Annotated in this window: 54 protein-coding genes and 1 riboswitch (1 of these 55 running past the window's edge); of the genes, 5 read left to right on the top strand and 49 right to left on the bottom strand. The window is 44.7% G+C overall.

Going from position 1 to position 57671, the window contains the following annotated elements:
- The 30 genes from mutS to RBI_RS10620 all read right to left on the bottom strand — a co-directional run.
- Positions 1–611: the 5' portion of a DNA mismatch repair protein MutS gene (mutS, locus tag RBI_RS10765; protein ID WP_041337177.1), read on the bottom strand. The gene continues 2005 nt to the left of window position 1, outside the view; only the first 611 of its 2616 coding nucleotides appear in the window; the start codon lies at positions 609–611; the stop codon falls past the left edge of the window.
- Between the two features lie 138 nt (positions 612–749).
- Positions 750–1160 carry a YlbF family regulator gene (locus RBI_RS10760; protein ID WP_022287374.1) on the bottom strand — a complete coding sequence of 137 codons (411 nt, stop codon included), beginning with the start codon at positions 1158–1160 and terminating at the stop codon, positions 750–752.
- A 36-nt stretch (positions 1161–1196) separates the two neighbouring features.
- Positions 1197–2597 (bottom strand): tRNA (N6-isopentenyl adenosine(37)-C2)-methylthiotransferase MiaB, encoded by a 1401-nt coding sequence (miaB, locus tag RBI_RS10755; RefSeq protein ID WP_041337176.1) that lies wholly within the window; start codon positions 2595–2597, stop codon positions 1197–1199.
- A gap of 143 nt (positions 2598–2740) precedes the next feature.
- Positions 2741–3505 carry a hypothetical protein gene (locus tag RBI_RS10750; RefSeq protein WP_041337175.1) on the bottom strand — a complete coding sequence of 255 codons (765 nt, stop codon included), beginning with the start codon at positions 3503–3505 and terminating at the stop codon, positions 2741–2743.
- 152 nt (positions 3506–3657) lie between these two features.
- On the bottom strand, positions 3658–3996 hold the full coding sequence (hisE, locus tag RBI_RS10745) for a phosphoribosyl-ATP diphosphatase (RefSeq protein WP_022287377.1): 339 nt from the start codon (positions 3994–3996) through the stop codon (positions 3658–3660).
- A 1-nt stretch (position 3997) separates the two neighbouring features.
- Positions 3998–4351: a phosphoribosyl-AMP cyclohydrolase gene (gene hisI / locus RBI_RS10740; protein WP_041337174.1), complete on the bottom strand. Its 354-nt coding sequence runs from the start codon at positions 4349–4351 to the stop codon at positions 3998–4000.
- Entirely contained in the window at positions 4351–4728 is a 378-nt protein-coding gene (locus RBI_RS10735; RefSeq protein WP_041337172.1) for an SdpI family protein, read from the bottom strand. The genes hisI and RBI_RS10735 overlap by 1 nt, the downstream gene beginning before the upstream one ends.
- Positions 4729–4733: 5 nt before the next feature.
- The gene (gene hisF / locus RBI_RS10730; RefSeq protein ID WP_022287380.1) at positions 4734–5489 is read right to left on the bottom strand and encodes an imidazole glycerol phosphate synthase subunit HisF; all 756 of its coding nucleotides are present in this window, start codon (positions 5487–5489) and stop codon (positions 4734–4736) included.
- A gap of 1 nt (position 5490) precedes the next feature.
- Entirely contained in the window at positions 5491–6105 is a 615-nt protein-coding gene (hisH, locus tag RBI_RS10725; protein WP_041337171.1) for an imidazole glycerol phosphate synthase subunit HisH, read from the bottom strand.
- Complete coding sequence (hisB, locus tag RBI_RS10720; RefSeq protein WP_041337662.1) at positions 6106–6684, bottom strand: imidazoleglycerol-phosphate dehydratase HisB; 579 nt, start codon at positions 6682–6684, stop codon at positions 6106–6108.
- A gap of 18 nt (positions 6685–6702) precedes the next feature.
- On the bottom strand, positions 6703–7992 hold the full coding sequence (gene hisD / locus RBI_RS10715) for a histidinol dehydrogenase (protein ID WP_022287383.1): 1290 nt from the start codon (positions 7990–7992) through the stop codon (positions 6703–6705).
- Positions 7993–8021: 29 nt separating this feature from the next.
- Positions 8022–8657 (bottom strand): ATP phosphoribosyltransferase, encoded by a 636-nt coding sequence (hisG, locus tag RBI_RS10710; protein WP_022287384.1) that lies wholly within the window; start codon positions 8655–8657, stop codon positions 8022–8024.
- A gap of 19 nt (positions 8658–8676) precedes the next feature.
- The gene (gene hisZ, locus RBI_RS10705) at positions 8677–9876 is read right to left on the bottom strand and encodes an ATP phosphoribosyltransferase regulatory subunit (RefSeq protein WP_041337170.1); all 1200 of its coding nucleotides are present in this window, start codon (positions 9874–9876) and stop codon (positions 8677–8679) included.
- A 254-nt stretch (positions 9877–10130) separates the two neighbouring features.
- Entirely contained in the window at positions 10131–14609 is a 4479-nt protein-coding gene (locus RBI_RS10700) for a PolC-type DNA polymerase III (RefSeq protein ID WP_041337169.1), read from the bottom strand.
- 15 nt (positions 14610–14624) lie between these two features.
- Positions 14625–15677 (bottom strand): flavodoxin-dependent (E)-4-hydroxy-3-methylbut-2-enyl-diphosphate synthase, encoded by a 1053-nt coding sequence (gene ispG, locus RBI_RS10695; protein ID WP_041337168.1) that lies wholly within the window; start codon positions 15675–15677, stop codon positions 14625–14627.
- Positions 15678–15691: 14 nt separating this feature from the next.
- Positions 15692–16732 carry a M50 family metallopeptidase gene (locus RBI_RS10690; protein WP_051706851.1) on the bottom strand — a complete coding sequence of 347 codons (1041 nt, stop codon included), beginning with the start codon at positions 16730–16732 and terminating at the stop codon, positions 15692–15694.
- 319 nt (positions 16733–17051) lie between these two features.
- Positions 17052–18197, bottom strand: a complete 1146-nt coding sequence (locus RBI_RS10685; protein ID WP_041337166.1) for a 1-deoxy-D-xylulose-5-phosphate reductoisomerase — start codon at positions 18195–18197, stop codon at positions 17052–17054.
- 124 nt (positions 18198–18321) lie between these two features.
- On the bottom strand, positions 18322–19152 hold the full coding sequence (locus tag RBI_RS10680; protein WP_041337163.1) for a phosphatidate cytidylyltransferase: 831 nt from the start codon (positions 19150–19152) through the stop codon (positions 18322–18324).
- Positions 19153–19155: 3 nt separating this feature from the next.
- A complete protein-coding gene (locus RBI_RS10675; RefSeq protein ID WP_081856045.1) occupies positions 19156–19887 on the bottom strand; it encodes an isoprenyl transferase in 732 nt (243 codons plus the stop codon).
- 3 nt (positions 19888–19890) lie between these two features.
- Positions 19891–20445 carry a ribosome recycling factor gene (gene frr / locus RBI_RS10670; RefSeq protein ID WP_022287392.1) on the bottom strand — a complete coding sequence of 185 codons (555 nt, stop codon included), beginning with the start codon at positions 20443–20445 and terminating at the stop codon, positions 19891–19893.
- Positions 20446–20475: 30 nt separating this feature from the next.
- Positions 20476–21180, bottom strand: a complete 705-nt coding sequence (gene pyrH, locus RBI_RS10665) for a UMP kinase (RefSeq protein WP_022287393.1) — start codon at positions 21178–21180, stop codon at positions 20476–20478.
- A 94-nt stretch (positions 21181–21274) separates the two neighbouring features.
- The gene (locus RBI_RS10660) at positions 21275–21670 is read right to left on the bottom strand and encodes a secondary thiamine-phosphate synthase enzyme YjbQ (protein ID WP_041337162.1); all 396 of its coding nucleotides are present in this window, start codon (positions 21668–21670) and stop codon (positions 21275–21277) included.
- A 29-nt stretch (positions 21671–21699) separates the two neighbouring features.
- Complete coding sequence (locus tag RBI_RS10655) at positions 21700–22704, bottom strand: NAD(P)H-dependent glycerol-3-phosphate dehydrogenase (protein WP_041337161.1); 1005 nt, start codon at positions 22702–22704, stop codon at positions 21700–21702.
- A gap of 13 nt (positions 22705–22717) precedes the next feature.
- Positions 22718–23377 (bottom strand): glycerol-3-phosphate 1-O-acyltransferase PlsY, encoded by a 660-nt coding sequence (gene plsY, locus RBI_RS10650; RefSeq protein ID WP_148303612.1) that lies wholly within the window; start codon positions 23375–23377, stop codon positions 22718–22720.
- A gap of 18 nt (positions 23378–23395) precedes the next feature.
- Complete coding sequence (der, locus tag RBI_RS10645) at positions 23396–24727, bottom strand: ribosome biogenesis GTPase Der (RefSeq protein ID WP_041337160.1); 1332 nt, start codon at positions 24725–24727, stop codon at positions 23396–23398.
- Between the two features lie 221 nt (positions 24728–24948).
- Entirely contained in the window at positions 24949–25131 is a 183-nt protein-coding gene (gene rpmF / locus RBI_RS10640) for a 50S ribosomal protein L32 (RefSeq protein WP_022287398.1), read from the bottom strand.
- A 52-nt stretch (positions 25132–25183) separates the two neighbouring features.
- On the bottom strand, positions 25184–25627 hold the full coding sequence (locus RBI_RS10635; RefSeq protein WP_041337159.1) for a YceD family protein: 444 nt from the start codon (positions 25625–25627) through the stop codon (positions 25184–25186).
- A gap of 116 nt (positions 25628–25743) precedes the next feature.
- Positions 25744–26148, bottom strand: a complete 405-nt coding sequence (locus tag RBI_RS10630; RefSeq protein ID WP_022287400.1) for a hypothetical protein — start codon at positions 26146–26148, stop codon at positions 25744–25746.
- Positions 26149–26244: 96 nt separating this feature from the next.
- A complete protein-coding gene (locus tag RBI_RS10625) occupies positions 26245–27576 on the bottom strand; it encodes a glucose-6-phosphate isomerase (protein ID WP_041337158.1) in 1332 nt (443 codons plus the stop codon).
- 154 nt (positions 27577–27730) lie between these two features.
- A complete protein-coding gene (locus tag RBI_RS10620; RefSeq protein ID WP_041337157.1) occupies positions 27731–28939 on the bottom strand; it encodes a D-alanyl-D-alanine carboxypeptidase family protein in 1209 nt (402 codons plus the stop codon).
- 220 nt (positions 28940–29159) lie between these two features.
- Here RBI_RS10620 and RBI_RS10615 point away from each other — a divergent pair, with 220 nt between their 5' ends.
- The gene (locus tag RBI_RS10615; protein ID WP_022287403.1) at positions 29160–30878 is read left to right on the top strand and encodes a phospho-sugar mutase; all 1719 of its coding nucleotides are present in this window, start codon (positions 29160–29162) and stop codon (positions 30876–30878) included.
- A gap of 503 nt (positions 30879–31381) precedes the next feature.
- Here RBI_RS10615 and RBI_RS10610 read toward each other — a convergent pair.
- Positions 31382–32197: an Mrp/NBP35 family ATP-binding protein gene (locus tag RBI_RS10610; protein WP_041337156.1), complete on the bottom strand. Its 816-nt coding sequence runs from the start codon at positions 32195–32197 to the stop codon at positions 31382–31384.
- Positions 32198–32446: 249 nt separating this feature from the next.
- Here RBI_RS10610 and RBI_RS10605 point away from each other — a divergent pair, with 249 nt between their 5' ends.
- Positions 32447–32794, top strand: a complete 348-nt coding sequence (locus tag RBI_RS10605) for a type II toxin-antitoxin system PemK/MazF family toxin (protein WP_022287405.1) — start codon at positions 32447–32449, stop codon at positions 32792–32794.
- A 180-nt stretch (positions 32795–32974) separates the two neighbouring features.
- Here the strand turns inward: RBI_RS10605 and RBI_RS10600 are convergent, their stop codons facing one another.
- Together RBI_RS10600 and RBI_RS14265 are read right to left on the bottom strand one after the other, a co-directional pair.
- Entirely contained in the window at positions 32975–33724 is a 750-nt protein-coding gene (locus RBI_RS10600) for a putative ABC transporter permease (protein WP_051706846.1), read from the bottom strand.
- Positions 33724–34977, bottom strand: a complete 1254-nt coding sequence (locus RBI_RS14265; protein ID WP_051706843.1) for a DUF975 family protein — start codon at positions 34975–34977, stop codon at positions 33724–33726. The genes RBI_RS10600 and RBI_RS14265 overlap by 1 nt, the downstream gene beginning before the upstream one ends.
- Positions 34978–35232: 255 nt before the next feature.
- On the opposite strand from RBI_RS14265, the gene RBI_RS10590 reads away from it, so the two are divergent.
- The 3 genes from RBI_RS10590 to RBI_RS10580 all read left to right on the top strand — a co-directional run bounded on the left by RBI_RS10590 (position 35233) and on the right by RBI_RS10580 (position 37489).
- Complete coding sequence (locus tag RBI_RS10590) at positions 35233–36249, top strand: stage V sporulation protein AD (RefSeq protein WP_041337155.1); 1017 nt, start codon at positions 35233–35235, stop codon at positions 36247–36249.
- Positions 36249–36605, top strand: coding sequence for a stage V sporulation protein AE (spoVAE, locus tag RBI_RS10585; protein WP_041337154.1), 357 nt, complete (start codon positions 36249–36251; stop codon positions 36603–36605). Before RBI_RS10590 ends, spoVAE begins: the two co-directional genes overlap by 1 nt.
- Before the next feature lie 65 nt (positions 36606–36670).
- The gene (locus tag RBI_RS10580) at positions 36671–37489 is read left to right on the top strand and encodes an AraC family transcriptional regulator (RefSeq protein WP_051706839.1); all 819 of its coding nucleotides are present in this window, start codon (positions 36671–36673) and stop codon (positions 37487–37489) included.
- Positions 37490–37770: 281 nt separating this feature from the next.
- Here RBI_RS10580 and RBI_RS10575 read toward each other — a convergent pair whose 3' ends face one another.
- The 16 genes from RBI_RS10575 to RBI_RS14260 form a co-directional block, all read right to left on the bottom strand.
- Positions 37771–38976, bottom strand: a complete 1206-nt coding sequence (locus RBI_RS10575; protein ID WP_041337153.1) for an LL-diaminopimelate aminotransferase — start codon at positions 38974–38976, stop codon at positions 37771–37773.
- A gap of 130 nt (positions 38977–39106) precedes the next feature.
- The gene (carB, locus tag RBI_RS10570; RefSeq protein ID WP_081856044.1) at positions 39107–43162 is read right to left on the bottom strand and encodes a carbamoyl-phosphate synthase large subunit; all 4056 of its coding nucleotides are present in this window, start codon (positions 43160–43162) and stop codon (positions 39107–39109) included.
- 321 nt (positions 43163–43483) lie between these two features.
- The gene (locus RBI_RS10565) at positions 43484–44563 is read right to left on the bottom strand and encodes a carbamoyl phosphate synthase small subunit (RefSeq protein WP_370817497.1); all 1080 of its coding nucleotides are present in this window, start codon (positions 44561–44563) and stop codon (positions 43484–43486) included.
- Between the two features lie 148 nt (positions 44564–44711).
- On the bottom strand, positions 44712–45209 hold the full coding sequence (locus RBI_RS10560) for a DUF2798 domain-containing protein (protein WP_041337152.1): 498 nt from the start codon (positions 45207–45209) through the stop codon (positions 44712–44714).
- 261 nt (positions 45210–45470) lie between these two features.
- Complete coding sequence (gene pflA, locus RBI_RS10555) at positions 45471–46214, bottom strand: pyruvate formate-lyase-activating protein (protein ID WP_041337151.1); 744 nt, start codon at positions 46212–46214, stop codon at positions 45471–45473.
- A 256-nt stretch (positions 46215–46470) separates the two neighbouring features.
- A complete protein-coding gene (gene grcA3 / locus RBI_RS10550; RefSeq protein ID WP_041337150.1) occupies positions 46471–46722 on the bottom strand; it encodes an autonomous glycyl radical cofactor GrcA3 in 252 nt (83 codons plus the stop codon).
- Between the two features lie 75 nt (positions 46723–46797).
- A complete protein-coding gene (locus RBI_RS10545) occupies positions 46798–47025 on the bottom strand; it encodes a hypothetical protein (protein ID WP_022287417.1) in 228 nt (75 codons plus the stop codon).
- On the bottom strand, positions 47015–49093 hold the full coding sequence (pflB, locus tag RBI_RS10540) for a formate C-acetyltransferase (protein WP_041337148.1): 2079 nt from the start codon (positions 49091–49093) through the stop codon (positions 47015–47017). Before pflB ends, RBI_RS10545 begins: the two co-directional genes overlap by 11 nt.
- A gap of 465 nt (positions 49094–49558) precedes the next feature.
- Positions 49559–50977: a pyruvate kinase gene (pyk, locus tag RBI_RS10535; protein ID WP_041337147.1), complete on the bottom strand. Its 1419-nt coding sequence runs from the start codon at positions 50975–50977 to the stop codon at positions 49559–49561.
- Positions 50978–51175: 198 nt separating this feature from the next.
- Positions 51176–51817 (bottom strand): thiamine phosphate synthase, encoded by a 642-nt coding sequence (thiE, locus tag RBI_RS10530; protein WP_041337146.1) that lies wholly within the window; start codon positions 51815–51817, stop codon positions 51176–51178.
- 22 nt (positions 51818–51839) lie between these two features.
- On the bottom strand, positions 51840–52310 hold the full coding sequence (locus RBI_RS10525) for a GNAT family N-acetyltransferase (protein ID WP_041337144.1): 471 nt from the start codon (positions 52308–52310) through the stop codon (positions 51840–51842).
- A gap of 140 nt (positions 52311–52450) precedes the next feature.
- On the bottom strand, positions 52451–53269 hold the full coding sequence (thiM, locus tag RBI_RS10520) for a hydroxyethylthiazole kinase (RefSeq protein ID WP_051706837.1): 819 nt from the start codon (positions 53267–53269) through the stop codon (positions 52451–52453).
- On the bottom strand, positions 53269–53790 hold the full coding sequence (thiW, locus tag RBI_RS10515) for an energy coupling factor transporter S component ThiW (RefSeq protein WP_041337143.1): 522 nt from the start codon (positions 53788–53790) through the stop codon (positions 53269–53271). Before thiW ends, thiM begins: the two co-directional genes overlap by 1 nt.
- A 321-nt stretch (positions 53791–54111) precedes the next feature.
- Positions 54112–55425, bottom strand: coding sequence for a phosphomethylpyrimidine synthase ThiC (gene thiC / locus RBI_RS10510; RefSeq protein WP_041337142.1), 1314 nt, complete (start codon positions 55423–55425; stop codon positions 54112–54114).
- Positions 55422–56225: a bifunctional hydroxymethylpyrimidine kinase/phosphomethylpyrimidine kinase gene (gene thiD, locus RBI_RS10505; RefSeq protein WP_041337141.1), complete on the bottom strand. Its 804-nt coding sequence runs from the start codon at positions 56223–56225 to the stop codon at positions 55422–55424. Before thiD ends, thiC begins: the two co-directional genes overlap by 4 nt.
- 60 nt (positions 56226–56285) lie before the next feature.
- Positions 56286–56391: riboswitch (TPP riboswitch) on the bottom strand.
- Positions 56392–56681: 290 nt separating this feature from the next.
- Positions 56682–57671, bottom strand: a complete 990-nt coding sequence (locus tag RBI_RS14260; protein WP_051706835.1) for a C40 family peptidase — start codon at positions 57669–57671, stop codon at positions 56682–56684.

Here is a 57671-nt window from a genome sequence, read left to right as displayed (position 1 = left end):
GTCTTGAGCTTTTCTCTTATGAAGCTTGAAAGCTCTTTATTTGAAAGAAAAGCGTCATTTATAAGAATCTCCGCAGGTGAAAATCTCGACAGCTCATTTATAGCCGAGCTTGTCATTTCCTTGCCCTCAAACTCAAACAGATGCACCTCGCCTGTGGAAATATCCGCAAGGCACAATGCGCTTTCCTTGGCTCTCATATAAAATGCACAGATATAGTTGTTGGACGTTTCATCAAGCATACTGCTTTCGATGAGCGTACCAGGGGTGACTACTCTTATGACCTCTCTCGGCACTATACCCTTGCACATGGCAGGGTCCATGGTCTGCTCGCAGATAGCCACATTGTAGCCTTTTTCAATAAGCTTTTTCAGATAAACGTCGCAGGCGTGGTGAGGCACACCGCACATAGGCGCTCTTTCCTCTAGTCCGCAGTCACGACCTGTCAAAGTAAGCTCAAGCTCTCTTGACGCAATGATAGCGTCATCAAAGAACATTTCATAAAAATCTCCCAGTCTGTAGAACAGTATATGGTTTTTATATTTGTTCTTTACTTCAAAATACTGCTTCATCATTGGTGACAGCTTTGAAAAATCTATATCTTTGGTTTCCACTCAAACTCACTCCGTTTCATATATTTATCCACGCACATATCCCTATAGAAATTATCCGCCCCAGTCTGAAGTGGTCTTCAGATTCGGGCAGACGGGGGATAAGCTCCCCCTGACTGTTATTCGTTTTTTGATACTGTCTTAGTGACAGCCGCCGCATGATGCACAGCTTCCTGAACAGCTATGAGGAGCTTCCTCCGGGCAAGTCATTGGGTCTTCGCCGTTTGCAGCCATTGAGATGATATAGTTTACAGAGCCGAGAAGCTTATCCATGACTTCTTTAGCTTCGTTAAATGCGATCATCTTAGGCATAGCCATGATCTCGTCATAAAGCTCTCTGATCTGAGTATCAAGTGCTGTCATCTTCTCGCCGTCCTTATCAGGCTTCTGCATCTCAACGCTGAGCTGTGAACGGAGCTGATTGAACTCGCCTATTTTGTTCTGTATCTCAACATCTGTATCATTGATAGAACAAGCCTCCATATAAGCCTTGTATCTCTCGTCTTCCTGAATAGCCTGTCCAAGCTTTCTTGTCATTTCAATTACATCCATGTTAATTCTCCTTTAAATATTATTCAGCTTTCGCTGTTATTTATCTTCAACAAGCTCGCCTCTCAAAGCCCAGTTCATTGCTTTTGTTATGCGAACCTGAATGAATTTACCGATATATTTTTTATCCGCTTTCACCTCGACGATCATATCCTCGTCGCTCTTGCCTGTGAGATAATCAGCGCCAGTTCTGCCTTCGCCTGTTGGCAGCACGGTTACAGTTCTTCCCACAAATCTAGAAAGCCACGCTGTTGACACCTCTCTCTGCTCCAAAAGCAGTTCTCTCAGCCACAGACCCTTCTGCTTGTCTGAGATGTGATCCTCCATTTCGGCAGCCTTTGTGCCGCTTCGTCTTGAATACACAAAAGAATAGATATTATCGTACTTTACCTTTTTGATAAGCTCCTTGGTTTCGCAGAACTCCTCGTATGTTTCACTTGGAAAGCCAACGATAAGGTCTGTTGTGAATGAAAACTCAGGGTCTTTGCTTCTGGCATAGTCGATTATTTTCAGATAATCCGCCGTGGTATAGCGGCGATTCATAAGCTTTAGTATCCTGTCTGAGCCTGCCTGCACAGGAAGATGCAAATGCTTGCACACCTTTTTGCATTCAAGTATAGCGTCAATAAGCTCATGGCTTGCGTCCTTTGGGTGGCTTGACATAAATCTTATGCGGAAATCGCCCTCTATCTTGTCAAGCTCTCTCAAAAGCTCAGGAAAACCATAACTGTATGAATTAACGTTCTGACCAAGCAGGGTTATTTCCTTATAGCCGTTTTTCACAAGTGCTCTTACCTCTGCGATAACGGACTCAGGCTTTCTGCTGCGCTCTCTGCCCCTGACGTAAGGCACTATGCAATAGGTGCAGAAATTGTTGCAGCCATACATGATAGGCACGAACGCTCTTATCTTATCGTCACGAAGTTGCAAGAAATCCTCGTTTATGTCAACATGATTTTCTGACAGATTGAAAATCCTGTCATGCTTTGATATTATCTCCCATAGCATATTATACATATCGTTATAGGCAAATGTTCCGAACACCAAGTCCACCTGACGATAGGTCTTTTTTATCTTCTCGGCAACGTGCTTCTGCTGAGCCATACAGCCGCAGATACCTATAATAAGCTCGGGATTGTTTTCTTTGAGATGTTTAAGGTCGCCAAGTTTGCCGAACACCTTGTCCTCGGCATTTTCTCTTACCGCACAGGTGTTATACAATATAAGCTGAGCCTCGTTCACGTCGGACGTGAACTCATAGCCCACCTTTGAGAGCATACCTTTTATTTTCTCACCGTCGCTGACGTTTTGCTGACAGCCGTATGAATGGATAAGGGCAAGCGGCTTGTGACCGCAAGTTCTTTCGTATTCACCAGACCATTGGAGCAGCTTCTGCGAAGCGGTTTCCTCATTTATTATTTCCGAAAAATTCTCAGTCATTGATATCCTCATTTCATTTCGTACATTCCTTTTAATTATAAATCTTTTAAGGCTTCTTGTCAAGCGTTTTGGGAGCGAAGAGCCAAACAGGTTGCTTTGCAAAACAAAAAGGGGCAGAAAACTCCGCCCCCATAGATCACATATTATCCCTGAGCTTCGCCCTGACCCTCTGTATCATTTTCTTCCTTGCAGTGGGGTTCTTCAAGTCCTCTTGGGAAAAATTCTACTGTCGGGAATGCTATCTTTTCAAACATCTCGCATGGGCTATCGCTGTTTGTGGAACACTCCTTGCCAGGTACGCAGTAATCATATACAGGCACCATTATAGGCACAGGTCTTGACAACTGAATGATAGCGAAAAGTCCGATAGTTATAAGAACGTTCTTTACCTCGCTTGGTGCAGGCTCTGCGACAAGCTTTGCGTCAAGACACATTGGTGCTGCTACGCTCACAGAAGCGCAAGGCATTGCCGCTGTGCAGCAACAGCATGAGCAGCCGCTTGTAGGCGAGGTGGTGACGATCTGGTTCGGCTCGCAGGTAGAAAATCTCTGTGTGCCGCCGTCGCTGCCGAAAAGAATAACTTTTTTCGTGAATGATGAGGTGCCGTAGACAACTGTCGGAGCTGCGCCTGCCGCTTCATATGCTTCTATCTGCGCCCTGAATGTGTAAGTAACGTCAACTGCATAAAAGCCGTGGTTGAATGCCACCGGAGATATTGCAAAGCTTACGTCTGTCACGTCGATACAAGTGCTTTTGATATACGCCGCAGCGTTTATCACGGTCTGGTCTGCCTGGCTGAATGTAAACGCAAGATCCTCCAGACAATCCTGTGACGAGCATGAATCAAACACACGCATTGCCTCGATACACATTGCTTCCTTGAAAGGTTTGCCGTTAAAATCGCTCATAGTAAGTCCTCCTATAAATCAAATCATGGAAGTTTTTTTACTTCGCTATATTCTATTCGGCAAAAGGCTTTTGTGTGCTTAAATTTCTGAAAATCCTCTCATAAAGCAAAAAAAGCCCTGCGCATGAACGCAGAGCCTTTGGTTACACATAATCAGGTGTTCTTGTCTACCTGATGAAATTTCTTCAGATTGCCTATTTTTTCGTTTCTCTCGTCAAGTACCTTTTCCACGTCAGACCACTCAAGTCCCTGATTTGCCGCAAGCACCATAACGTGATAGAGAAGATCGTTTATTTCATTTTTCAGCTCGTCATTGTCACCATTTTTGGCAGCGATAACTGTTTCTGTAGCCTCTTCGCCCACCTTTTTGCAAATCTTGTCTACGCCCTTGTCAAAAAGATAAGCTGTGTAGCTGTTCTCCTGCGCCTTGCCTGCTTCATAGTCTGCCTTGCGCTGTTTTATTACCTCGAAAATTTCCTGATAAACTGTCATTTTATTCTTCCTCCGTATTATATATCTCATTGAAAAAGCAGCTATATGAGCCTGTATGGCAGGCTGCACCTGTCTGCTTTACGTTAATAAGCAGGGTATCGTTATCGCAGTCCGCATAGATAGAAACCACCTTTTGCAGATGACCGCTTGTTGCACCCTTGTTCCAATATTCCTGTCTTGATCTGCTCCAATACCATGTATAGCCTGTTTCAAGTGTTTTTTTCAAGCTCTCCTTATTCATATAAGCAAGCATGAGCACCGTTTTTGTATCCACATCAAATGCGATAGCAGGTGTAAGCTCGCTTTTTACAAAGTATTTGTCCAGATCGTTTATATCAACTTTTATTGGGTTCATTATTTGTCCTTTCTGTTGCCGTCTTGGTCGAAATTATCTTTGAGTGCTCGTTCTGTTGGTACTATCGTCCAGCACAAAAATACCACCTGTATCACTTCAGCTATGCACATTATCACAGTCGCCTTGCCGCTGCTCATAAAGAAATATGGAACACAGACCAATGCCGAAATTATCGTCATGACCGCTCCGACCTTTACCCACAGACGTCCGCAATAATTGTGGGCAAAATCCCACGTTTCCTGATTTTTCATTGACATAGCAGTGCGATAGCCCACCAAGCAGTTGATATCTTTCGGTGTATGCTTATACATCAGATAGCCGCACAATATCATAAGCACTGGTATAAACAAAGTAAATACGATATTGAAAACAATCATTATGCTCACCTCACGATAATTCCCTTGCTCCTGCAATCGTCCTTTACCTGCTGTACTGTCAGCTCTTTGAAATGGAAAAGGCTTGCCGCAAGAGCCGCTGAGCAATCAGTTTCAAGGAAAGCGTCAGCAAAGTCTGAAAGCTTTCCTGCTCCGCCGCTTGCGATAACAGGTATCTTTACAGCACTGCACACAGCTTTCAGCATTGGCAGGTCAAAGCCGCCCCTTACACCGTCTGTGTCGATAGAGTTCAGGCATATCTCACCTGCACCAAGCTGTTCGCACTTTTTCACCCAGTCGATAAGATCCATTCGCATATCCACTCTTCCGCCGTTGATGTAGACCGTCCACTTGTTGTCGCCGACCTTCTTTGCGTCAACGCCAACGCAGATGCACTGACAGCCGAAAATATCCGCGCCGTCTTTTATAAGCTGAGGATTCTGCACTGCCTGAGAGTTCACAGACACCTTGTCTGCGCCTGCACGGAGAGTATCTCTTATATCGTCAACAGTTTTGATACCGCCTCCAACAGTGAGCGGTACAAATACCTTTTTGGCTGTTTCACGAACAACGTCAAGCATAACGCCTCTGCCCTCGTGGGAGGCTGTTATGTCATAGAAAACTATCTCGTCTGCACCCTGAAGATTGTATTCATATGCACATTCAACAGGGTCACCGACTTCTTTTATGCCCTCGAAATTTACTCCCTTTACTACCTTTCCGTCACGCACATCAAGGCATGGTATAATTCTTTTTGCAAGCATATTATTTTACCTCCTGTGACATTTTCGCAAAGTTTTCAAGTATTTTAAGACCGGTTTTTCCACTCTTCTCAGGGTGGAACTGACAGCCGAATATATATCTTCCGTCTGATACCACCGCAGGGACTTTTGAGCCGTATTCGCAGTAGGCATACAGATTTTTATTATCGCAGAAAGCCTTGTATGAGTGTACGAAATAAACATACTCATCGTCGCCCAGACCGTCAAAAAGAGGACAATCGTGGTTATACACAAGCTTGTTCCAGCCCATGTGCGGGATAACGAGGTCAGGCTCGTTTATCTTGTCAACATAGCCGCCGATAAGGCCAAGACCCTTGCACTCCTCGAACTCATAGCTTTTCTCGAAAAGAAGCTGCATTCCAAGGCATATGCCAAGGAAAGGCTTTATTTTAGCCTGCTCCTTGATAGTATCGATAAGACCGCTGAGACCGAGCATATTCATCGCCCATGGGAACGCTCCCACTCCCGGGAGTATAATTGCGTCGGCTTTTTCGATATCTTCTTTTTTGTCTGTGAGCTTGTTCTCAAAGCCAAGATAGTCCAGAGCGTTTTTTACAGAGAATATATTGCCTGCACCGTAGTCGATTATTGCTATCATTTAAAGCACTCCTTTGGTGGATAAAACTCCTGTTCCTGTTATTTTTACAGCGTCCTTCAAAGCGTGAGCCACTGCCTTGTACATTGCTTCTGCAATATGGTGGTCGTTCTTGCCGTACTCCTCACGGATATGCAGTGTTATGCCTGAGTTGAATGCAAAGGCTCTGAAAAATTCCTCCGTCAGGCAGGTGTCATACTGTCCTATCCTGTCGTCATGGAACTCAGCATTGAACGCAAGGAAAGGTCTGCCGCTTATATCCAGCGAGCAGAATGCCAGCGCTTCGTCCATTGGCACGAAAGCCGAGCCATATCTTGCAATGCCTGCTTTGTCGCCCAATGCTTCCGCAAAGGCTTTGCCCAAGCATATGCCAACGTCCTCAACTGTGTGGTGTCCGTCAACATAAAGGTCGCCTGTGCACTCAACGTCCATGTCTATTCCGCTGTGTACTCCAAGGGCTGTGAGAATATGGTCAAAAAAGCCTATGCCTGTGTTTACACTTACCTTGCCCTCACCGTCCAGCTTTACAAACACTTCTATGTCAGTTTCCTTAGTTTTTCTTTTTATCTCCGCTGTACGCATTTTCATCACCTTTACCGCTTAAAATCTTACCTTTATTGCATTTGCGTGAGCCGTCAGACCCTCTTTTTCTGCAATAAGAACGATATCGTCCTTTGCTTCTCTGAGAGCGTCCTCAGTGTAATATGTAAAGCTTGAACGCTTCTCAAAGCTGTTTACTGACAGAGGTGAGAAGAATCTAGCTGTGCCGCTTGTTGGAAGAACGTGGTTAGGGCCTGCATAGTAGTCGCCAAGCGGCTCTGAAGCATACTGACCAAGGAATATTGAACCTGCATTATCAAGTCTGCCAAGATACTCCATAGGGTTTTCAAAAAGCACTTCAAGGTGCTCAGGAGCAAATCTGTTTGCAAGGTCGCAAGCTTCGTCCTTTGTATTGCAGATAAGGATAGCACCGTAATTTTCAAGAGAGCTTTCGATTATCTCTTTTCTTGAAAGGCTCTGCACCTGTCTGTTTATCTCTTCGATAGTTCTGTCTGCAATGCTCTCGCTTGTTGTAACAAGGATAGCGGAAGCAAGCTTGTCATGCTCAGCCTGTGACATAAGGTCTGCGGCAATGAACTTAGGGTTAGCCTTTTCGTCAGCCATAACAAGTATCTCGCTCGGACCTGCCACCATGTCGATATCAACAACACCATAAAGAAGCTTCTTAGCTGTTGCAACATAGATGTTTCCAGGGCCTACTATCTTATCAACCTTTGGTATCTCCTCTGTGCCGTAGGCAAGGGCAGCAATAGCCTGTGCGCCTCCGCTCATGAACACTCTGTCAACTCCGCAGAGAGCTGCTGCCACAAGAATATCCTTATTTGGTGTGCCGTCTTTGAGCGGTGGAGTCACCATGATTATCTCCTTAACGCCTGCTATCTTTGCAGGAACTGCATTCATAAGCACGCTTGACGGATAAGCTGCTGTGCCGCCCGGAACATAAAGACCAACTCTGTTAAGTCCTCTTACCTTCTGACCAAGTATACAGCCGTTATCCTTAGCGTTTATAAAGCTCTGTGACTTCTGTCTTTGGTGAAAATCTGTGATGTTCGCAACTGCGTTGAGCATTGCGTCAACAAAGTCCTGATCGGCTTCAGTGAGAGCATCATTTATAACATCTCTTGGAACTTCATAATACTCTGGGAGCTTGCCGTCAAACTTTTCTGTATAAGCCTTTACAGCGTTGTCGCCACCCTCTCTGACAGTTTCGATTATTTCATTAACAACGGCTGTGACCTTCTTATTTGTTTCGCCACTTCTCTTTTCAAGCTGCTTGAAAAACTCTACCTCGTCTTTGCCGTTGACAAAAATCTTCTTTATTTCAGCCATTTCAATACTGTCCTTTCCGTTTATATAAACTACTTGTCGATATTTTCTTCAACAAGCTTTACAAAATTCTCGATCTCCTGCTGGCGCATTTTCATGCTTACCATATTTACGATAAGCCTTGCAGAGATAGGGCAAACGTCCTCGATGACTTCAAGACCGTTTTCTTTAAGTGTCGTGCCTGTTTCAACGATATCAACGATACCGTCTGCAAGCTCAAGGAGCGGTGCAAGCTCAACTGAGCCTTCTATCTTGATGATGTCAACGTCCATTCCCTTTGCTTCAAAAAATCTTCTTGTGATGTTAGGGTATTTTGTTGCAACTGTCTTGACATCAAATCCGCCGTAGAACTTTGAGCCTTTCTTTGTGGCAAGTGCAAATTTACATCTGCCGAAGCCGATATCAACAAGCTCAAAGAACTTGCCCTGCATTTCCATGATAGTGTCCTTGCCAACAACGCCCATATCGCACACGCCATGCTCAACGTATGTGATAACGTCGTTCGCCTTTGCAAGCACAACTTCAAGGTTTCCGTCAGGTACAGGAAGAATAAGCTTTCTTCCCTTTTCTCTTATTGCGGTACAGTCATAGCCTATCTTCTCTAAAAGACCGACTGTATCCTTTTCAAGTCTGCCCTTTGTAAGAGCTATCCTAAGGGGTCTGTTCATTTTAACTTATCCTCCAAACTTATATATCAAGCTCTGTTATCTCGCTGCCAACGACCACAAGCTTCTTTATTCCCTTTGACTTTGCGTAAGCCTTTGTTTCATCGAGGGTGTTGAAAAGCGAATTTTCAACTGTCAGACCCTCTCTTACAAGCGTCTGAGCATATTCCATGGCTTCCACCACGTAGCCCTTTTCACCAAACACAACTGCGTCAGGAGTTCTGAGTTTTGGTGCTCCGCCTAGCTTTTCGATATGTCTTGCAACAGAGTCAACGCTTATGCCGAAGCCCACCGCCGGGCAATCGTTACCGAACTCTGCTAGAAGTCTGTCATATCTTCCGCCTTTAAGCACCGACTGACCGACCTCTGAAAGATAGCCCTTGAACACAATGCCTGTGTAGTAATCCGCATGACTCACGATGCCAAGGTCAACAGATATCTTGCCCTCATAACCAAGGCTTGAAAGTCTGGTGTAGACCTCTTTAAGGTTATAAAGTATGCCTGTTATCTTATCGTCAGTATAAATATCAGCAGCTTTGTCGAACACCTCAACACCTCCGAAAAGTCTTGGGAGCTGTCTGAGCGCGTTTGTGACCTGATTGTCGCCCACCTCGTCAAGGATATCGTTAAGTGCAGGATAGTTCTTTGCAGAGATAAGAAGTCTTATCTCCTCTCTTACTGCGTCGTCAACGTCAAGCTGAGCCACAAGCTCCTTGAAATAGCCGATATGACCTATCTCAAGTCTGAAGTTCTCCTTATCAAAGCTTGAAAGGGCTTCAACAGCAGTGCATAGCACCTCGTAATCTGCTCTCTTGGAATTTTCTCCGCCAATAAGCTCGATACCTGCCTGAACTACCTCGTCTGAACGTCCTTTGAGCAGGGAGTTATTTTCAAAAATGCTCTGATTGTAGTATAGTCTAAGGGGAAGCTTTGCTCCCTTTAATCTTGTGGAAGCAAGTCTTGCTATGGGTATCGTGGAATCAGGACGCATAACGATAAGTCTGCCCTTTGAGTCTGTGAGCTTATAAAGGCTCTCCTGCTGGAAGTTTCTCGAGCTTCCCATAAACAAATCGTAAAACTCTATTCCCGGTGTTACCACCTCGCTGTAGCCAAAGCCCTCAAACAGCTTTGACAGCCTGTCCTCCACCATTCTTCGTGCCAGACAGCCCTCAAACAGCAGATCTCTCGTACCCTCAGGGGTTATAAGATCATATCTTTTCATACACTTTCCCTTCCTGTATATAAATTATAGATTGTACTTTTTATGTTGACGCTTGAATAAATATCCGCATAAACACACATTTAAGTGAATTGTAGGGGGACGACGTCCCGCTTTCTATGTTGTTATGTAACGCCTTTACTTACTTTATCATAGTAAAGTGATAGCATAGTATCAACATAAATAATTTTATCATACCCGCCCTTGTTTGTCAATAGTGTTACAAGGGCAAAGTATGAAATTGTGCATAGTAACTATCAGAACAACGATATCTGGTTAGATTTAGGCATATCGCCGAAAGCTCCGTTTTTCTCCAGAGTTTCGATAACAGATTTGGACACTCCGCTCTGCTGTTGGAACTCCTCGATAGAGATAAACTCGCCGTTCTGCGCCTTTTCGTAAATGCTTATCGCCGCAGACTCGCCCACTCCGTTAAGTGAACAGAACGGAAGCCTTATCTTGCCGTCCTCTATCTGATAGATAGTTGCGTGAGATTTTTTGATGTTTACAGGCAAAAAGTCATATCCACGGCTGAGCATTTCATTCACAAGCATGAGAATTTCAAGCACACCGCTGTCCTTACCCGACACCTCGTCTTTTGGTTTATTCTTTATTTCTTCTATCTTGCTTCTGACGATATATTTTCCCTTGAGAGCGATCTCTGCGTCAAAATCCTCGCCCTTGACCGTAAAATAAGTTGCATAGAACGCAAGCGGCTCATGCACCTTGAACCAACAAAGTCTTATAGCTGCCGTAACATAAGCCGCCGCATGGGCTTTCGGGAACATATATTTTATCTTCAAACAACTGTCGATATACCACTCCGGAACGTCATGCTGACGCATATTCTCTTTCATTTCCTCTGTGAGCAGTTTCGGAGCTTTTCCCTTACGGGTTATCTCCATTATCTTAAATGACAGCTTTGGCTCAACGCCATGATAAAGCAGATATGTCATGATACTGTCACGAGTACCGATAACATTTGAGATATCGCAGGTTCCGTTTTTGATAAGCTCCTGTGCGTTGCCGAGCCATACGTCAGTGCCGTGTGAAAGTCCTGATATCTGCAAAAGGTCAGAGAAGTTTTTCGGCTGACAGTCAAGAAGCATTTGTCTTACGAACGGCGTACCCATTTCAGGTATACCGAGCGTTCCCGTCTGACACATTATATCCTCCTCCGTCACTCCAAGTGACTCAGGGGAAGTGAACAGCGAATAGACCGCAGGGTCAGACATGGGGCAATCGAGGATATCTCGTCCTGTGAACATTTCCAGATACTTATACATTGTCGGGTTATCGTGACCAAGCTCATCAAGCTTCAGGATAGTATCGTGGAGAGAATGGAAGTCGAAGTGGGTAGTTACCATGTCAGAGTCCACTTTTTCCGCAGGGTGCTGAACAGGTGTGAAGTCATAGACCTCATAGTCGCTAGGGATAACGACCATTCCACCCGGGTGCTGAGAGGTCGTTCTCTTTATGCCGCAGCAGCCAAGTTTAAGTCTTTCTATCTCAGCCTTTGGCACTGTTTTTCCACGCTCGTCAAGATATTTCATAACATATCCGAAAGCTGTCTTTTCCTGTATCATGCCGATAGTACCGGCTTTGAACACATGGTCCTCACCGAAAAGAACTTCCGTATATTTATGCGCCTTTGCCTGATAGTCACCTGAGAAGTTAAGGTCGATATCAGGGGCTTTATCGCCGTCAAAGCCAAGGAACGTTTCAAATGGGATATCGTGTCCGTCACGGTGCATATTCTCTCCGCACACAGGACAGTTTTTCGGCGGCAGGTCAAAGCCTGAGCCTACCGAGCCGTCTGTAATGAACTCGCTGTGGTGGCAGTTAAGACAGACATAGTGTGGCACAAGAGGGTTTACCTCAGAGATACCTGACATGGAGGCAACGAAGGACGAACCTACCGAGCCTCTTGAACCTACCTGATAGCCATTCTCGTTGGAGTTGGCAACAAGCTTCTGAGATATCATGTAAAGAACTGCAAATCCGTGCTTGATAATAGAGTCAAGCTCTCTTTTAAGTCTTTTGAAAACAAGGTCTGGAATGTGTCCCTCAAAATATTTTGATACGTCAACGTCCTCGCCCTCCGGAACTTCTATAGTTTCAGGGTCACAGTCGCCGTAAATGGAACAGCATTTCTTCCAGCATATATACTGAAGCTGATAAACCGAGCCTTCGATAAAAGGCGTATAAGTACCGTTCGGAAACGCTTTCAGGTCAGGGTCTACCATATCAGCCACGTTGTTTGTATTCGTTACAACGACCTCAAACGCCTTTTCCTCGCCAAGATAGCTCAGCTCGTCAAGCATTTGGTTTGTGGTCTTAAGATACAAAGGAGGCTGAGTATCGGCGTCAGGGAAGCCCATTGAAGCCTGTATCACCGACCTGAACTGTGCGTCGGTCTTGTCCATGAAATGCACGTCGCCTGTTGCGCAGACGGGTATGCCCAAGTCCTCACCAAGTTTTACAATAAAGCGGTTTATATCCTTTATATCCTCCGCTGTGTGTATCCTGTCATAAGGAGGCTTTTCGGTGGTGAGCATAAATTTGTTGTTTCCGTCAGGCTGTATCTCCAGATAGTCATAAAAGCTTGCTATCTGCTTGATCTCATCATAGTTTCTGCCCTCGAGATAAGCCTGAATGACCTCGCCACGCTCGCAGGCACTACCGAGGATAAGACCCTCACGGTGTCTTACAAGCTCAGATTTTGGTATTCTCGGACGTCTTTTGAAATATTTAAGATTGGAGTCTGATATAAGCCTATACAGATTTTTCAGACCCGTGTTATTTCTTACGATAATAATTTGGTGATAAGTCGGCTTTGCAAGCACCTGATTTTCATTTGCAAGCAAACTGTTGAGCATATCCACTGTTATAAGAATCAGAGGATACTGCTCCATGAGCATTTTCGACAGCCTTATGAATATCCCTGCAAGCACCTCTGCGTCATCACAGCCACGGTGGTGCTGAAAATCCCCAAGTCCGAAATGCTCCGCCACATAGTTGAGTTTATGCTTTTCAAGCTCCGGAAGCATTATCTGCGACATTGGCACGGTGTCTATAGAAGAATATTTTATCTCGATGCCCTGTCTTTTTGCGCAGGCGGATATAAAGCCCGTATCGAACTGAGAATTGTGCGCCACAAGAACAGGGTCGTCACCTATAAACTCCTTGAATTTAAGGAGAGCTTCCCTTTCGCTTGCACCGTCCTTTACCATATCGTCAGTGATGTGGGTGAGGTTTGAGATAAACTCAGGGATAGGTCTTTCAGGGTTTACGAAAATATCGAGCTTGTCCACAACTTCAAGATCTCTCAGCTTGACAGCGCCTATCTCGATGATCCTATCTTCATTAGGATTTGTACCCGTAGTTTCAAGGTCAAAGCAGATTATCTCGTCTGTAAGCTCACGCTTGTCCGTTCCACGGAATATCTTTTCGTCATTATTGACCTCGTATGACTCTATGCCGTAAAGCACCTTGAAGTCACCGCCACCCTTGCGTATGCCGATACAGGTATTTCCGGCGTCAGGATAGCCCTGAACGACACCGTGGTCTGTTATGGCAAGTGCTTTGTGTCCCCATGAATAGGCTCTTTCCACAAGCTTGCCCGCAGGAGTGAGAGCGTCCATCATAGACATATTGGTATGGCAATGAAGCTCCACACGCTTATGCTCGCAGGTATCCTTTTCCTTTTCACGCTTTACGACCATAATGCTGTCAGGCTTGATGTTTATAGAGTGGTCAAAATCGTCCTCCTCTATCTCACCTGCCACAAGTATGGTCTTGCCTGCCTTAAGGTGTTCAAGCATTGCCTCAAGCACTGCCCTTTTCAAGCCTTTCATGTTTCTGAAATTCTTGTTTGAGCCTATGAACTTTATAGAGTTTGAGGAAGTATAGTCGGTAAAATTCAGGTGTGCTATAAGCATACCCGACTTTGTTTCCTTTGTTTCCACAGGTCCGAAAATATCGCCCCAGACCACCACACGTCCACGGTAATCCGCAGGGATATCTTTCATCTGCATCACCTGCTCGTTTCCTGATATTGGCGCGCCCATAAGCACAAGAGCGTCATCACACAGAAGCGAGAACCTTGTGAAGTCCACATTTGCAGTTCGGAAATCCACAGAAGCACCGCTTGCAGTATTAGTGGTAACAGCCGCCTTTTTCTCAGGCTGTGCAGGGTCTATTTTCGGCACAGGGAGGGAGTTCAAAAACTCCTCCTGCTCACGCTGATGCTCTTCCATATCAGTTTCAAGCACACCTGTGAGCCTTATATCCGCCCTTACGGAAAAAAGCTCCATGGTGAGCGCAGGAAAAGCCGTTTCTATGCCCGCCTTTTTCAGCAACGCTTCGCCTCCGTGTTTTATATCCACGGTGAAAATGCCGTTTTCATAAACAGCCTCAGCGTTGTCAAAAAAGCCGTTCACAAGAGGAAATCTGCTTTTAAGAAACTTGCAAAGCTCAGGAAAATACTCCGCACAAAGCATATCAGGGGTATATTTGAGCTGCAAAATAAACTTTCCTGCTCCTAGAGCCGCCCTCATTTTCATTTCAAATTCCACTGTGCTGTCAAAAGGCACCAGCTTGTCAAAAGCCGCCTGACAGGTAAAAGTGCCGTTTTCTTCGTTATAGCCCAGCCTTAATATCCTGCCCTTTTCTATCACAGAGGGTATAAGCTCCTTATAGTTCTCAAAGAAGCTTTCAATGGTGTATGTATTCATTTATGGTATATCCTTTTAAAGTTTTTCTATTTCCGCCAGAAGCGCAGGCAAAGCCTCCTCCTCTGATACCTTTCTGAGCTTTTCACCGTGGCTGAATATCACCGCACAGCCGTCACCGCCTGCAATGCCGATATCAGCGTTGCCCGACTCGCCTATGCCGTTCACAACACAGCCCATAACGGCTATCTTGATATCCTTGTCTATATCCTTGGTGGCCTCCTCAACCTTTTTGGCAAGACCTATAAGGTCTATCCTAGTTCTTCCGCAGGTAGGGCAGGAAACTATCCTTACTCCGCCACTCTTGCCGATAGCCTTTAAAATATCCTTTGCGGCGTATATCTCTTTTACAGGCTCGTCTGTAAGTGAAACTCTTATAGTTTCGCCTATGCCGTCGCACAGAAGCGAACCTATACCGATAGATGATTTTATAAGACCCATTCTCTCGGTGCCAGCCTCAGTTACTCCAAGGTGCAGAGGATAATTACAGGTCTGTGCACACAGTCTGTATGCCTTTATCATAGTCGGCACGTCTGATGACTTTATAGAAATAACGATATCCTCAAAGTCGCACTGCTCCAAAATTCTCACATGACCCATTGCGCTTTCCACAAGAGCCTCCGCAGTTGGCGAACCGTATTTCGCAAGCAACTCCTTTTCCAGAGAGCCGCCATTCACACCTATCCTGATAGGGATATTTCTTTCACGACAGGCTTTAACCACCGCTTTTACCCTATCCATAGAGCCGATATTTCCGGGGTTAATCCTTATCTTGTCGATACCAACTTCCGCCGCCGCAATGGCAAGGCGATAGTCAAAGTGGATATCCGCCACAAGAGGGATAGAGATCTTCTCTTTGATAGCAGGGATAAGCTTAACGGCTTCCATGTTTGGTATAGCCGCTCTTACTATTTCACAGCCAGCTTTTTCAAGCTCCACAGCCTGCTTAACAGAGCCTTCTATGTCCGTAGACGGCACATTGAGCATTGATTGAATATATATCTTTTTGCCGTCAAGGACAAGTCCCCCCACCTTGACAGGTCTTACGTTTCTCTTATTTTCACCTGACATAAACAGTTCCTCCTTTAAACAAGCTTGATGATATCGCTCACTGTCACCACTACCATAAGAAGCAACAGAGCCGCCATACCGATAGCGTGTACCATTCCCTCATGCTCAGGCTTGACAGGCTTACGGCGTACCGCTTCGATAATAAGAAACAAAAGTCTTCCGCCGTCAAGTGCAGGCAATGGCAAGAGATTGAAAATGCCGATATTTATGGTCATGAACGCACCCAGCGACAACATTGTGTCAATAAGTGACGACCAGTCTATCTTGCCTGACTGGCTGTCCCTTTCACTGTCGATAACATTGTCGATAGTATCAACGATACCCACAGGACCGCTGAGGTCTTTTATGGAATACTTTCCTCTTATAAGGTCTGCAAATGAGATATAGATAAGTCTGCCGTCAGTACAGCCCTGCTTAAAAGACTGAGTTATCACAGAGCCGACGGTCACAGCTTTTGGTGCGACCTTGAAATCAATGTGCATGGTATTATCGTTCGTTGCAAAGGTGACGTCTTTAAGCTCCACTTTTTTTCCGTCACGCTTCACCACCATATCGAACTTGCCGTCCTCATCGTTTCCAAACTGATAGGACATATCCATAGTAGTGAAAATCCTCATGCCGTTGACCTCGATTATCTCGTCGCCTATCTGCAAGCCGGTCGATTGGGACATAGCGTTATCCTCAAACCACGATATAGTGGTGGTTGCGATACCGTCAGACCTTGCGGTGCTGATACAAAGGGTAATATATCCAAGCACAAGATTCATTATAACGCCTGCCACCACGATAAGCATTCTTTTTGGCAGGCTTTTATTACAAAACGCACCGCCGTCCTCGCTTCCGTTATCCTCGCCCTCCATGGCACAATAGCCACCTATGGGAAACACACGCCAAGCGTAAAGGGTATCGCCCTTTTTCTTTTTGATAATGGCAGGACCCATGCCAATAGCGAACTCGTTGACCTTTACTCCGCTGGCTTTCGCCGCAATAAAGTGACCAAGCTCGTGTATTATTATGATAGCTTCAAAGATCAATATTGCAAATAATATACTCATTTTTTTACCTCGCATGAACACTCTGTGCGTTTGATTTACTAATGCTGTTGTAATTTATTTTCTGTAGGGGAGCGGCGTAATTTCTGCTTTGCATAAATCCGACGTCCCGACCCCTCCGACATTTCGTCTACAATCTCATTTGTGTTATCCACATAATGTTTTCTACATAAGCTCTGGATAATTCAAACCTCGCTCCTCCGAGCGGGCTGTCGAGGGCGCCAGCCCCTACAAATATTCGGGATAGTTTATGTTGCCGCAAAATCGCTTTGCTCGGTATGGCTTTGCCATTCCTCACTCCTCACTTAAAAGCCGCTCCTCACTAAGCTCCGATAAGCTCCTTCGCTCTCTCCCTAGCCTTTCTATCCGCTTCCAGCACATCTTCCACACATTTTATCTCTTTTCGTGGGGTGCTGTCGCAAACGCTCATTACTATTCTACCAATGTCAAGAAAATCTATCCTGCCGTCAAGAAAAGCCGCAACGGCTTCCTCATTCGCTCCATTCACTGCCGCAGGAAGATTTCCACCGATAGTGACAGCCTTTATACAAGCCCTAAGACAATCGAACGTATCATAGTCAGGCTTCTCGAAAGTGAGCTTTCCATAGTCTGTAAGGGACAGCTTTTTCACATCACATTCCACTCTTTCAGGATAAAGCAGAGCATACTGTATGGGTATTTTCATATCAGGCACGCCAAGCTGAGCGATAACAGAATTATCCTCATACTCCACCGCTGAATGTACAACGCTCTGTCTATGGACAACTATCTCTATTTGCTCAGGTCTGAGCTTGAAAAGCCACATTGCTTCGATAAATTCAAGACCCTTGTTCATAAGCGTAGCAGAGTCAATGGTTATCTTTCTGCCCATTGACCAATTAGGGTGGTTTAAAGCCTGCTCAACTGTCACGCCCTCTAGGTCAGACTTTGTTTTGCCGAAGAATGGTCCGCCCGAAGCAGTAAGGATTATCCCTTTGAGCTTGTTGCCCTCGTTTCCCTGCAGGCACTGAAAGATAGCCGAATGTTCGCTGTCAACAGGATATATCTTCACTCCCTTTTCAGCAGCCGCCTTTATAACAAGCTCACCGCCTGCCACAAGTGTTTCCTTATTTGCAAGGGCAATGTCAGTGCCTTTTTCGATAGCCGTAAGGGTTGGCACAAGACCCACCATGCCAACGACTGAGTTGAGCATGATATCGACACCGTCCATTCTTGCTATCTCTTTAAGTCCATCCATGCCTGTGGATATTTTTATGCCAGTGCCACTGAGAAGCTTTTCAAGCTCTGCCTTTTTGTCCTCACGGTAGATACACACACGCTCAGGCATAAGCTCTTTTGACTGAGCCGCAAGCTTTTCAACGTCAGAATTTGCCGCAAGCGCCTTTACTTTAATATTATGCTTTGCAGCCACTTCTAATGCCTGCGTGCCTATAGAACCCGTTGAACCGAGTATGGTCATTGTTTTCATTTATTGTCCCTCATCATATAAAATAAATTCAGGCAATTCCGCATAAAGATGGTTTGCAAGCGGTGTTGCCTTAATAACGCTTAAAAGGGGTAAGCCTAAGCCTGCCCCTAAAAGTCATAATTTTCTATTTAAGTATAAGCCCCTGTGTGAACATATAGTACATAAAAGGTGCAACGAGCAGAACGCTGTCAAAGCGATCCATTATTCCACCGTGACCCGGCATTATGTTGCCATAGTCCTTTATACCTGTCTGTCTTTTTATCACCGAAGCTGTAAGGTCGCCCACAAGTCCAATAAGAGCCGCAAGCATACCTGCGATTAGAACACCAAGATAATGGATAGGCTCGCCTTTAAGCACGAACTGATAGAACAGGCTTATTATAAGCATAAGAATACCATTTGAGATAACGCCGCCTATAAGGCCCTCCACAGTTTTCTTAGGGCTTATCTCAGGGCAAAGCTTTGTTTTGCCGAAGAAAGTTCCTGCAAAATAAGCACCGCTGTCAGCCAGCCAAGCCGCTGCAAGAGTAAGAACTATCATAAACACGCCCTTGCCGCCCAAGCCTGCCATTGTGACCAAAGTTGAGAATGAATACGGCAGAAGTATGCCCACGCCCAGCATGAAGAAAAACTCTGTATACTGGAATTTTGTATGCTCTTTAAGATAAAGCAGACACATTGCTATAACGAAAAGCCCCATATAAAGCTTGTAGCTGAAAAAGTACAGCCAGCCGTGTCTGTAGAACACAGGCATGAAAGCGTCCACAAAGGCAAACGCACAGCAGGCAATGGTCTGATACTTATGCTCTGTCATTTTTGTCGCCCTGAATATCTCATATATTGCAAGTGCAGAAATTGCGCCCACCGCAATGTTGAACAGGAACGTTCCGTGTGCGATAAGCAGTATCACTGCGATAACAATGGCAACTGCCGCAGATTTAATACGGGTAGACATTTTTTACACCCCTCCAAATCTTCTGTTTCTTTCGCTGTATGCGATAACAGCCTTGTCAAGGTCGCTGCCTTTGAAGTCAGGCCATAGGATATTTGTGTAATAGAACTCCGCGTAAGCCGCCTGCCATATCATAAAGTTTGACAATCTTTGCTCTCCGCTAGGTCTTATAACAAGGTCAACAGGAGGTATCTCCTCAGTGTAGAGATTTCTCTCTATCATATCCATTGTGATATCCTCAGGCTCCAGCTTGCCTTCTTTCACCTGCTGAGCCAATGTCTTAGCCGCATGGCAAATCTCGTCCCTGCCGCCGTAGTTGATAGCAAGCACAAGGGTCATAGAGTCAAAGTCCTTTGAGTCCTCCTCAACGGAAGCCATTTTCCTTTGCAGATTTTCGCTGAGCCTTGTTCTGTCGCCTATAAAGCGCACCCTGATATTCTCCTCGATAAAGTCCCTGACCTCGTCAAGATACTTTTCAAAAAGATCCATAATTGCGTCTACCTCGTCCTTAGGTCTTTTCCAGTTCTCGGTAGAAAACGCATAGTAAGTTATATACTGTATTCCAAGCGCCTTGGCGTGTCTTGTTATGGCACGAAAGGTCTTTGCGCCCTCTCTGTGTCCGAACTTTCGGGGCAAGCCTCTCTTTTTCGCCCACCTGCCGTTGCCGTCCATTATAACGCCCACATGAACAGGCACAGACACGTTCTCTCCAAGGCTTATCTTCTCATTATTCGCCATGGCTTAGATAGAGAGTATCTCTTTTTCCTTTTCGGCAACGTGACCGTCAACTTCCTTAACGAACCTGTCAGTAAGCTTCTGGATCTCGTCCTCGCAGTCCTTAAGATCGTCCTCTGTGATCTCGTTGTTCTTCTTCATTGCCTTGAACTTTTCCATTGCGTCACGTCTGATAGAACGGATAGCGACCTTGCACTCCTCGCCCATTTTCTTGATATCCTTAACAAGCTCCTTACGTCTGTCCTCAGTGAGCTGTGGGAAAGTAAGTCTTATAACAGAGCCGTCATTCTGTGGATTGATGCCGATATCAGAAGCCTGGATAGCCTTTTCGATAGGCTTGAGAGTTGACTTATCCCATGGCTGTATAACAAGCACTCTTGCCTCAGCAACAGAAACCGCCGCCATCTGTGTAACAGGAGTCATTGCGCCATAATATTCTACCTGGACTTTGTTGAGTACAGACGGATTAGCTCTGCCTGCTCTGATGCCTGCAAAGTCCGAAAGCATAACGTTTATGGATTTCTCCATTTTTGTCTTAGCATTTTCCTTGATCTGTTTCATATTCAAACGATCCTTTCTTGATTATCTTTATTATTTTACGAGAGTGCCTATATTTTCGCCCATGCAAGCGTCATAGATATTGTCAGGTCTTGCAAGATCGAAAACGAGTATCGGGATATTGTTGTCCTTACACATTGCCGCAGCAGTTGAGTCCATTACCTGCAGACCCTTTGCAAGGATATCAGCAAATGTAAGTGTGTCATACTTAACAGCGTCAGGATACTTGTGAGGATCCTTGTCATAAACACCGTCTACCATGGTAGCCTTAAAGAATATGTCAGCCTCTATCTCAGCCGCTCTCAGTGCCGCAGCCGTATCAGTTGAGAAGAACGGGTTACCAGTGCCACAGCCGAAGATAACCACTCTGCCCTTTTCAAAATGACGCATAGCCTTGTTTCTGATGTAAGGCTCAGCCACCTGTGGCATAGAAATAGCTGTCTGTACTCTCACTTCAAGACCGCAGTTCTCAAGGCCGTCCGCAACAGCAAGTGCGTTCATAGCAGTTGCCAGCATACCGATATGGTCGGCTCTTGTTCTGTCCATTGCACCGCTTGATCTGCCTCTCCAGAAATTGCCGCCGCCTACAACGATACCTACCTCAACGCCGGCGTCAACACATTTTTTTATGCTCTTGCCAAATGATGTGATAACGTCATAGTCAAGACCTATCTTCTTATCGCCTGCGAGAGCCTCACCGCTTAATTTGAGCAATATTCTCTTATATTTAGGTTCCATATTTCAAAGCACTCCTTAACACATATTTCGTTGGAATTATCCATATTAATTATACAATATTTTCAGCAGATTGTAAAGAGGAAAAACGCCAAAATCAGCCCTTTATTATCTTCACAAAAAAGTTTCTTGTTCTCGGTCCGTCAAACTCAGCGAAATAGATACCCTGCCAAGTGCCGAGAAGAAGCTCGTTATCGTCGATGATAACAGTTTCCGAAGCACCAACACAGCTTGACTTCATATGAGCGTCAGAGTTTCCTTCAGCGTGACGGAACTGCGGTCTGTTCGGAAATGTTTCCTCCAAAGCGTAAAGAAGATCAGTTTTTACGTCGGGGTCGGCATTCTCATTTATGGTTATCGCCGCCGTGGTGTGGGGACAGAACACCACAGCAATGCCGCTTTGCACCCCTGATTCTGTGACAGCCTGCCTTACATAGCTCGTGATGTTGTAAAGCCCTCTGCGTTCTGTCTTGATAGTGTATCTTTTAAGCATATGTATCCGTCCTTTCAACGGTCGCTTTCCTAACTCAGAAAAGTTGACTCAGTTTCATTTCTGTTCGGTCTGCCCATAAGATTTTTGATAGCGTTAGCCGCAGGCTCACCCTCAAAAAGCACCTTTGCAAGCTGTTCTGTGATAGGCATTTCAATTCCCATTCTCTTTGAAAGCTCCCATGCGTTTTTGGTACATACATAGCCCTCAACAGTGCCGACCTGTCTTACAGCCTCCTCAGGGGTAACTCCCTTGCCTATGAGGATACCCGCACGGCGGTTTCTGCTGTGCATTGAACAGCAGGTAACGATAAGGTCGCCTATGCCGCTAAGTCCACCAAAGGTTTCAAGCTTTGCGCCCATTGCAACTCCAAGACGTGATATCTCTCTGATACCCCTTGTCATAAGTGCAGCCTTTGTGTTGTCTCCAAGTCCAAGGCCGTCGCAAACGCCTGCCGCCAAAGCAATGACGTTTTTCAGCGAACCGCCTATCTCGCAGCCCATAACGTCATCATTAACATACACTCTGAACGTATCGTTAGAAAGAGTGTTCTGTATATAATATGAAACCTCCCTGTCGTCAGAAGCAGTAACAACAGTGGTGGGAACTTTTCTTGCCACTTCCTCTGCGTGTGACGGACCGGTAAGCACCGCAACATGATTGTTCGGAAAGCACTCTTTCGCCACACAGCACATAGTTTTAAGGCTTCCGCCCTCAAGACCCTTTGCCGTGTTCACAACTATCGTTCTGCTTTCAAGATAAGGCACAACGCTTTCGCAGACCTCTCTGAGGAAAGGTGAAGGTATGCCAAGTATCACCATGTCTTTATTCTTAACACAGCTTATATCCGTTGTAAGCTCGATAGTCTTGTTCACCTGAACGCCAGGGAGCTTTGCTTTAAGCTCGCCCGTTCTCTTGATAGCATCTATCTCGTCCTGAAACTTTGACCATACTGTTACTTTATGCCCTGCATTGTCGCACATTATTGCCAGTGCAAGACCAAATCCGCCTGAACCGAGTATAGTAATATCTGCCATAATAAAACCTCCCTTACGCCTTTTTCTTGCTCCCGAATTTGTTTTCGGTGCCGTTCATAAGGCGTTTGATATTAGGTCTGTGCATATAAATGATAAGCAGACCGATAGCCGTTGCCATAAGAGTATTTGCAAGAACGCCGTCGCCCTTGATGATAAAAAGCTGAACGATAGGCGTAAAAACAGGATATGCGATAGCGGCGCATATAGAACCCACAGACACATATTTTGTTGCCGCAAGCACGATAGCGAAAACAGCCACCGAGAAAGCACAGGTCAGCGGGTCGATAGCGATAAGGGTCGTTGCCGCAATAAGAACGCCCTTTCCACCGTGAAAACCATAGAATACCGGGAAAATATGTCCAAGCATTACAAAAAAGCCCGCAAGATATCCGATAAATTTATCGTCATGAAAAAAAGTCACGCCGAAACTGTTTGTCACCACAAGTCGGCAGATAACTACCGCAAGCACGCCCTTTGCAAGGTCGCACAACAGCGTTGCCGCCGCAGGCCCTTTTCCGAACACTCTCAGAACATTGGTCAAACCTGCGTTGTTGCTTCCGTAATCACGGATATCCTTATGCTTTAAAACTCTGCACACGATTATGGCAGAATTAAGACTTCCGAAAAGATAGGAAAAAATTATAGTGAATGCCAGACTTAAAAATATGTCCACAAAATAACCTCCAGAATTTTATTTAACGTCGTCCTTGTCACGCTCTCTTATCTTGAAAACGATAGGCGTGCCTTCAAGTCCGAAGGTCTCTCTTATCTGATTTTCAATATAACGCTGATAGGAAAAATGATACAGATCGGCTCTGTTTACAAAAAACACGAATGTAGGCGGTTTGGTAGAAACCTGCGTCATGTAGTATATCTTCAGCCTTCTGCCCTTGTCAGACGGTGGCTGTACCCTCTGGGTAGCATATGCGAGAACATCGTTAAGTCTTCCTGTCGGTATTCTAATAGAGTTCTGCTCTGCAACGAACTTGATAGTATCAAAAAGCTTGTCCATTCTCAGACCTGTTTTTGCAGAGATGAACACAAAAGGCACATAGCTCATAAAGCTGAAATCGTCCTGAAGCTTTTTCTGGAAGTCGTTCATGGTGTTAGTTTCTTTCTCGATAGCGTCCCACTTGTTCACCGCAACAACGCAAGCCTTGCCCTTTTCGTGAGCATAGCCTGCCACCTTTGAATCCTGCTCAGTAAAGCCCACAGTTGCGTCAATAACGATAACAGCAACATCGGCTCTGTCAACAGCCATATAAGCCCTCAGCACAGAGTATTTCTCAATAGTCTCCAGCACCTTTGACTTACGTCTGATACCAGCCGTATCTATGAAAACGAACTTGCCCTTTTCATTTTCCACAACCGAGTCAGTAGCGTCACGGGTAGTGCCTGCAATATTTGACACGATAACACGTTCCTCACCGCATATCTTGTTTATTATAGAGGACTTTCCAACGTTAGGCTTGCCGATAACAGCGACCTTTATCGAATCATCGTCATCGTCCTCTTCATTTTCATCCGGAAGATATTTCAGCACCTCGTCAAGGAGGTCGCCCGTTCCGTGACCATGAACAGAAGAAACAGGAAACGGTTCGCCCAAACCGAGATTATAGAACTCATACAGCTCCATAGGCGGTTCGCCCACATTATCCACCTTGTTCACGCAAAGCACGATAGGCTTGCCCGATTTCAAAAGCATCTGTGCCACCTCATAATCAGTAGCAGTAACTCCGCATTTAAGGTCTGTCACAAGAATGGTGACATCAGCTTTCAGTATAGCAAGCTCCGCCTGTCTGCGCATCTGAGCAAGGATAATATCATCAGACTCAGGCTCGATTCCGCCCGTGTCAACCAGCATGAACTCGTGTCCGAGCCATTCGCACTTTGCATATATCCTATCTCTTGTGACGCCAGGAGTATCTTCAACTATAGAAAGTCTTTGACCGATAAGCTTATTAAAAAGAGTAGACTTACCAACATTAGGTCTGCCCACTATCGCAACGATCGGCAATGACATATATATCGACCTCATTTCATATAAATTTGCACATTGATACATCGTATAGTATAACACAATTTCTCACGTTTTGTCAACCATACAAGAAATACAGCACCCACATTCCATAGATTTTTACTGCAAATATGTAGCAGTGAACAGCGTTTGCCCGCCTTTTTCACTGCTACAACAAAAAAGAGCAGAACGGCCTAAGCCATTCTGCTCTATGTGCTTATCAAAAATTATGCTTCCTTCTTGATAACCTCTACGCCCTTATAATAACCGCAATTCTTGCAAACCTTGTGTGGTGAAGTAAGCTCACCGCAGTTAGAACATTTACAAAGTGCAGGTGCGTCAAGCTTCCAAACTGCTGAACGTCTCTTGTCACGTCTAGCCTTGGATACTTTTCTCTTTGGTACTGCCATTCTGGCACCTCCTCGTCAGTAAAATCATTATAGTCTGTTCAGCTATTTCCCGTCAAGAGCAGTTACATTTGCCCTCATTCAAATCCTGTCCGCAAACGTAACACAAACCCTTGCAGTCATCCCTGCAAAGAATTTTTGTAGGCAGCTGTAACAACAAATCTGAAATAGCTAATTCGTCCAGATCAAGAGCATTGTTCTCGCAGACCACATAATCGTCTCTGTCGCTTTGAACACTTCTCACCAGAGTGTGTTCAAAGTCATAAACATACTCCCTGCTGAACTCCTTTAGACATCTGTCACAGGTGTGATCCATAGTAAAAACAGTCTTGAACCTGAGCGTTACCACCCCTGCCCTGTTCTCTATCTCACCTGTTACCGCAACGGGCGATGCAAAAGAATATCCGCCATACTCCGACAGCTTGTCTGCTGTTATGGAATAATCGATCGTTTTTCGCTCTCCGATTATATCGAAAAGTTCCTTCAACTGTACATTCATACTTGCACCTCAAACATCACAAATTCCATTATAACCTGAGAAACGTGATTTGTCAATACTTTTTTTCAATTTTTTCGTTTTTGCTATCAAAATACCAATAAACGAAGCGCAAAGCCTTACTTGATGAAAGCCTTTACCTTTGCAGGCAGCTCATCAACGTCAGCAGATACTGTGAAAGTAACGTTTACGTCCTTTGTGAGAACTGCTACCTTTTCAAGCATATTGCCAAGAGCGTCATAATCTCTGCCGCCGATCTTCAGGATACCGTCAACGAAAACTTCCTGAATGTCATAGTTGCCAGCCATCAGACCTGCAACAAAGCCATAGAAGCTGTCAAAGCTGTTGATACCGTATTCTTCAGCGTCAGCCAATCTTACATTATGAGGAAGGTCATAGGTAAGCTGCATACCTCTTTCGATGCAAACAACGTTGCCTGTAGCATTTTCAGCAGCCTTCTTGATAGAATCAACAAGTATCTTAGTCTTGCCTGTGCCCTTTTTACCTGGAATCAAATTAATCATATAAACTCTCCGTTCCGCTTATTAAAGCATTTATTTTAAGAGCAGACCCCCAAAGGGGAAACGCTCAAAATTTCCTTTTGTTCTGCCTTTAGGATATTAGCCCAGCTTAGCCTCGAGTTCAGCCTTCTGTGACTCATAACCCGGCTTGCCGAGAAGAGCGAACATATTCTTCTTGTAGCTCTCAACGCCCGGCTGATTGAATGGGTTTACGCCAAGCATATAACCTGAGATAGCACAAGCCTTCTCAAAGAAGTAGATCATCTCGCCAAGGTTTTCCTCATCGAGCTTATCAACATCTATAACGATATTAGGAACGCCGCCCTCAGTGTGAGCAAGGATAGTACCCTGATATGCCTTTTCATTTACAACTGACATATTCTGATTTGTGAGGAAGTTAAGTCCGTCAAGATTATCCTTGTCAGGCTCCAAGAACAGGTCGCTCTTTGGTGTCTTGATGTGCATAACTGTCTCAAACATAAGTTTTGAGCCGTCCTGAATGAACTGACCAAGTGAGTGCAGGTCTGTAGAGAAAGTAGCGGCAGATGGGAATATACCCTTATCGTCCTTGCCCTCGCTCTCGCCGAACAACTGCTTGAACCACTCGCCCATCATTGTGAATGAAGGGTCATATGAAACGAGCATCTCAACGCTCTTGCCTTTTCTGTAGAGAATGTTTCTAAGTGCTGCATACTTATAGCAATCGTTGTTATCATCAGCAGAATACTTCTTCATACCCTCTCTTGCACCAGCCATGAGCTTGTCGATATCACAGCCTGCTGCTGCGATAGGGAGAAGGCCAACTGCTGTGAGAACTGAAAATCTTCCGCCAACGTCATCAGGAACAACGAATGTCTCGTAGCCCTCTTCGTCAGAAAGCTGCTTAAGAGTACCCTTAGCCTTGTCAGTTGTGGCAAAAATTCTTGTCTTAGCCTCTTCCTTGCCATACTTATCTTCAAGAAGCTTCTTGAAAATTCTGAAAGCAAGTGCAGGCTCAGTTGTTGTGCCCGACTTTGAAATTACGTTTACGCAGATATCTCTGCCCTCGCAAATTGAAAGCACCTCGTTAAGGTAAGCCGAGCTGATATTGTTTCCGACAAAATAGATGTCAGGAGTATCCTTCTTAAGATTGTTGTAGAATGGCGACTTGAGCAGCTCGATAGCAGCTCTTGCACCAAGATAAGAACCGCCGATACCGATAACGATGAGAACATCGCACTTTTCCTTTATTCTTGCGGCAGCAGCCTTGATTCTTGCAAATTCTTCCTTATCATAATCCTCAGGGAGTGTTACCCAGCCGAGAAAATCATTTCCCAGACCGTTTCTGTTCACCAGAGTGTTATGAGCTGCAGTTACCTGCGCAGCCATACCCTCGTATTCATGTTCACTTACAAAACCCTCAAGATACTTTGTGTTAAGCTTTAATGACATTATCCTTCATTTCCTTTCCTTACCTGTCGGAGAGCGTGATACCATAAAACACGTTTCTCCGTTAATACTAGATAAATTATACTATATTTTTGTGAACATTTCAAGAGTTTTATAAAGCGAAATCATCTTTTGTACATTTTAAACAAATATAATATTACATACTCAGCAAATTGTACACAAGCTTTTTTATGCCGCAGATAAAATTCATTTTCTTCACATCTTTGCAGGCGACTATCTTTCCCTCTAATATCACCTCGCCGCCCATGGTGTATCTTATTTCTCCCGCAGTTTCGCCATTTTTCACAGGTGCGTCAAGCTTCTCCTCTGCCGTAAAATCGCACTCCACCATACGATATGTTCCCCTCGGTATAACTATAGGATAAAGCCCCTTGGGAGCAAGCTCCACAGAAAGCTCCTCTCCTCCGCACACCACAGTTTCCTTTACCATATCCTCAGGAAGTTCAGGGGTGTATATCTCATATGTATCGAACGCCAAGTTCAGAAGTTTCTTCGCCTCAGCATTCATATCCTCCTGCGAATCGCAGCCGTTAAGCACTACGCATACTGACATATCCCCTTTTTCAGCCGTTGCCGCAATACAGCTCCCAGCCTTTTCACTTCCCCACGCTTTCATGCCTGTTACGCCCTTGTAAGTACGCACAAGCCTATTAAGATTTACAAGCTCCGCCTTGCCGTCTCTCACAGTGTCAAGCCAGCAGGTAAGGTAAGGAGTGAGATTTTTGTATTTTGCAAGTTCCGAACAAAGCAAAGCCGTGTCCTTTGCTGTTGTAACATTGCCCTCTCCCATGCCAGTACAATCAGTGTAAACAGTGCCATTCATGCCAAGCATTTTCGCACGGCTGTTCATAAGCTCCACCGCCTTGTCTGCCGAGCCTGCCACCTTTTCCGCAAGCGCCGCACAGCCGTCGTTTGCATTGCCTGCCGACACTGATTTTATAAGCTCCTCCACAGATATCTTCTCTCCCTTGTCAAGCCATATCTGGCTTCCCTGCTGAGAGTTGGCATACTCCGACACCACTGACGTGTCGCTCATGGAAAGCTCACCGCTGTCTATCTTTTCTGCTGTGAGCAAAAGCACCATGAGCTTCGCATAGTGACCGCACTCACACTGTACCTGCGGCTCTTTCTCAAAAAGCACCCTGCCTGTGGTCATCTCCGTCACCACTGCAGACCTAGCCGTAAGCCCCTCTATGATATCGCTCACCGCCACAGTGTCCGCAGGCACAAAGTCCTCCGCTGACAGCGCACCTGCTTTTTCTTTCCCCTCCGCCAGCGAACACACCATAAACACTGCCACCGCCGCACATAACACTGCCGAGCATATTTTCCTTAATATTTTCACATTTTCCACCTCTCACATATACTATTTTTATATTTATATTCACCCTGTCCCGAAATTAGCATTATGTCCCGAAAAGTTTCAGGAAACTCATTTGTAAATAGTTGCAGGAATTTGTTAAATAACTGTTACAACTCTTGAAATAAATATGGGAGTGTGCTATAATGTATTCTATAGAAATGTATATTTTATAAGCGAAATATTTATATGAGGTGATTTAACAATGACAGAAATGGAACTTTACAAGCTTTGGTGTGAAAAGGCTGTTGACGATCCTGATCTCCAGACAGAACTCAAATCTATCGAGGGCGACGAGGCTGCGATCCAGGACAGATTTTACAGAGATCTTGAATTTGGCACAGGCGGACTCAGAGGAGTTATCGGTGCAGGCGCATACAGACTTAATGTTTACACTATCAGACGTGCAACACAGGGTCTTGCAGACTATGTAAACGGCGCATTTGAAAACGGCAGCGTAGCTATCGCATATGACAGCCGTATCAAGTCTGACAAGTTCGCAAAGGAAGCTGCTGCGGTTCTGGCTGCAAACGGCATAAAGGTATACATCTATTCAGAGCTTATGCCGACTCCAATGCTTTCTTGGGCTGTAAGAGAGCTTAAATGTCAGGCAGGTATCGTTATAACTGCATCACACAATCCTGCAAAGTACAATGGTTACAAGGTTTACGGCGAGGACGGCTGTCAGATCACACTCGATGTTGCAAACACAGTTATCGGCAAGATCAACGCAGTTGAGATGTTCGGCGGTGCAAAGGTAATGGACTTTGAGGACGGTATCAAGTCAGGCAAGATCGAATACATCAAGCAGGAAGTTATCGACAAGTATCTTGACAAGGTAGCACAGCAGGGCGTACATACTGACCTCGTAGCAGACAGCGGTCTGAAGGTAGTATACACACCGCTCAACGGCACAGGAAACAAGCCTGTAAGAGCTATCCTTAAGAAGATAGGCATAAAGGAAGTAACAGTAGTACCTGAGCAGGAAAATCCTGACGGAAACTTCCCTACCTGTCCATTCCCTAACCCTGAGATAAAGGAAGCCCTTGCAAAGGGACTTGAGCTTTGCAAGACAGTAAAGCCTGATCTTCTTCTTGCAACAGACCCAGACTGTGACAGAGTTGGTATCGCAGTACCTGACCCAGAGGGCAACTATGTACTGTTCAGCGGAAACGAAGTAGGTGCAATGCTCCTCAAATATATTTGCCAGGAAAGAACAGCCCTTGGCACAATGCCAAAGAACCCTGTAGCTGTTAAGACTATCGTAACAACAGACATATGCAAGAAGATAGCAGCAGAGTACAATGTAGAGCTTAGAGAAGTTCTCACAGGCTTCAAGTTTATCGGCGAGCAGATCGGTTTCCTTGAGAAAGAGGGACAGGACGACAGATATATCTTCGGATTTGAAGAGAGTTATGGTTATCTTGCAGGCTCATATGTAAGAGATAAGGACGCAGTAGTAGGCTCAATGCTCATTTGTGAAATGGCAGCATTCTACAGAACAAAGGGCATTTCACTGCTTCAGGCAAGAGAAGATATGTACAAGAAGTACGGAAACTATCTCCACAGCCAGAAGTCATTCCAGTGCGAGGGTGCAAGCGGAATGGAGAGAATGAAGGAGATCATGACAGATCTGAGAGCTAATCCACCTAAGGCTATTGGCGGACTCAAGGTAGTAGACATAGCAGATTATCTTGCATCTGAGGAAACAAACCTTGAAACAGGCGCAAAGACAGTTCTTACACTTCCAAAGTCAGATGTTATCGCATTCAAGCTTGAGCAGGGTGCAAGTGTAATAATCAGACCTTCCGGCACAGAGCCAAAGATCAAGGCATACTACACAACTATCGGCGACACAAGAGCTGATGCAGAAGCACAGGAAGAAAAGCTTATTGAAGATTTCAAGGGCATTCTTGGTTTCTAATAATTACTGAATATAGCGAAAGCAGGCGGTTTCCGCCTGCTTTTTTTCTGCGTTTTTTACCATAACTTCTGATAAACGCCAACCTCTACAATTCTAAATATAACGCTACTCCGCACCCACAGGCGAACTCTGTTCGCCCATACAGAGTTTCAGACAAATTCGCTGTGCCGCAAAATCGCTACGCTCTTTGCGGATTTTACGTTGTGCTATGGGATAGAAAAAGCGGTGCAGAGTTTTTTTACTCCGACACCGCTTTGATTTTGCTTTTAGTTTGTTTTTCTTCTATTGCTTTTCTGCACCGCTTTTGTAGGCTTGCGCCTATTGAGGCTCTGCCTCAAACTCCGACAGGGCTTTGCCCTGTACCCACAATGGGTTTCACCCCTTGACCCTGACCAGGGGCGTGCCCCTGGACCTTTTGCTCGCTACGCTCGGTGTTGACTTTTACTTTATGCTTGTGATTTACTCGGTTTGGCTATGCCATTCCTCACTCCTCACTTCTCACTTTAACCGAGAAGTTTATCCGCAATGGAATCCAGCCAGCCGCCCTCGACTTCTTCTATCTCACCGTTATCGCAAGCTTTCGCAAACTTCGGGTCTATAGGCATTTTCGCCACAGCGTCGATACCAAACTTCACTGCCGCTTCGTCCACATGGCTCTCACCATAGATATTATGCTTCTTTCCACAATCAGGACACTCAAAATATGACATATTCTCCACTATTCCAAGCACCGGTACTTTCATCATATCCGCCATATGCACCGCTTTCTCGACTATCATGGAAACCAATTCCTGTGGCGATGTGACGATAACTATGCCGTCAACCTTAATGGATTGAAAAACTGTCAGCGGCACATCACCTGTTCCTGGTGGCATATCTATAAACATCACGTCAACGTCGTTCCATGCCACATCTGTCCAAAACTGCTTCACTGCGCCTGCAATAACAGGGCCACGCCATACAACAGGGTCAGTTTCATTTTCAAGAAGCAGATTAAGGCTCATTATCTCAATACCGGTCTTGCTCACCGCAGGGATAATGCCATACATATTGGTATTAGCTCTCTCGTGGATATTAAACGCTGTCGGTATAGACGGGCCTGTTATGTCAGCGTCCAGCACAGCGGTCTTAAAACCACGTCTTTGTGCCGTTACTGCAAGCATACTCGTTACCAAAGACTTGCCTACGCCACCCTTTCCACTCATTACTGCATATACCTTTTTCACAGAGCTCGCAGCATTAAGCTCCTCTTTCAAGCTCTTTTTATCAGAGCATTTTGAAGCACAGTTTTCGCAATCATGTGTGCAGCCTTCGCTCATAGAATCATTCCTTTCAAGGCATTTACGCCTTTATTTACTATGTTAAGTATATCACTTTGACCGTGAAAAGTCAACCAATACTGACTTTTCACCCAAAGCACTGCTGCCGCATAAAATAAAACAGCCCTGCACCTTGTAACAAAATAGATACTTTGGTATAATACCCCGATAATAAGGCAATAATAGGAACAAGCAGGAGCAAAAGCCTGCAAATCAAGGCGAAAGCCCATAGAATAGGAGTGTTTACAAGTGACTGTACACAGGGGCGATATATATTATGCAGATCTCAGCCCAGTGGTAGGCTCAGAGCAAGGCGGTATGCGACCGGTGCTGATAGTACAAAATGACATAGGCAATAAGCATTCACCCACAGTGATAGCAGCGGCAATAACGAGCCGCCTTGATAAAGCGAAACTGCCGACACATATAGAAGTTGGCGGCGGCACCTGCGGACTAGCGAAAGATTCCGTGGTATTGTTGGAACAGATCCGTACATTGGACAAGAAAAGGCTAAAGGAGAAAATGGGAACACTTGACGTAAGCTCCATGTCCGCAGTAAATTCGGCATTATCAATAAGCTTTGGATTAAAACTCTAATTAAATGAGGAATGAGGAGTGAGGACTGAGGAATGGCATAGCCAAACCGAGTAAATCACAAGCACTAAATAAAGAACAAAAGATAAAGCGGTGTCGGAGTGAAAACTCTGCACCGCTTTTCTATCCCCAAAAAATCCGTAGGGACGGTCAAAAACCGCCCTTCTAAAAATCATATCAAACCTATCCGAGAATATCAGAGTGTAGCAATAATAATTCCTCACTCCTAACTCCTAGCTCCTCACTAACCACGACCCTGTGAAAAGGCAGATTGTAAGCCGCATAATCAGTTATGCCCTTGCCCTGATTAGGATTAGCCTTTGAGTAAACAGCGTCACAACAGAATAATACAACAAGTATCACGCACGCCGCAAACCTTGCCTTGAATGGTATCTTCTTCAAAAGATCATCAAAAAACGGTGCCATGATGTATATTCCTGCACAGCCTGCAAAGCCAAATATCAACGCTCCCTCAAGACATATCCTGCCATTGATGTTGCAGAAATATCCCGTGTAATCCCAATATTTCATGTGCTTGAACGTTTCAAGATACCAGCTCGTTACGTATTCGACCACCGAGCATAACCCCACAACAAGGAAAAAAGTCGCCACATGGTGGTCTATGAACCGCTTCAGCAGTATGATACCGCACACACCGCCAAAACCATATATAGGAAGCCATGGACCAAACATGGTTCCTCGATTGACGAAAACTCCGTCCTCAACGATGTGTATGCCCACTTCCCATATCCAGCCTATAAATGCGAATATGAAAAACAGCAGTATATACGTCATTAGTGTATAGTTTCTGTGATAGTCACGGTGAACTATAGTCTTGTTGGCAAATCGGCTGAAATGCGCCTTTCTGTCTACCGCAAGACCGGGGTATTGCTCAAATTCCCGCAGATCGTCAAGCGTCAGCGTTCTCTCCATTATTCACCGCCCCCATTCTCATTATTTTCAGGCACTTTTATCGTGCATATCGGTATGCTTCTAACAATGTCAGGATTTTCGCCCTTTTGTGCAGCTTCCTCAGCCATAAGCTCTTCCAGAAGGTCAAGGTCAAGCAGCTTGTCATTAAGCTCCTCATAGCCCTCTATCTTGTTCTTGATAGCCTCACGCCTTAGCTGTAAATACACCTCTGCGTCTATTGCAGTTGTGTATGGGTTAGACCAGAATACTCCCACCGCACCGAAAGATATGCTCGAAAGCAGTGTCCAGCCTATCATAGAAAGATCCACCTTGAAAAGCTGCCACTTGTATCCCCTAGTCATGGCGATAGAAAGCTTTATTGCCTTTCTCGTCTTGATGTTAGGGTTTTCCGCACATATGAACGGCACCATTGAATAGGCATAATGTTTTATAGGATATCCCACGATAGTAAATGCCCATAAGGTCTGATATATGCTGGTTACAAACATAGTCCTTGCGGGGTGAAGCGTTCTCTCGCGGAAAAGAAAGCCTAGTCTGCCTATCTTCGTTTTCTTGTATGTGTGATTTTCAAGGAAAAATCTTCTCTCACATACCCAAAGCACATTCACTATGAATATGGTGAACATCAACTGGAAAATAAAATACACGAATGAAACTATAGTATCCCATGTGGATTTTTTTCCTAAAACATTCATTATCGCCGTAAGCAATGAAAACTGATAGGAATTAGAGTTTGTTGCACTGTCAAAATAAACCGAAGCAGAGGCTGTAAAATTATTGAGCCTGTCATTAAGATAGGTCTGTGCCTTTTCCTTTGCATTTCGGCTAAAAGAAAAAGCGTCTGCCAGTGCTTCCAGATTAGAAGTGTCGTTTGATGAACCAAAGAACGTGACTTCCTTTGAATTTAGCCCGTCAACTCCGTTTTTTTTATAAGCGTCCAGCCACTTTTTTACAGCGTCAGGATTGTCTATCTGCCACTTGTCACTGACCTGCTCTGCCGTAAGATCATTTTTAACCATATCCTCAATGATCTCTTCCTTATCTTCGGCGTCATATTTAAGATCAGCAACGTGAGAATTATCATAGCTTGACACATTCTGCGTGGTCGAGCCATATTCTCCTGCAATAAATACCATTATGAAGCACACTGCTATGCAGGCGATATAATTTCGCTTCACCCTGCCTTTAGCCGAATGCTTTATTTTTTTTCGGTCAAGCTTTATGACCACCGGCATATCTTCATTTTTCTTCATTTAAAACTATGCCCCCGACGGGACATATCCTCCCTTCACACATACCACTTAACAAAACACTACATAATCAACAATAAATCGACTATTTAATTATATCTTTTTTTTGTGAATATGTCAACGATTTTGAGATCAAAACAAGCTTATTTTAAGATAGTTTTAAGTTTACGTTTAAAATGCCAAACTTTTTTTGCATATTTTCATCTGCAATGTAGAAAATAACATCAAATGACGATATTCATCAATAGGAGTGATAAAATGAAAGCCACTAAGCTTATGAAAACCTCACCCTCTGTCATCTCTTTCGCAGCCATAGGCGGCAAGAAAGAAAACGAAGGACCTTTGGGCGACTATTTTGACAAAATAAATGACGATCCCTATTTATCCACAGATAGCTTTGAAAAGGGCGAAAGTCAGCTTCAAAAGCAGGCAGTGCTTCACGCTTTGGATAAAGCCGCCCTCTCTCCCGAGGATATAGACGTGCTTTTCGGCGGTGACCTGCTAAATCAGTGTGTCGGCACTACCTATGGAGTAAGAGCCTTTGAAATGCCCTTTCTCGGCATTTACGGAGCCTGCTCCACCATGGCGGAGGGACTTCTCCTCGCCTCTCTTTTCGTTGACAACGACCTGGCAAAAAAAGCAATGGCGGTCACATCTTCCCACTTCTGCACCGCTGAAAGACAGTACCGCTTTCCCCTCAACTACGGTGGACAGCGTACTCCCACATCTCAGTGGACAGCCACAGCCTCAGGCTCATTGGTGGTTGCCCCCTCGGACAAGCCCCCCTACATCAGGGGCTGTACTATCGGAAAAATAGTTGACTTGGGCGTGAGCGACGCCAACAACATGGGTGCAGCCATGGCACCTGCAGCCTTTTCCACCATAAGCACATTTTTCACCGACACAGGCATGACCCCCTCCGACTTCGATTATATCGTCACAGGCGACCTTGGCAAAGTTGGAAGCCGTATTCTCTGTGAGCTTTTCGAGCGTGAAAATATAAATATCCGTGACAATCATAAAGATTGCGGTATGATGCTCTATGACTTTGACGAGCAGGATATCCACGCAGGGGGAAGCGGCTGTGGCTGTGCAGGAAGCGTTCTGTGCGGCTATTTTCTCCCGAAGCTCCGTGCAGGTGAAATAAAAAATATCCTCTTTGCTGCCACGGGTGCGCTAATGTCACCAACAGTAAATCAGCAAGGGGAATCTATCCCCTCTATCTCACATCTCGTGTGGCTGTCAGGGGAAAAAGATATGAAAGGAGCAAACTAATGGACTATCTATGGGCTTTTCTTATAGGAGGTCTTTTTTGTGCCATAGGACAGGTGCTTATGGACTTCACAAAACTGACCCCCGCACGAATACTGGTGGCATACGTCACAGGCGGCGTGCTTCTAGGTGCGCTGGGACTTTATAAGCCACTTATAGACCTCTCAGGCTGTGGCGCAACTGTCCCTCTCACGGGCTTCGGCTATCTTCTCTATAACGGTGTCCGTGAACAGATAGATAAAATAGGCTTCCTAGGCATTTTCACAGGGGGACTTACCGCCTCCGCCGCAGGCATAACTGCAGCCATGACATTCGCCTTTATCTTTTCGCTTTTCTTTAAAAGCTCGGCAAAAGAATAGTTTTATCTTGACAAACCCCAAACCCAGTGGTATTATAAAGATATGTAAATTGGGGGTGCAGAATAATGTACAAACAGATATATCCCGTCATAGGCGACGAAAAAAACCTGCCCTTTTATGTGGTAGGTCTGGGACTTGAAAGCTGGCAGTTTCCAATAAAACGTGCAGATGGCTACGAGTACCCACAAATATTTTTGTCACGCTCAGGGGAGGGCGAGGTCATAATAAACGGAGAAACCACAAAAATACCGCCCGATACTGTTTTCTATATCCCCCCATTCTGTCCTCATGAGTATCATGCGCTAAGCGATGCGTGGTATCTGGATTGGATAGCCTTTTCCGGCTCACAGGTCATTCCCCTCTTGGAGCAGTGGAAGCTTAATAAGTTCACCGCCATTCAAGGGGTAGATATGGACAGATTACGCCGTATCATAACACGCATCTATTATACTCTGAAAAGTGATAAGCTTTATGGCAATCATTACGCTTCAGCACAGCTTTACGACTTTCTTATAGAATATCGTAAAATAGCTGATAACAGGCTCTCGTCATTTTATACCGCACAATCTGTTGCCCTGGCAGACGTATTGCAGTATATTGAAGAGCATTATCCGGAGCAAATAAAGCTTAACGAGCTTGCAAAAATCGCAGGAGTATCCGAGCAGCACTTATGCAGACTTTTTAAGAAAAATTTTCAGCTCAGACCTATGGAGTATCTTGCGCAAGTAAGGGTACAGCACGCAAAGGATCTGCTTGTGTATTCCAACAAGACCATAGGCGAGATATCAGATGAAACGGGCTTTCAGGACGGATCTTATTTCTCCGTGGTATTCAAACGGTATGAAAATATGACTCCGGGAGAGTATCGAAGAATAAAGGTGTAGGCTAAGTGAGGAGTGAGGATTGGCATAGCCAAACCTAGCAAAGAGCCACTACCAAGTAGAAGAAACACAAACTAAAGCAAATAACAAAGCGGTGTCGGAGTAAAAAATCTGCACCGCTTTTACTATCTCATTTTACAACCCCACCACGCAAAGAGCGAAGCGATTTTGCGACGGTAGAATTTGCGAACAAAAAAAAGAGCGGTCAAAACCGCCCTTTTAAAATCATATAAAACCTATCCGAGAATATCAGAGTAAAAGCAAGAATAATTCCTAACTCCTCACTACTTAGAAAGCAGCTTCTTTATTCTCTCCATAGCCTCAACAGTTCTGTCCTTATCACCAAAAGCAGTAAGTCTGAACCAGCCTTCGCCATTCTTGCCAAAACCTGCGCCAGGTGTGCCAACAACATTTGCATTCTCAAGAAGATAATCAAAGAACTCCCAAGAACCCATGTTGTTAGGGCATTTCAGCCAGATGTATGGCGAGTTCTTGCCGCCTGTGTACTTAATACCAAGCTCGTCAAGTGTGGAAGCCATTACCTTTGCGTTGTTCTGATAGTATTCAATGTTTGCTCTTGTCTGCTTCTGACCCTCCTCAGTGAATACAGCCGCAGCAGCACACTGAACAGGATATGATACACCGTTGAACTTTGAGCCTTCACGTCTGCCCCAAAGCTGAGCGATAGAAACTTCGCTGCCGTCAGATGCCTTAACAACAAGCTCGTGTGGGATAACTGTATATCCGCATCTCATACCTGTGAAGCCTGCTGTCTTTGAAAGTGAGCACATCTCGATAGCACATTCCTTTGCACCCTCAACAGCAAAAATACTTCTTGGTACGTCCTTTTCTGTAATGAATGCCTCGTATGCAGAATCATAAATGATGATAGCGTTGTTCTTCTTTGCATAGTCTATCCAAACTTTAAGCTGCTCCTTAGTGTAAACAGAACCCGTTGGATTGTTAGGTGAGCAAAGATAAATAATGTCGCACTTTACGTTCTCGTCAGGCATTGCCGCAAAGTTGTTCTCCTCGTTTGAATCAGCATAAATTACCTTTCTGCCGTTCATAAGGTTCGTGTCAACATAAACAGGATATGCAGGGTCTGTGATAAGCACTACATTGTCGTCACCGAAAATGTCAACAATGTTTCCGCAGTCAGACTTTGCACCGTCGTTTATCCTGATATCGTCAGCAGGAATGTCAACACCGAAGCTCTTGTAGTAGCCTGCAACAGCCTCTTTCAGGAAGTCATATCCTGCACCGCTGTCCTCATAGCCCTTGAATGTTTCCTTGACGCCCATTTCGTCAGCGCCCTTTTTCATTGCCTCAACAACGCACTTTGCGATAGGCTGAGTAACGTCGCCGATACCCATTCTGATAATGTCAGCCTCAGGGTGTGCCTCAGTGAAGGCCTTTACCTTCTTGGCAATGTTTATAAAAAGATAATTCTTTTCCAGCTTGAGAAAATTTTCGTTTATACTTGGCATAATTCCAACTCCTTTTCATTTTTGCGACCCGAAGTTTCACGGGTCAAACTTATAAAACGCACACAGCCGCAAAGCACATTCAAAACGCTCTGCGGCTGCCGCTTTTTTAACGCAGTGTCCGCTGCGAAATTTACATTACGATGTGACCTGAAAATACTGTTACAGCGTCGCCTGTAAGATATACAGCCTCGTCTGTGTATCTTATCTTAAGAGTGCCTCCCTTAAGTATAACAGATATCTCCTCGTCCTTTTTGCAGAATCCGTTAAGAACAGCCGCAACTGCTGCTGCACAAGCACCGGTGCCGCAAGCCCAAGTTTCGCCGGAGCCTCTCTCCCATACTCTCATCTTGAGTGTGTGGTCATCGATCACCTTGATAAACTCAGCGTTCACTCTCTCAGGGAATATCTTGTCATGCTCGAACTCAGGACCTACCTTGTCAATGTCAAGGCTGTCAACATTGTTCATGAATACAACAGCGTGTGGGTTGCCCATTGAAACGCAGGTGATGTTGTAGTCATTTCCTGCAATGTTCACCTTTCTGTCAACTACCCTGCCGTTCTCGTCAGGCTCAAGTTCAACAGGAACAAGGTGAGGAGCAAGAATAGCCTTGCCCATGTTTACAGTAGCACCGCTTACCTCACCGTAGTGACGGATAAGTGAAACTGTCATGATACCCGAAAGTGTTTCGATAGTCATTTCGTCCTTGTCAACAATGCCGTTATCTCTCATGAACTTAGCAACGCATCTGATACCGTTTCCGCACATCTTGCCTTCAGAACCGTCAAGATTGAACATTCTCATCTTAGCGTCTGCGACCTTTGAACGGCAGATAAGGATAACACCGTCACCGCCGATACCGAAGTGTCTGTCAGACAGATTGAGTGCCAGGCCCTCAGGATTGTCTATTCTCTGGTCAAAGCAGTTGAAGTAGATGTAGTCATTGCCGCAGCCCTGCATCTTAGTGAACTCAAATGTCTGCTTTTCAGTTCTCATGTTGTTGATATCAACTATCTCAGTAGTTGACTCAGTGTATTTACTTCTGATAGATGCCGCAATAGCGTTTGCAGTGTCGATAGAAGTCAGACAAGGAATGTTCCACTCAACAGTCTTTCTTCTTATCTTAACAGAATCTCTTGTAGGTATTCTTCCCTTTGAAGAAGTTGAGATAACATAAGCTATCTTTCCGCTCTCGATAAGTGTGAGAGTGTTGTTGTCCTCGTTCTCGTGTATCTTTGCCACTACCTCAGCGTCAATGCCGTGCTCGTGAAGCACCTTAGCAGTGCCGTTTGTAGCGTATATCTTAAATCCAAGGTCAGCGAACATCTTAGCTGTCTGTGGTATCTCGCCCTTGTCAGAATCTCTGACAGTGATGAATACTCCGCCCTTCTTGCCAAGCTTGTAGCCCGCAGCAGTAAGACCCTTATACAGTGACTCTTCAAGAGAATTAGAAACTGCAAGCACCTCACCTGTTGACTTCATCTCAGGTCCAAGGTGGTTGTCAACGCCGATAAGCTTCTCGAATGAGAATACAGGAACTTTAACGGCAACATATGGTGAATTTCTGTAAAGGCCAGTGCCGTAGCCCATGTCCTTGAGCTTTTCGCCCAGCATACACTTAGTTGCAAGGTCTACCATAGGAACGCCCGTTACCTTAGAGATATAAGGGATAGTTCTTGAAGAACGTGGGTTTACCTCGATAACATATATCTCGTCATGGTATGCAATATACTGAATATTTACAAGACCCTTTGTGTTAAGTGCGATAGCAAGCTTCTTTGAGCATTCGATAATTCTGTTTATCAAGCTGTCAGAAACATTCCATGCAGGATAAACCGCAATAGAGTCGCCTGAGTGGATACCTGTTCTCTCGATATGCTCCATGATACCAGGGATAAGAATATCCTCGCCGTCACAGATAGCGTCTATCTCAAGCTCAGTGCCCATAAGATACTTGTCTATAAGTACAGGGTTCTCTATTCCCTGGTCGAGAATGATAGCCATGTATTCCTTGATATCGTCATCGTTGAATGCGATTATCATGTTCTGTCCGCCGAGAACGTAAGAAGGTCTCATAAGAACAGGATAATGTATCTTATTTGCAACTTCAAGAGCCTCGTCACAAGTCATAACAGTGAAGCCCTGAGGTCTCTTTATTTTCAGCTGTTCAAGCAGCTCGTCAAATCTCTCTCTGTCCTCAGCAGCGTCGATAGCGTCAGGAGGAGTACCAAGAATGTTTACACCATGTTCAGCCATATGCTTTGTAAGCTTGATAGCAGTCTGTCCGCCGAATGCCACAACAACGCCGACAGGCTTCTCAACTCTGATGATGTTCATAACGTCCTCGTCGGTAAGAGGCTCGAAATAAAGTCTGTCAGCAGTATCAAAGTCAGTTGAAACTGTCTCAGGGTTGTTGTTTACGATAACAACGTCATATCCCTTTTCTTTCAAAGCCCATACGCAGTGAACAGACGCATAGTCGAACTCGATACCCTGACCTATTCTGATAGGACCTGAACCGAATACTATAACAGTCTTTCTGTCATGACCTCTGTTTGCAATGAACTCGCTTGCCTCGTCCTCGTTGTCATATGTTGAGTAGAAGTAAGGTGTCATAGCCGCAAACTCAGCCGCACAGGTATCAACCATTTTAAATACAGCATGAACAGGCTTTTCTATCTTCTTGCCGGTTATCTTCTCAATGACCTTATCAGTATAGCCTATCTTCTTAGCTTCAAGATAAGTTTCCTCGTTGAAGTCATTTTTGAGTGTCTTTTCCATGTCGATAAGCTTGCAGAGCTTGTAGAGAAACCACTCGTCTATCTTAGAGATGCTGTGTATCTCATCAACAGAAACGCCACGTCTGAGAGCCTCGTATACAACGAAAAGTCTTTCGTCTGTGCAGTCAGAAAGTCTGTCATGGATAGTCTTGTCATCAAGGTCAAGCATCTTAGGTGAGATAAGGCAGTCATGACCTATCTCAGCTCCTCTTACAGCCTTCATTATAGCCTGCTCAAAAGTTGAGCCGATTGCCATAACTTCACCAGTAGCCTTCATCTGTGTACCAAGCTCACGCTTAGCATAAACGAACTTGTCGAAAGGCCACTTAGGGAGCTTAACAACAACATAGTCAAGGGCAGGCTCAAAGCAAGCATAAGTCTTGCCTGTTACAGCATTCTTTATCTCGTCAAGAGTATATCCTATAGCTATCTGAGCTGCGACCTTAGCGATAGGATAACCGGTCGCCTTAGAAGCAAGTGCGGAAGAACGTGAAACTCTAGGGTTTACCTCGATAACAGCATACTCGAAGCTATCAGGGTTAAGAGCGAACTGACAGTTACAGCCACCCTCTACTTTAAGAGTATCGATTATCTTCAAAGCCGCAGAACGGAGCATCTGATATTCCTTATCAGCCAGCGTAACAGCAGGAGCGATAACGATAGAGTCGCCTGTGTGAACACCAACAGGGTCAAAGTTCTCCATTGAGCAAACCGTGATAACGTTGCCCTTAGCGTCTCTCATTACCTCGAACTCTATCTCTTTCCAGCCTGCGATACATTTCTCAACAAGCACCTGAGTGATAGGTGAAAGATAAAGACCATTTCTTGTGATCTCTTTCAGTTCTTCTTCATCATTAACTATACCGCCGCCTGTACCGCCAAGTGTAAAAGCAGGTCTGATGATAAGAGGATAACCGATACCAGGCTGATTAGCGAAGTCTACAGCGTCCTCAACAGTATTAACGACCTTTGAAGGGATACATGGCTGACCGATAGACTCCATAGTGTCCTTGAACATCTGTCTGTCCTCAGCCTTATCGATAGTTTCAGGGTTAGCACCAAGAAGCTTAACATTATACTTGTCAAGGAATCCCTCCTTAGCAAGCTGCATAGAAAGCGTAAGACCCGTCTGACCGCCAAGGGTAGAAAGCAGGCTGTCAGGGCGTTCTTTTTTGATAACTCTCTTAACAGTTTCAAGAGTAAGCGGCTCAATGTATATCTTGTCAGCCATAGCATTGTCCGTCATGATAGTAGCAGGGTTAGAGTTTATAAGAATAACCTCCAGACCCTCCTGCTTGAGCGCACGGCAAGCCTGTGTACCTGCATAGTCAAACTCAGCGGCCTGACCGATAACGATAGGACCCGAGCCGATAACGAGAACTCGCTTTATATCTTTATTTAAAGGCACTTAAATTCAATCCTTTCTGAAAAGTTTAGGGAAACACTGAAAGTGAGGAGTGAGGAGTGAGGAGTTATCCCTTCTCACACTCTCGAAAACCGCACCCAGCAGCCCTCTGTGTTAAAGCTTAACGACCTCAGTAAAACATAATGTAGGGGCGAACAGCGTTCGCCCGTTCACTATCACGACCGCCCCATATAAAAGCCGCTCGAATAATGAACACTACAATAGTCATATCAAACACATTCCGTCAGCCACGGGCGAACACTGTTCGCCCCTACTGTTGCAGAAACTGAGATCAATAATTTCTATACTTCAAAAAATCAGAGCTTACTTCTTGTTAGTGTCAATGAGCTCAATAAACTCATCAAACAAGAAGTCAGTATCATGCGGACCACCACAAGCCTCTGGGTGGAACTGTACAGAAAATGCAGGCTCGTTGAGATATCTGATACCCTCACAAGTGCCGTCATTGGCATTTACATAAAGCACCTTTGCTTCACCCTCAGGGAGCGAATCGTTTTCTACTGCATATCCATGGTTCTGTGATGTTATGTAAACTCTGCCTGTTTCAGTGTTCTCAGCAGGCTGGTTCGCACCTCTGTGACCATACTTCAGCTTGTGTGTCATCGCACCATGTGCAAGCGCCAAAAGCTGATGACCCAAACAAATTCCAAAAGTAGGTATCTTCATCTCAGAAAGCTTTTTAAGCTCCTCGATTATCTCCACATTCTCCGCAGGATCTCCAGGACCATTTGAAAGCATTATGCCGTCAGGTGCAAGCTCCTTTATCCTCTCTGCCTTTGTGTATGCAGGAACGACAGTTACCTCACAGCCCCTCTTAACAAGCTCTCTTCCAATGTTGTGCTTTGCACCAAAATCGTAAAGCACTACCTTTCTCTTGACCTCTCCCTCAGGCTCGAATGTCTTTTCCTCCGAGCAAGTCGTGTTCTTTACAGCCTCAACTATCGTGTAGTTCTTCAGATCTGTCAAGCCGAAGCTTGAACCCTCAGGAACGATCTTTCCGTTCATAACACCCGACTCACGAACTATTTTTGTGAGCTGACGAGTGTCGATACCGTAAAGACCAACGATGTTATGCTGCTTTAAAAAAGTGTCAAGATCACCCTCACAACGGAAGTTGCTAGGCTCTTGACACCAATCTCTAACAATATAAGCTTTAACATGAGGACATTCACTTTCAAAATCCTCAGGAATAACACCATAGTTACCAATTAACGGAAATGTCTGAACAACTATCTGTCCGTAGTAACTAGGGTCAGTAAGTGTTTCGAGATAGCCTGTCATAGCCGTAGTAAAAACAATTTCGCCAATAGCTTCGCCAGCTGCGCCGAAACTTTTACCCTCGAAAATAGTACCGTTCTCCAAAATCAGATACGCCTTCTGCACTATAAGCTCCTCCTTTTTCACGCAAATTTTTACGATTACTATTATAACACAACCGCCTGCCTTTGTAAAGGCTTTTAACACTTTTTTTAGTTTTTATTTTTCAGTGTAAAATAAAAAACGAGCAGACTGAAGTCCACTCGTAAAAACCTTATTCCGCAGCTGCAGATACAGCCTCGCTTTTCTGTTCACGCTCTCTGAAAATAAGTCCGAAAACAAACCTCACTATAGGGCCTGCAAAGAAAAGCTGCCAGCAAAGAGCCATAGGAAAATTCATAACCGTTGTTTCTAACCATACCGCAATAACTTCCCTGCCTGCGTCCTTAAAAAGCAGCGTAGCCGCAAGGCTCATGAGTGGGCACATAAAAATAACAGAGATAACAGATATGGCAAGCACAAGATGAAAAGGATTATCCTTTCTCACATCAACAATGCTGAAAGCCTTTTTCTTTGCTATCTTTCCCACAGCAAAAAAGTCAAGAACAAAAGCTATCGGAGCCATTATCACAAGCTCGTGAAAAGCCTTGAGAAATACGGCATTTGACATTCCGCCCATGTTGAGTGCAATGTTGTAGCATATCATGGCGTATACCATCACAAACACCATCAGCACCGTAAAAACTATCTCCTGAAACAAATTCTTTGGCATAAAAAAATCCTCCTTATGATATCAAACCTACAGCCCTTTCGCAGACGCTGTGTTGTTCGTTATCATTCAGAGAATGTGCGTTTCCAATATAAACCTGTCCTAACAATATTCTATTGCTGTATTCCTTACTTATTTATTTTACCATATTTTAAGCCTGCCGTCAATTATCCAAATATGCAGAATATTTTCAAAAACTTGTCGAGAAAAATATATACTTTTACACAAAAAAACGAGCAGACCGAAGTCCACTCGTCTAAAATACTATTTTCTCTTTTTCAACGCCGCTTTAAGCCCTCTCATGATAACATCTCTCGCCTTAACAGCGTCCTCCTTGTCAAGAGGCGGCGTGTCACCAAGAGGATAATCTATACCTAGCTGCTCATACTTCACCTTGCCCATAGTGTGGTAAGGCAGAACGTCAAGCGCTTTCAAAGTCTTGAGCTGTGAGATAAACTCACCCAGCCTGAAAAGATATTCTTCCTTGTCCGTGATACCCGGCACAACAACATGACGTATCCATATAGGCACACCATACTCCGACAAAAACTTTGCAAACGCAAGAATGTTGTCATTGTAATGCCCCGTAAGCTTCTTGTGTTCCTCACGGTCAATATGCTTGATATCCAGCATAACAAGGTCAGTGCATTTGCAAAGCCTTTCAAACTTTTCCGTGCTGTCAGGCGTAAAAGTGATGCCCGAGCTGTCAAGACAAGTGTGTATCCCCTTTTCCTTAGCCTTTTCAAAAAGCTCCGTAACAAAGTCTATTTGTACCAGAGGCTCACCGCCCGTGCAGGTAATTCCGCCGTTTTTCATGAACTCTTTTACCGAGTCATATTCCGCCAGCAGACTTTCAACCGTCCTCTTTGTACCAGTGCCTATCTTCCAAGTATCAGGATTGTGGCAGTAAAGACACCGCATAGGACAGCCCTGAAAGAAAATAACAAACCTTATCCCCGGTCCGTCCACCGTACCAAAGCTTTCCGTAGAATGTATAAATCCCTCCATGGGATATCCCTCCTTTTTTATTTCACATAAACGCACGCCCGTTCAGCCTGCACAAACCATTCTGTAGGGGACGGCGCCCTCGACGTCCCGTTTCTGCTCGCTCACAAATTTATATCACCGCACACCTATCCACAAAAAGTAACAAACGAGCGGCAGCTCTCATCCACATAAAACAAGATGTTCCATGTAAGACGACGCCGACCGCCCGTGTGCATATTATCCGCAAAGAAACTCATTCTATGCGGCAAAGCTCAAATTAAAGGCTCTTGTGGAACGTTCTTGAAATAACGTCGTCCTGCTGCTCCTTAGTAAGTTTTACAAAATTTACAGCGTAGCCTGAAACTCTGATAGTGAGCTGTGGATACTTCTCAGGGTGAGCCTGAGCGTCCAGAAGAGTTTCTCTGTTAAGTACATTTACATTAAGGTGATGACCGCCTTTTTCAGCATATCCGTCAAGAAGTCCGATAAGGTTGTCTATCTGTGCCTCTGTTGGTTCAAAGTTTGCCATTGTATTACATTCCTTTCTTAGTATTTATGGAAAACAAGTGGAAAACGAACCTCCGCCGTTTTCTAAAATAGGGAGTTAATCTTCATCTCTGTCAACAGCGTCCTCTTCTGTAGGCTGACAGCAAGCCGTCTTGCCGTCACCGCCACAATCGGAAGTGCTGTAAGTTTTAACGTTCAGACCTTCTTCAGTTTCGTCAATGTCTATCGTAAGATGACCCTGACCGCCCATCATAAGTCTGTCAATGACGTCAACAAGCTCGTTTACCTGAGCCTCGTCCTCGTCCTTTTTAACATTAAACCCCATCTTCGTTAAGCTCCTTAGCTATGCTTTCGATATCAAGGTCGCCCATGAATACCTTGTCGTCCTTGCCAAGAGCGTCAGGAATGATAGAGAATGTGTTTGAGATACCGTCCTGAGCGTGTCTGAATGGCAGCTTAGCAACTGAAGAAAGTGATGCAGATGCACCGTGAGTATCTCTGCCGTGCATTGGGTTAGCACCAGGAGCAAGAGGCACACCGATCTTTCTTCCGTCAGGTGTAGAACCAGTCTTCTTACCATAAACAACGTTAGATGTGATAGTAAGGATAGACATTGTAGGAACACCATCTCTGTATGTGTGGTGCTTTCTGATCTTGTCCATAAATGTTCTAACGAGGTCAACTGCGATCTTGTCAACTCTCTCGTCGTTGTTGCCATACTTAGGGAAATCGCCCTCAACTTCGTAATCTGTAACGATTCCGTCCTCATCTCTGATGCACTTTACCTTAGCGTACTTGATAGCAGAAAGTGAGTCAGCAACAACTGACAGACCAGCGATACCAGTAGCGAAGTATCTCTTAACATCTCTGTCATGAAGAGCCATCTGAACTCTCTCATAAGAATACTTGTCGTGCATATAGTGGATAACGTTCAGTGTATTTACATACAGACCAGCCAGCCACTCCATCATATCGTCATACTTAGCCATTACATCATCATAATCGAGGTAATCGCCTGTAACTGGACGATACTTAGGACCAACCTGTATCTTAAGTCTTTCGTCAACACCGCCGTTGATAGCATAAAGCAAGCACTTAGCAAGGTTAGCTCTTGCACCGAAGAACTGCATTTCCTTACCGATCCTCATTGAAGATACACAGCAAGCGATAGCGTAGTCATCGCCGTGTGTAACTCTCATAAGGTCGTCGTTCTCGTACTGGATAGCAGAAGTCTTGATAGAAGTCTTAGCACAGAACTTCTTGAAGTTTAAAGGAAGCTTTGTGCTCCACAGAACTGTCATGTTTGGCTCTGGTGCAGGACCAAGGTTCTCAAGTGTGTGGAGATATCTGAATGAAGTCTTTGTTACCATTGGAACGCCGTCGATAGAAACACCGCCGATAGACTCTGTTACCCAAGTTGGGTCGCCTGAGAACAGTGAGTTATACTCAGGTGTTCTAGCGAACTTAACAAGTCTGAGCTTCATGATGAAGTGGTCAACAAGCTCCTGAGCCTCCTGCTCTGTGAGGATACCTCTGTCCATATCTCTCTTGATGTATATATCAATAAATGTAGAAGTTCTGCCAAGTGACATAGCAGCACCGTTCTGCTCCTTAACAGCAGCAAGGTAGCCGAAGTACAGCCACTGGATAGCTTCCTTAGCGTTCTTAGCAGGACGAGAGATATCGTAGCCGTAGATCTCGCCAAGCTTCTTGAGTTCGCCAAGGGCTCTGATCTGCTCAGAAAGCTCTTCTCTGAGTCTGATGTTCTTAGAAGTCATTCTTACCAGTGAAGTAGCAAGCTGATCCTTCTTGTCCTCAACGAGATAGTCTATACCATAAAGAGCAACTCTTCTGTAGTCGCCTATGATTCTTCCTCTGCCGTAAGCGTCTGGAAGACCTGTGATGATAGCAGCGTGTCTGGCAAGCTTCATCTCAGGTGTGTAAGCGTCAAAAACGCCCTGATTGTGAGTTTTTCTATATTCAGTAAAGATCTTTACAACTTCAGGATCAACTGTGTAGCCGTTCTGCTCGCAAGCATTCATAGCCATTCTGATACCGCCGAAAGGCTGAAGAGAACGCTTGAAAGGCTTGTCAGTCTGGAAACCAACGATCTTTTCAAGATCCTTGTTAAGGTAACCAGGGCCGTGTGAGGTGATAGTAGAAACGATCTTAGTGTCCATATCGAGAACACCGCCGGCTTCTCTCTCCTTCTTTGAAAGCTCCATTACCTGTTCCCAGAGCTTAGTAGTTGCTTCTGTAGGGCCTGTAAGGAAGCTGTCGTCACCGTCATATGGTGTGAAGTTCTTCTGGATAAAATCACGAAGATTGATAGAAGTGTTTGACCATCTGCCGGGCTTAAAGCCTTCCCATTCGTCATAAAACTGTCTTTCCATTTTATACTCTCCTGACATAAGATTTCGGGCAGCACATATTACCTCAATATTCAGTATTGCATACCTATTAATAATACTACCGCTCGTATGTTAAAATAATAACATACTTCAAAATCAAAGTCAAGTCACATTCAGAAATATTACTCTTACGCCATACTTCTTTCATATGTTAGAATCGGTTACCCAATTCACGGAAAATTATTTGAATAAAAAAGTGATCGCCTACAAAAAGCTCAAACATTTTTTGCAACAAAAGCGGTGCAGAGTATTCCACTCCACACCGCTTTGTAATTGATTTTTTTGCAATTCTTCTATTGCTTTTCTGCACCGCTTAGTAAGCTTGTTCCTATTAAGGCTCTCTCCGCAGACATTTTGCTCGCTTCACTCGTGGATGTTTTTACTTTGGGTTGGTGATTTGCTCGGTATGGCGCTGCCATTCCTCACTCCTCACTCCTCACTTAAAAACTACGCTCTCTCGACTTTGAGCAGATTTGTCGTTCCGCTCATTCCAAGCGGTACTCCTGCTGTAATAACGACAAGGTCGCCCTTCTTCAGATAGCCAAGCTCCACAGAACGCTCCAGAGCGTGTCTGATGAGTTCGTCAGTGTTTGTTTTCTCTTCGATAACGCCTGCTCTGATACCCCATGAAAGGCTGAGCTGATGATATGTTGTATCGTCAGTTGTAAGTGCGATTATAGGACAGTTCGGACGGAATTTTGAAAGCGTTCTTGCTGTTGTTCCGCCCTTTGTAACTGTCAGGATCGCTACAGCATTAAGGTCATGGGCAGTTGTAACAGTAGCGTGTGAGATAGCGTCAGTGATAGATGAATTTCTCTCATCTGCTCTTTTCTTGAAACGTGAGATATAGTCGATATCCTTTTCGGTCGTTTCTGCGATAAGGCTCATAGTCTTGACAGCCTCAACAGGATATTTACCTGCGGCAGTTTCCCCTGAAAGCATTATAGCAGACGAGCCGTCATATATAGCGTTTGCAACGTCGGTTATCTCGGCTCTTGTAGGACGTGCGTTTGTTATCATAGACTCCAGCATCTGAGTTGCTGTGATAACGTTCTTGCCTGCGTTGTAGGCTTTTCTGATAAGCTCTTTCTGTATAGCAGGTATCTGCTCGAAAGGTATCTCAACGCCCATATCTCCTCTTGCTACCATTATTCCGTCAGCAGCGTCAAGGATCTCGTCGATGTTGGCAACACCCTGAGCGTTTTCTATCTTAGCGATAATTCTAGGATTGAACCAGCCAAGGCTCTGGGTAAATTTTCTAAGATAAATAACGTCAGCGCCTGTTCTTACGAATGAAGCTGCGATATAGTCAAATCCCATTTTTGCGCCAAATTCAAGGTCAGCCATATCAGCGTCAGAGATATAAGGCATAGAAAGGTTTACGTCAGGAACGTTGATACCCTTGTGGTCGGAAACAACTCCGCCGTGGATAACTTCGCAGACGATATCGGTGTTGTCAACTCTGGTAGCTTTCAGCTCGATATTTCCGTCATTAATAAGTATTCTAGTGCCTACAGAAACGTCCTTTGGAAGCTGTGGGAATGTGATAGAGCAGATAGTTTCATCACCCTCCACTTCTCTTGTGGTAAGTGTGAATGTATCGCCGTCCTTGATAGTAACAGGCTTGTGATCCTTAAAGTTTTTAAGTCTTACCTCAGGTCCTTTTGTATCAAGAAGAGTTGCAATATTAACGCCAAGTTCTTCCCTTAGCTTGCATACAGTTTCAAAACGAGCCTTATGAACACTGTGGTCAGAGTGTGAGAAATTGAATCTCGCAACGTCCATGCCGTTTTTCATAAGCTCACGCATAATGTTTTCGTCATCTGTGGAAGGTCCGATAGTGCATACGATCTTAGTTTTTTTCATTTTTACTCTCCTAACATACATTACTATTTCAACGCATTAGCGTTTTAATCCAAAAAAACAAAGCTTTTTCATTTATTATAACCGATTTTAACTTAATCGTCAATAGCACAATGTATAATTTGTGTAAAATCGAAAAACAAAATCATACATTTTTCAAAACAAAAAACGGACGATCTTAATAACCGCCCGTTGAACATCTTATCTTCCGAAGCAATCCTCGCAAAGCTCACGAAGATCCTTTGCCGCCTTTTCAATATCAGGCTGAGAAACCACCGCAGAAACTACCGCAGCGCCGTCAATACCCATACCCTTAAAGTTCGGCACAGTTTTTTGATTAACTCCGCCTATTATTACGATAGGAATATCCACAGCGGCTCTTATTTCTACAAGTTGTTCCTTTGTGACAGCTCTTGCGTCTGTCTTTGTGTTGGTGGCATACATTGCACCAACGCCAAGGTAATCTGCACCGTCTACCTGTGCTTTTTTAGCTTCTTCAAGAGTTGCCGCAGAAATACCTATTATCTTGTCCTCACCGAGGATTTTTCTTGCAACTGCACATGGCATATCGCTCTGTCCCAGATGAACGCCTGCACAGTCAACAGCCTGTGCGATATCCAGTCTGTCGTTGATGATAAGCGGCACATTGTATTTGTCCGTTATCTTTTTTACTCTAACTGCAAGCTCATAGAACTCTCTTGAAGTGCAGTCCTTTTCTCTTAGCTGGATAACTGTACAGCCGCCTTTTACGCCCTCCTCTACCGACTGCTCGATAGTTTCGCAGGACATAAGTCCACGGTCAGTGCAGAGATAAAGCGTGTAGTCAATTTTCGATTTGTCCATTTTTTTACCCTCTTATCTTTTATCATAAAATAACTTCCATACCTGTCTTGTATGGCTTCAGCCCTGCTTTTTCGTAAAATTTTCTTGCCGATGGATTACACTCCCACACGTTGAGAGTAACATTATAACAGCCCTGCTCCTTAGCGAATTTCTTCACCGCCTCGTAAAGCACCGAGCCGATATGCTGACCTCTGCAATTTTCATCAACGCACAGATCGTCGATATACAAAGTCTTTATATCCGTGAGAACATTGTCGCCCTTATGCTCCTGAAACACACAAAAAGCGTAGCCCTTCATCACATCATTTTCATCAACTGCGGCAAATATAGGCTTAGTTTTATCCTTGAGCATATCTTTAAGCTCGTTATCAGTATACTTTTTCGCACCCTCTTTAAAAAGGTCAGGTCTGCCCTGCTGATGAACTCTCTCTACCTGATAGAGCAGGCTGTTCATTTGCGGTATATCCTTTTCACAAGCAAATCTTACGGTCATTTTTCATTCTCCTTTGTATGAAAAAGTATAATATGCAATGCAAACGGACGAACACTGTTCGCCCCTGCAAGCAACATCACCACATAAAATTTAGTGGCATCACATTGATATGATACCACTAGATCTGAAATATTGCAATACTAAACTTCTTCTATCTTAGCCTTAGCCGCAAATACCTGACTATTCATTTTGCTGATTGCGTCAATGATAGAAATATGGAAGCTTCCTGAGCCTATCTCTCCAGCATTTTCATATGCGAACTCGCCTGCTATGCCCATGCTTGCAATGCCTGTTACAGCGGCGGTATACATATCGTCGCAAGCACCTGCAAATGAGCCTACAAGTCCTGTTGTCATACAGCCTGTGCCTGTTACCTTTGAAAGATATGGGTGACCGTTTGATATCCTTGCGACTCTTTTTCCGTCTGTTATTGTATCCACCGCACCTGTGATAGCTGCAACGCAGTTATACTTAGCGGCTGTTTTTTTCGCAACGGAAACAGGGTCGTTTTTCTCGTCAGCTTCCGAGGTGTCAACACCCTTTGTGGAAACTTCTAGTCCTGCAAGATATGACATTTCAGAAAGATTTCCTCTGAGTATGCTTATTTTCACATTTTCAAGTATACGCTTTGCAGTTTCATTTCTGAAATTTGATGCGCCTGCTCCAACCGGGTCAAAAACCACAGGAACGCCAAGCTCGTTGGCTTTCTTTCCAGCAGCTACCATTGACTCGACCGTTCTTGCATTGAGAGTACCCATGTTTATAACGAGAGCCTTTGAGATAGAAGTTATATCTGCTGCTTCTGCGATATCGTCTGCCATGATAGGTGAAGCGCCAATGGCGAGAATGCAGTTTGCAACGTCATTTACAGTAACATAATTTGTGATACAATGCACCAAAGGGCATATATCTCTTACCTTGTCTGCTGCTTTCGCACAGCTTTCAATTATAGTGCCCATTATGCTCTTACCTCCTTTGAGAAGCCAAGGAAATTATCAAATACTTTTGCCTTTTTAAGAGCTGTAACGATAACGATAGCAAGAACTGTACCGCCTGCACAGCTTACAAAGAAAGGCAGGATATATACTGTTATTGCTGCAGCTGGTGCGCCAACGAGAAATCTTGCAACAGGGTATGCCAGAAGTCCACCGAGGACTGACGTGCCGAAAAGCTCGCCGACATAAGCGGCAGGGAGCTTCTTTATGTACTTATAAAGCATACCTGCAACGAATGCGCCAACCATTGAGCCTGGGAACGCAAGGAGAGAGCCAAGTCCCAGAAGATTTCTGAGAAGTGCGGCTGTGAAGCCAACGCCCACTGCCCACGCAGGTCCAAGGAAAACTGCACCGATTATGTTTACAAGGTGCTGAACAGGTGCGCACTTTGAAGCGCCGATAGGGAACGAGATGAGCGAGCCTACCACTGCAAGGGCTACCAATACTGCTGCGAATACCAATTTGTGAATGTTTGTCTTTTTCATTTTTATTCCTCCATATCGTATCGCACCGCCGAACGAAAAAGAGCAAGTTATCCAGCGGCGCACAGACCGCGGCTATGCTATCCGCTCACGATCTGACGTAAATTATTTTCGGTCGGTGCTCCATTGCACCCTCTCACCCCGAAACACGGGTTCCCTCGCTGAATACTTTTTATGAAAAAGTTCGCAAGACGCTCCTCTTGCACATTACATTCTTTTTATATCTGCTCTCATGTAATTGTCCGATTTTTCGCACAACTGCCGAGCTGACATTCAATTTTTATATCATGCGGGCGAATGCTGTTCGCCCCTACATCGAGTTTTCTACTTCTCTGAGCAGAATTTCACCTCTTTGCCCTCGAGTATCATGTTTGTTGTTCTAACGGCACACATCTTGCCGCACATTGAGCAGGTATGTCTGTCGGCAGGTGGGGTCTGCTCAAAGAATCTTCTTGCCTTTTCACCGTCAAGTGCTATCTCGAACATTTCGTCCCAATCCATTTTGTGACGTGCCGCCGCCATTTTATCGTCTATATCTCTTGCACCCTTTACGCCCTTTGCGATATCTGCAGCATGGGCTGCTATCTTGCTGGCGATAATGCCCTCCTTAACGTCGTCAACGTCAGGAAGTCTGAGATGCTCGGCAGGGGTAACATAGCAGAGGAAGTCTGCACCGCTTGCTGCGGCTATTGCTCCGCCGATAGCTGATGTGATATGGTCATAGCCAGGAGCGATATCTGTTACCAGAGGTCCAAGTACATAGAAAGGTGCACCATGGCATATCTTCTTTTCCATTATCATATTTGCGGCGATCTCGTTCATTGCCATATGACCCGGACCCTCTACCATTACCTGAACGTCCTTTTCCCACGCTCTCTTTGTGAGGTTGCCAAGCTCGATAAGTTCGGAGATCTGAGCGGCGTCGGAGGCGTCTGCAAGACATCCCGGGCGGAGTGCGTCGCCAAGTGAGATAGTAACGTCATACTCTCTGAGTATTTCAAGCACCTCGTCATAATACTCGAAGAATGGGTTTTCATTGCCTGTCATCATCATCCATGCGAAGAGCAGTGAACCGCCACGGGAAACGATATTCATTTTTCTTCCCTCACGTCTGAAAGCTTCGATTGCACGTCTGTTGATACCTGCGTGGATAGTCATAAAGTCAACGCCCTCTTCTGCATGGGCTTTTACTACTTTAAGAAAGTCCTGAGCTGATATCTCAAGGAGGTCTTTATCAAGGTAGCCGATAGCGTCATACATAGGAACAGTGCCTATCATGGCAGGCGATTTTGCTACTAGCTCTTTTCTGAATGTATTGGTCTTGCCGTAGTTTGACAGATCCATGATAGCTTCAGCGCCGAACTTGATAGCCATATCCACTTTCTGCATCTCAATGTCATAATTCTTAGCGTCCCCTGAGATACCGAGATTTACGTTTATCTTAGTTTTAAGACCTTTACCGATACCCTCGGCAGAGAGAGCAGTATGGTTTACGTTGGCAGGGATCGCCACCTGACCTGCTGCAACAAGAGCCATAAGCTCGTTTACGTCCATATTTTCTTTCTTAGCCACTGTTTCCATTTCAGGGGTAACGATACCCTTTTTAGCGGCTTCCATTTGAGTTTTATAATTTCTCATAGAACAGTTCCTTTCAAATCGTAATAGTCATAAAAGTGATTAACGGGGCTATGTCCTTTGCCCACTGTGAATGATTTTTCTATTGCCTCGGTGATATAGTTTTTCGCCTTTGTTACAGCGGAGAGCATATCCATACCGTGGGCAAGGTTTGCAGTTATGGCAGATGACAAAGTACAGCCAGTGCCATGGGTATTAGGCGAATCAACACGCTTGCAGGCAAGCTTATGAACACCCTCTGGGGTACAGAGATAATCCACAGCGTCGCCAGTGAGATGACCGCCTTTGACGAGGACGTTTTTTACGCCCATATCCATTATTATCCTTGCGGCTTTTTCCATATAGTTTTCATTCTTTATCTCCAAGCCTGAGATAGCTTCGGCTTCGGGGATATTCGGTGTAAGGAGCGTAACTATAGGAAAGAGCTTTTCCCTCATGGTGGAAACAGTTCCGCCCTCAGAGAGAGCGTCGCCGCTTGTAGCGACCATGACGGGATCGCAGACGATAATACTTGGTTTATACTCATTAAGCTTATCCGCAACTGCTGAAATAATTTCGGCAGTTGGGAGCATACCGAGTTTTACGGCATCGACGTGGATATCCTCAAACACTGCGTCTATCTGTTTTTGTATCTCCTCAACGGGTACGTTGAAAACAGACAGCACACGGGTAGTATTTTCAGCGACGACAGAGGTAATAACGCTCATGCCGAAAGTTTCATTAGCGCTGAAGGCTTTAAGGTCGGCTTGTATACCTGCGCCACCGGAGCAATCCGAGCCTGCCACTGACAAACATTTTAACATACTTTATTCCTTTCTTATGGAAAAGGGGAAACAAAAAACCTCCTGACAATGCAGGAGGTAAAATTTACACAAATTGCTTCCTACACTGGTATTGACCAACAGGTTCAAAGGGTCAGGTTTTACCTTCTCAACCCAGCTTTTTGCTTGGGTCCCCCTGCAAACTTTATTCGATTTTTTCGCAGTTTTTCTGCTTTTTTATTATAACACTGGTCAGCGAGATTGTCAAGGAAAAATTGTGTAGATATCGCAAGTATTATCGAGCAAACAAAATCGGGCTGTCGAGGGCGCCAGCCCCTACATTTACATTTGAAAATTTGCCGATACAGTTATTCGACAGTTTGTTATGCCGCAAGATCGCTCTGCTCGGTGTTTCCTCTACTTTGTGTTGGTGTTCAGCTCGGTTTGACTCCGCCATTCCTCACTCCTCACTCCTCACTTAGCTCTGCTCCTCACTTACTACAGTATTCTCCTGATAGTGTTTATCTTTCCGCAATACTTGATATTTGCAAGAGGCTGTATTCTGATCCCATAATATGTACTCATAGCATGGACTATTTTTCCACCGCCTATATACATTGCTACATGGCCATAGTTATTACAGATTATCAGGTCTCCTGCTTCTATATTCTTCAAAGACACTGCTTTTCCCATTTTCGCCTGCGAATATACGCTGTTATACATATTAACACCGGCTTTTCTATAGGCTTGCATTGTCAATCCACAGCAGTCCGTTGCCTTATACTTTGTTCCGCCCCAGACATATCTTCCGCCGTTCATGCTTGCGGCATAATCAACGGCTGTTTTTATTCTTGCTTTTCTCTCAGGTGTACGCTTCACACCTTTTCCTACCTTGACGTACTTACCCTTATGATCGCCTTCATTGATAAGGACATAATTTGCTCCGCCGATATTCTTGCTCTGACCTGCCACACGCTTATTTTTATCGGTAGTGAGAGTACCCGACACAGCCACAGAGGCTTTTGTTTTTGAGGATTTCTTGAACCTACCGTTTTTAAAGCTATAAAGCTGAACGTTTTTATCTATATAATAGTATGTTTTTGCTGCTGTCTTTACGTTGAGGACCGATGACTCTGACTTGGCACTGCCGTTTACCGCTTTGACGGTGACTTTATATTTTGTGGAAGCTTTAAGATAAAGCTTGCCGTCATTGGTTATATTTATATAGTTATCCTTTTTAAGTGCCTGCCATGTATATTTTCTTACATAGCGTCCGTTTACATAGACCTCAAATGTAGTCTTTGATGAAAAGCTGGTGAGATTTTTTACTCCTGCTTCTATTTTGTTTGAATACGCTTGTCTTTTTATCAAAACAGGTTTTGTCATCAAGTCAGCGGCAGAAGCTGTTATAACATTCACATAAGTCTTAGCGGATTCCTGCGGTGCAAATGCCACAAAGCTTATCATTATAACTGATGAAATTATCAC

The organism is Ruminococcus bicirculans (ex Wegman et al. 2014) (assembly GCF_000723465.1).
Taxonomy (GTDB): Bacteria; Bacillota; Clostridia; order Oscillospirales; family Ruminococcaceae; genus Hominimerdicola; species Hominimerdicola aceti.
The sequence above is the reverse complement of the archived record's forward strand: the minus strand, read 5'-3'. Positions and strand labels throughout refer to the sequence as shown.

Excerpts from the sequence above, each read along its gene's own strand:
- RBI_RS10575 (WP_041337153.1), bottom strand. The coding sequence starts at position 38,976 with ATGCCAAGTATAAACGAAAATTTTCTCAAGCTGGAAAAGAATTATCTT.
- RBI_RS10630 (WP_022287400.1), bottom strand. The coding sequence starts at position 26,148 with ATGATTAATTTGATTCCAGGTAAAAAGGGCACAGGCAAGACTAAGATA.
- RBI_RS14265 (WP_051706843.1), bottom strand. The coding sequence starts at position 34,977 with ATGAAGAAAAATGAAGATATGCCGGTGGTCATAAAGCTTGACCGAAAA.
- RBI_RS10635 (WP_041337159.1), bottom strand. The coding sequence starts at position 25,627 with ATGAATGTACAGTTGAAGGAACTTTTCGATATAATCGGAGAGCGAAAA.
- RBI_RS10625 (WP_041337158.1), bottom strand. The coding sequence starts at position 27,576 with ATGTCATTAAAGCTTAACACAAAGTATCTTGAGGGTTTTGTAAGTGAA.
- hisD (WP_022287383.1), bottom strand. The coding sequence starts at position 7,992 with ATGGCTGAAATAAAGAAGATTTTTGTCAACGGCAAAGACGAGGTAGAG.
- RBI_RS10760 (WP_022287374.1), bottom strand. The coding sequence starts at position 1,160 with ATGGATGTAATTGAAATGACAAGAAAGCTTGGACAGGCTATTCAGGAA.
- pflB (WP_041337148.1), bottom strand. The coding sequence starts at position 49,093 with ATGGAAAGACAGTTTTATGACGAATGGGAAGGCTTTAAGCCCGGCAGA.
- RBI_RS10600 (WP_051706846.1), bottom strand. The coding sequence starts at position 33,724 with ATGGAGAGAACGCTGACGCTTGACGATCTGCGGGAATTTGAGCAATAC.
- RBI_RS10615 (WP_022287403.1), top strand. The coding sequence starts at position 29,160 with ATGACAGAAATGGAACTTTACAAGCTTTGGTGTGAAAAGGCTGTTGAC.
- RBI_RS10690 (WP_051706851.1), bottom strand. The coding sequence starts at position 16,732 with ATGAGTATATTATTTGCAATATTGATCTTTGAAGCTATCATAATAATA.
- RBI_RS10560 (WP_041337152.1), bottom strand. The coding sequence starts at position 45,209 with ATGCCAAAGAATTTGTTTCAGGAGATAGTTTTTACGGTGCTGATGGTG.
- hisI (WP_041337174.1), bottom strand. The coding sequence starts at position 4,351 with ATGAACCCAATAAAAGTTGATATAAACGATCTGGACAAATACTTTGTA.
- pyrH (WP_022287393.1), bottom strand. The coding sequence starts at position 21,180 with ATGGAACCTAAATATAAGAGAATATTGCTCAAATTAAGCGGTGAGGCT.
- grcA3 (WP_041337150.1), bottom strand. The coding sequence starts at position 46,722 with ATGGCAAACTTTGAACCAACAGAGGCACAGATAGACAACCTTATCGGA.
- pflA (WP_041337151.1), bottom strand. The coding sequence starts at position 46,214 with ATGGAGGGATTTATACATTCTACGGAAAGCTTTGGTACGGTGGACGGA.
- thiM (WP_051706837.1), bottom strand. The coding sequence starts at position 53,269 with ATGGGCACTATAATTGAAAGCTGTGCGAAAGCAGCAGACAAGGTAAGA.
- thiD (WP_041337141.1), bottom strand. The coding sequence starts at position 56,225 with ATGTTAAAATGTTTGTCAGTGGCAGGCTCGGATTGCTCCGGTGGCGCA.
- hisZ (WP_041337170.1), bottom strand. The coding sequence starts at position 9,876 with ATGAAAAGATATGATCTTATAACCCCTGAGGGTACGAGAGATCTGCTG.
- miaB (WP_041337176.1), bottom strand. The coding sequence starts at position 2,597 with ATGACTGAGAATTTTTCGGAAATAATAAATGAGGAAACCGCTTCGCAG.
- RBI_RS10700 (WP_041337169.1), bottom strand. The coding sequence starts at position 14,609 with ATGAATACATACACCATTGAAAGCTTCTTTGAGAACTATAAGGAGCTT.
- thiE (WP_041337146.1), bottom strand. The coding sequence starts at position 51,817 with ATGGACAAATCGAAAATTGACTACACGCTTTATCTCTGCACTGACCGT.
- RBI_RS10660 (WP_041337162.1), bottom strand. The coding sequence starts at position 21,670 with ATGCTTAAAAGATACACTATCAAGACAGAACGCAGAGGGCTTTACAAC.
- RBI_RS10750 (WP_041337175.1), bottom strand. The coding sequence starts at position 3,505 with ATGAGCGATTTTAACGGCAAACCTTTCAAGGAAGCAATGTGTATCGAG.
- RBI_RS10580 (WP_051706839.1), top strand. The coding sequence starts at position 36,671 with ATGTACAAACAGATATATCCCGTCATAGGCGACGAAAAAAACCTGCCC.
- der (WP_041337160.1), bottom strand. The coding sequence starts at position 24,727 with ATGTCATTGCCGATCGTTGCGATAGTGGGCAGACCTAATGTTGGTAAG.
- thiW (WP_041337143.1), bottom strand. The coding sequence starts at position 53,790 with ATGAAAAAGACAAACATTCACAAATTGGTATTCGCAGCAGTATTGGTA.
- rpmF (WP_022287398.1), bottom strand. The coding sequence starts at position 25,131 with ATGGCAGTACCAAAGAGAAAAGTATCCAAGGCTAGACGTGACAAGAGA.
- RBI_RS10545 (WP_022287417.1), bottom strand. The coding sequence starts at position 47,025 with ATGGGGTTTAATGTTAAAAAGGACGAGGACGAGGCTCAGGTAAACGAG.
- pyk (WP_041337147.1), bottom strand. The coding sequence starts at position 50,977 with ATGAAAAAAACTAAGATCGTATGCACTATCGGACCTTCCACAGATGAC.
- RBI_RS10735 (WP_041337172.1), bottom strand. The coding sequence starts at position 4,728 with ATGATTGTTTTCAATATCGTATTTACTTTGTTTATACCAGTGCTTATG.
- hisB (WP_041337662.1), bottom strand. The coding sequence starts at position 6,684 with ATGCGTACAGCGGAGATAAAAAGAAAAACTAAGGAAACTGACATAGAA.
- ispG (WP_041337168.1), bottom strand. The coding sequence starts at position 15,677 with ATGTCAGGTGAAAATAAGAGAAACGTAAGACCTGTCAAGGTGGGGGGA.
- RBI_RS10655 (WP_041337161.1), bottom strand. The coding sequence starts at position 22,704 with ATGGCAGATATTACTATACTCGGTTCAGGCGGATTTGGTCTTGCACTG.
- RBI_RS10675 (WP_081856045.1), bottom strand. The coding sequence starts at position 19,887 with ATGGCGAATAATGAGAAGATAAGCCTTGGAGAGAACGTGTCTGTGCCT.
- RBI_RS10685 (WP_041337166.1), bottom strand. The coding sequence starts at position 18,197 with ATGAAAACAATGACCATACTCGGTTCAACGGGTTCTATAGGCACGCAG.
- hisE (WP_022287377.1), bottom strand. The coding sequence starts at position 3,996 with ATGACAGTTTATCAGGAAATTTTCGAGGTAATAAAACAGCGCAAGGCA.
- hisF (WP_022287380.1), bottom strand. The coding sequence starts at position 5,489 with ATGCTTGCAAAAAGAATTATACCATGCCTTGATGTGCGTGACGGAAAG.
- hisH (WP_041337171.1), bottom strand. The coding sequence starts at position 6,105 with ATGATAGCAATAATCGACTACGGTGCAGGCAATATATTCTCTGTAAAA.
- RBI_RS10680 (WP_041337163.1), bottom strand. The coding sequence starts at position 19,152 with ATGTCTACCCGTATTAAATCTGCGGCAGTTGCCATTGTTATCGCAGTG.
- spoVAE (WP_041337154.1), top strand. The coding sequence starts at position 36,249 with ATGGACTATCTATGGGCTTTTCTTATAGGAGGTCTTTTTTGTGCCATA.
- RBI_RS10590 (WP_041337155.1), top strand. The coding sequence starts at position 35,233 with ATGAAAGCCACTAAGCTTATGAAAACCTCACCCTCTGTCATCTCTTTC.
- thiC (WP_041337142.1), bottom strand. The coding sequence starts at position 55,425 with ATGAGAAATTATAAAACTCAAATGGAAGCCGCTAAAAAGGGTATCGTT.
- RBI_RS10610 (WP_041337156.1), bottom strand. The coding sequence starts at position 32,197 with ATGAGCGAAGGCTGCACACATGATTGCGAAAACTGTGCTTCAAAATGC.
- hisG (WP_022287384.1), bottom strand. The coding sequence starts at position 8,657 with ATGAACAGACCCCTTAGGATAGCTCTTACAAAGGGCAGACTTGAAAAG.
- RBI_RS10525 (WP_041337144.1), bottom strand. The coding sequence starts at position 52,310 with ATGACCGTAAGATTTGCTTGTGAAAAGGATATACCGCAAATGAACAGC.
- frr (WP_022287392.1), bottom strand. The coding sequence starts at position 20,445 with ATGAAACAGATCAAGGAAAATGCTAAGACAAAAATGGAGAAATCCATA.